The 56,669-nt window shown below is 72.6% G+C and carries 51 protein-coding genes and 1 rRNA gene; 13 read left to right on the top strand and 39 right to left on the bottom strand.

The window, feature by feature from the left end; translation table 11 throughout:
- Positions 1-166 precede the first annotated feature (166 nt).
- Together ACFC51_RS16395 and ACFC51_RS16390 are read right to left on the bottom strand one after the other, a co-directional pair.
- Positions 167-2,008: an FAD/NAD(P)-binding protein gene (locus ACFC51_RS16395; RefSeq protein ID WP_376529286.1), complete on the bottom strand. Its 1,842-nt coding sequence runs from the start codon at positions 2,006-2,008 to the stop codon at positions 167-169.
- Complete coding sequence (locus ACFC51_RS16390) at positions 2,005-2,871, bottom strand: amino acid ABC transporter permease (protein WP_376373414.1); 867 nt, start codon at positions 2,869-2,871, stop codon at positions 2,005-2,007. The genes ACFC51_RS16395 and ACFC51_RS16390 overlap by 4 nt, the downstream gene beginning before the upstream one ends.
- Positions 2,872-3,321: 450 nt before the next feature.
- Here ACFC51_RS16390 and ACFC51_RS16385 point away from each other — a divergent pair, with 450 nt between their 5' ends.
- Positions 3,322-4,260 carry an ABC transporter substrate-binding protein gene (locus tag ACFC51_RS16385; protein WP_376529284.1) on the top strand — a complete coding sequence of 313 codons (939 nt, stop codon included), beginning with the start codon at positions 3,322-3,324 and terminating at the stop codon, positions 4,258-4,260.
- A gap of 30 nt (positions 4,261-4,290) precedes the next feature.
- On the opposite strand, the gene ACFC51_RS16380 is transcribed toward ACFC51_RS16385, so the two are convergent.
- Positions 4,291-5,490 (bottom strand): DUF5685 family protein, encoded by a 1,200-nt coding sequence (locus ACFC51_RS16380; RefSeq protein WP_376373420.1) that lies wholly within the window; start codon positions 5,488-5,490, stop codon positions 4,291-4,293.
- A gap of 309 nt (positions 5,491-5,799) precedes the next feature.
- Between ACFC51_RS16380 and ACFC51_RS16375 the strand changes: the two genes are divergently transcribed.
- Positions 5,800-6,240 carry a cell division protein SepF gene (locus ACFC51_RS16375; RefSeq protein WP_376373423.1) on the top strand — a complete coding sequence of 147 codons (441 nt, stop codon included), beginning with the start codon at positions 5,800-5,802 and terminating at the stop codon, positions 6,238-6,240.
- A 22-nt stretch (positions 6,241-6,262) separates the two neighbouring features.
- On the opposite strand, the gene ACFC51_RS16370 is transcribed toward ACFC51_RS16375, so the two are convergent.
- Positions 6,263-7,492: an acyl-CoA dehydrogenase family protein gene (locus tag ACFC51_RS16370; RefSeq protein ID WP_376529281.1), complete on the bottom strand. Its 1,230-nt coding sequence runs from the start codon at positions 7,490-7,492 to the stop codon at positions 6,263-6,265.
- 89 nt (positions 7,493-7,581) lie between these two features.
- Positions 7,582-9,306 (bottom strand): MFS transporter, encoded by a 1,725-nt coding sequence (locus ACFC51_RS16365; protein WP_376373429.1) that lies wholly within the window; start codon positions 9,304-9,306, stop codon positions 7,582-7,584.
- Positions 9,307-9,786: 480 nt separating this feature from the next.
- Between ACFC51_RS16365 and ACFC51_RS16360 the strand changes: the two genes are divergently transcribed.
- A complete protein-coding gene (locus tag ACFC51_RS16360; protein WP_376529279.1) occupies positions 9,787-10,815 on the top strand; it encodes a phosphatase PAP2 family protein in 1,029 nt (342 codons plus the stop codon).
- A 96-nt stretch (positions 10,816-10,911) separates the two neighbouring features.
- Here ACFC51_RS16360 and ACFC51_RS16355 read toward each other — a convergent pair whose 3' ends face one another.
- Both ACFC51_RS16355 and ACFC51_RS16350 read right to left on the bottom strand, forming a co-directional pair.
- Positions 10,912-11,127 (bottom strand): I78 family peptidase inhibitor, encoded by a 216-nt coding sequence (locus ACFC51_RS16355; protein ID WP_376529277.1) that lies wholly within the window; start codon positions 11,125-11,127, stop codon positions 10,912-10,914.
- 435 nt (positions 11,128-11,562) lie between these two features.
- Positions 11,563-12,843 carry a glycosyltransferase gene (locus tag ACFC51_RS16350; protein WP_376529275.1) on the bottom strand — a complete coding sequence of 427 codons (1,281 nt, stop codon included), beginning with the start codon at positions 12,841-12,843 and terminating at the stop codon, positions 11,563-11,565.
- 301 nt (positions 12,844-13,144) lie between these two features.
- On the opposite strand from ACFC51_RS16350, the gene ACFC51_RS16345 reads away from it, so the two are divergent.
- Positions 13,145-13,927 (top strand): hypothetical protein, encoded by a 783-nt coding sequence (locus ACFC51_RS16345; protein WP_329227221.1) that lies wholly within the window; start codon positions 13,145-13,147, stop codon positions 13,925-13,927.
- 137 nt (positions 13,928-14,064) lie between these two features.
- Positions 14,065-14,370 (top strand): hypothetical protein, encoded by a 306-nt coding sequence (locus ACFC51_RS16340; protein ID WP_376373441.1) that lies wholly within the window; start codon positions 14,065-14,067, stop codon positions 14,368-14,370.
- 66 nt (positions 14,371-14,436) lie between these two features.
- Here ACFC51_RS16340 and der read toward each other — a convergent pair whose 3' ends face one another.
- The 5 genes from der to aroH all read right to left on the bottom strand — a co-directional run bounded on the left by der (position 14,437) and on the right by aroH (position 18,900).
- Positions 14,437-15,906, bottom strand: a complete 1,470-nt coding sequence (gene der, locus ACFC51_RS16335) for a ribosome biogenesis GTPase Der (RefSeq protein ID WP_376377186.1) — start codon at positions 15,904-15,906, stop codon at positions 14,437-14,439.
- Between the two features lie 56 nt (positions 15,907-15,962).
- Positions 15,963-16,631: a lysophospholipid acyltransferase family protein gene (locus tag ACFC51_RS16330; protein WP_376377188.1), complete on the bottom strand. Its 669-nt coding sequence runs from the start codon at positions 16,629-16,631 to the stop codon at positions 15,963-15,965.
- The gene (gene cmk / locus ACFC51_RS16325) at positions 16,628-17,344 is read right to left on the bottom strand and encodes a (d)CMP kinase (RefSeq protein ID WP_376377190.1); all 717 of its coding nucleotides are present in this window, start codon (positions 17,342-17,344) and stop codon (positions 16,628-16,630) included. Before cmk ends, ACFC51_RS16330 begins: the two co-directional genes overlap by 4 nt.
- A 111-nt stretch (positions 17,345-17,455) precedes the next feature.
- Positions 17,456-18,541: a prephenate dehydrogenase gene (locus ACFC51_RS16320; RefSeq protein ID WP_376529273.1), complete on the bottom strand. Its 1,086-nt coding sequence runs from the start codon at positions 18,539-18,541 to the stop codon at positions 17,456-17,458.
- The gene (gene aroH, locus ACFC51_RS16315) at positions 18,538-18,900 is read right to left on the bottom strand and encodes a chorismate mutase (RefSeq protein WP_376377193.1); all 363 of its coding nucleotides are present in this window, start codon (positions 18,898-18,900) and stop codon (positions 18,538-18,540) included. Before aroH ends, ACFC51_RS16320 begins: the two co-directional genes overlap by 4 nt.
- A gap of 217 nt (positions 18,901-19,117) precedes the next feature.
- On the opposite strand from aroH, the gene ACFC51_RS16310 reads away from it, so the two are divergent.
- Positions 19,118-19,555: a Rieske (2Fe-2S) protein gene (locus ACFC51_RS16310; RefSeq protein WP_376529271.1), complete on the top strand. Its 438-nt coding sequence runs from the start codon at positions 19,118-19,120 to the stop codon at positions 19,553-19,555.
- Positions 19,556-19,565: 10 nt separating this feature from the next.
- Positions 19,566-20,258 carry a DNA polymerase beta superfamily protein gene (locus ACFC51_RS16305; protein ID WP_376529268.1) on the top strand — a complete coding sequence of 231 codons (693 nt, stop codon included), beginning with the start codon at positions 19,566-19,568 and terminating at the stop codon, positions 20,256-20,258.
- Positions 20,259-20,319: 61 nt separating this feature from the next.
- Here ACFC51_RS16305 and ACFC51_RS16300 read toward each other — a convergent pair whose 3' ends face one another.
- Complete coding sequence (locus ACFC51_RS16300) at positions 20,320-21,282, bottom strand: class I SAM-dependent methyltransferase (RefSeq protein ID WP_376377198.1); 963 nt, start codon at positions 21,280-21,282, stop codon at positions 20,320-20,322.
- Positions 21,283-21,329: 47 nt separating this feature from the next.
- Between ACFC51_RS16300 and ACFC51_RS16295 the strand changes: the two genes are divergently transcribed.
- Positions 21,330-21,896, top strand: coding sequence for a helix-turn-helix domain-containing protein (locus ACFC51_RS16295; RefSeq protein ID WP_376377200.1), 567 nt, complete (start codon positions 21,330-21,332; stop codon positions 21,894-21,896).
- Between the two features lie 35 nt (positions 21,897-21,931).
- On the opposite strand, the gene ACFC51_RS16290 is transcribed toward ACFC51_RS16295, so the two are convergent.
- From ACFC51_RS16290 to ACFC51_RS16225, 14 genes are all read right to left on the bottom strand, one after another.
- Complete coding sequence (locus tag ACFC51_RS16290; protein WP_376377201.1) at positions 21,932-22,717, bottom strand: DNA polymerase beta superfamily protein; 786 nt, start codon at positions 22,715-22,717, stop codon at positions 21,932-21,934.
- Between the two features lie 3 nt (positions 22,718-22,720).
- Positions 22,721-23,743 (bottom strand): ADP-ribosylglycohydrolase family protein, encoded by a 1,023-nt coding sequence (locus ACFC51_RS16285; RefSeq protein WP_376377203.1) that lies wholly within the window; start codon positions 23,741-23,743, stop codon positions 22,721-22,723.
- Positions 23,740-24,483: an NUDIX domain-containing protein gene (locus tag ACFC51_RS16280; protein ID WP_376377205.1), complete on the bottom strand. Its 744-nt coding sequence runs from the start codon at positions 24,481-24,483 to the stop codon at positions 23,740-23,742. Before ACFC51_RS16280 ends, ACFC51_RS16285 begins: the two co-directional genes overlap by 4 nt.
- The gene (locus ACFC51_RS16275; RefSeq protein WP_376377207.1) at positions 24,480-25,559 is read right to left on the bottom strand and encodes an AAA family ATPase; all 1,080 of its coding nucleotides are present in this window, start codon (positions 25,557-25,559) and stop codon (positions 24,480-24,482) included. Before ACFC51_RS16275 ends, ACFC51_RS16280 begins: the two co-directional genes overlap by 4 nt.
- A complete protein-coding gene (gene pnuC / locus ACFC51_RS16270; RefSeq protein WP_376377208.1) occupies positions 25,556-26,209 on the bottom strand; it encodes a nicotinamide riboside transporter PnuC in 654 nt (217 codons plus the stop codon). Before pnuC ends, ACFC51_RS16275 begins: the two co-directional genes overlap by 4 nt.
- A gap of 126 nt (positions 26,210-26,335) precedes the next feature.
- Positions 26,336-27,529, bottom strand: a complete 1,194-nt coding sequence (locus tag ACFC51_RS16265) for a pseudouridine synthase (protein ID WP_376377210.1) — start codon at positions 27,527-27,529, stop codon at positions 26,336-26,338.
- Entirely contained in the window at positions 27,529-28,179 is a 651-nt protein-coding gene (gene scpB / locus ACFC51_RS16260; protein ID WP_376377212.1) for an SMC-Scp complex subunit ScpB, read from the bottom strand. Before scpB ends, ACFC51_RS16265 begins: the two co-directional genes overlap by 1 nt.
- Complete coding sequence (locus tag ACFC51_RS16255) at positions 28,176-29,306, bottom strand: segregation and condensation protein A (protein WP_376529266.1); 1,131 nt, start codon at positions 29,304-29,306, stop codon at positions 28,176-28,178. The genes scpB and ACFC51_RS16255 overlap by 4 nt, the downstream gene beginning before the upstream one ends.
- A 100-nt stretch (positions 29,307-29,406) precedes the next feature.
- A complete protein-coding gene (locus ACFC51_RS16250; protein ID WP_376377216.1) occupies positions 29,407-30,009 on the bottom strand; it encodes a hypothetical protein in 603 nt (200 codons plus the stop codon).
- A complete protein-coding gene (locus ACFC51_RS16245) occupies positions 29,994-31,112 on the bottom strand; it encodes a ParA family protein (RefSeq protein WP_073751114.1) in 1,119 nt (372 codons plus the stop codon). The genes ACFC51_RS16250 and ACFC51_RS16245 overlap by 16 nt, the downstream gene beginning before the upstream one ends.
- A gap of 359 nt (positions 31,113-31,471) precedes the next feature.
- Entirely contained in the window at positions 31,472-32,587 is a 1,116-nt protein-coding gene (gene ald / locus ACFC51_RS16240; protein WP_376377250.1) for an alanine dehydrogenase, read from the bottom strand.
- 186 nt (positions 32,588-32,773) lie between these two features.
- On the bottom strand, positions 32,774-34,804 hold the full coding sequence (locus ACFC51_RS16235) for a tetratricopeptide repeat protein (protein WP_376377218.1): 2,031 nt from the start codon (positions 34,802-34,804) through the stop codon (positions 32,774-32,776).
- 277 nt (positions 34,805-35,081) lie between these two features.
- Positions 35,082-35,708 carry an NUDIX domain-containing protein gene (locus ACFC51_RS16230; protein ID WP_376377220.1) on the bottom strand — a complete coding sequence of 209 codons (627 nt, stop codon included), beginning with the start codon at positions 35,706-35,708 and terminating at the stop codon, positions 35,082-35,084.
- Positions 35,709-35,785: 77 nt separating this feature from the next.
- Positions 35,786-37,456 carry a CTP synthase gene (locus ACFC51_RS16225; RefSeq protein WP_376377222.1) on the bottom strand — a complete coding sequence of 557 codons (1,671 nt, stop codon included), beginning with the start codon at positions 37,454-37,456 and terminating at the stop codon, positions 35,786-35,788.
- 435 nt (positions 37,457-37,891) lie between these two features.
- On the opposite strand from ACFC51_RS16225, the gene ACFC51_RS16220 reads away from it, so the two are divergent.
- From ACFC51_RS16220 to ACFC51_RS16210, 3 genes are all read left to right on the top strand, one after another.
- Entirely contained in the window at positions 37,892-39,718 is a 1,827-nt protein-coding gene (locus ACFC51_RS16220; RefSeq protein ID WP_376377224.1) for a glycoside hydrolase family 15 protein, read from the top strand.
- 96 nt (positions 39,719-39,814) lie between these two features.
- A complete protein-coding gene (locus tag ACFC51_RS16215; protein WP_376377226.1) occupies positions 39,815-41,209 on the top strand; it encodes an FAD-binding oxidoreductase in 1,395 nt (464 codons plus the stop codon).
- Between the two features lie 106 nt (positions 41,210-41,315).
- Positions 41,316-42,944, top strand: coding sequence for a PucR family transcriptional regulator (locus ACFC51_RS16210; RefSeq protein WP_376377228.1), 1,629 nt, complete (start codon positions 41,316-41,318; stop codon positions 42,942-42,944).
- Positions 42,945-43,017: 73 nt separating this feature from the next.
- Here ACFC51_RS16210 and ACFC51_RS16205 read toward each other — a convergent pair whose 3' ends face one another.
- The 5 genes from ACFC51_RS16205 to ACFC51_RS16185 form a co-directional block, all read right to left on the bottom strand.
- A complete protein-coding gene (locus ACFC51_RS16205; protein ID WP_376529263.1) occupies positions 43,018-44,097 on the bottom strand; it encodes a glycosyltransferase family 4 protein in 1,080 nt (359 codons plus the stop codon).
- 175 nt (positions 44,098-44,272) lie between these two features.
- Positions 44,273-46,027 (bottom strand): DNA repair protein RecN, encoded by a 1,755-nt coding sequence (gene recN / locus ACFC51_RS16200; protein ID WP_376377231.1) that lies wholly within the window; start codon positions 46,025-46,027, stop codon positions 44,273-44,275.
- Positions 46,028-46,110: 83 nt separating this feature from the next.
- Positions 46,111-47,034: an NAD kinase gene (locus ACFC51_RS16195; protein ID WP_376377233.1), complete on the bottom strand. Its 924-nt coding sequence runs from the start codon at positions 47,032-47,034 to the stop codon at positions 46,111-46,113.
- Positions 47,031-47,846 carry a TlyA family RNA methyltransferase gene (locus tag ACFC51_RS16190; RefSeq protein WP_376377234.1) on the bottom strand — a complete coding sequence of 272 codons (816 nt, stop codon included), beginning with the start codon at positions 47,844-47,846 and terminating at the stop codon, positions 47,031-47,033. Before ACFC51_RS16190 ends, ACFC51_RS16195 begins: the two co-directional genes overlap by 4 nt.
- 7 nt (positions 47,847-47,853) lie before the next feature.
- Complete coding sequence (locus ACFC51_RS16185) at positions 47,854-48,168, bottom strand: hypothetical protein (RefSeq protein ID WP_376529260.1); 315 nt, start codon at positions 48,166-48,168, stop codon at positions 47,854-47,856.
- Between the two features lie 42 nt (positions 48,169-48,210).
- Here ACFC51_RS16185 and ACFC51_RS16180 point away from each other — a divergent pair, with 42 nt between their 5' ends.
- Complete coding sequence (locus ACFC51_RS16180; protein WP_376377238.1) at positions 48,211-48,558, top strand: alkyl sulfatase C-terminal domain-containing protein; 348 nt, start codon at positions 48,211-48,213, stop codon at positions 48,556-48,558.
- Here the strand turns inward: ACFC51_RS16180 and ACFC51_RS16175 are convergent.
- From ACFC51_RS16175 to ACFC51_RS16160, 4 genes are all read right to left on the bottom strand, one after another.
- The gene (locus tag ACFC51_RS16175; RefSeq protein WP_376529258.1) at positions 48,542-49,372 is read right to left on the bottom strand and encodes an ABC transporter ATP-binding protein; all 831 of its coding nucleotides are present in this window, start codon (positions 49,370-49,372) and stop codon (positions 48,542-48,544) included. The two genes, ACFC51_RS16180 and ACFC51_RS16175, sit on opposite strands and share 17 nt — an antisense overlap.
- A 56-nt stretch (positions 49,373-49,428) precedes the next feature.
- On the bottom strand, positions 49,429-50,418 hold the full coding sequence (locus ACFC51_RS16170) for a FecCD family ABC transporter permease (RefSeq protein ID WP_376377252.1): 990 nt from the start codon (positions 50,416-50,418) through the stop codon (positions 49,429-49,431).
- A gap of 125 nt (positions 50,419-50,543) precedes the next feature.
- The gene (locus tag ACFC51_RS16165) at positions 50,544-51,560 is read right to left on the bottom strand and encodes a FecCD family ABC transporter permease (RefSeq protein ID WP_376529649.1); all 1,017 of its coding nucleotides are present in this window, start codon (positions 51,558-51,560) and stop codon (positions 50,544-50,546) included.
- A gap of 108 nt (positions 51,561-51,668) precedes the next feature.
- The gene (locus ACFC51_RS16160; RefSeq protein ID WP_376529255.1) at positions 51,669-52,697 is read right to left on the bottom strand and encodes an HAD hydrolase-like protein; all 1,029 of its coding nucleotides are present in this window, start codon (positions 52,695-52,697) and stop codon (positions 51,669-51,671) included.
- Positions 52,698-52,769: 72 nt separating this feature from the next.
- Here ACFC51_RS16160 and ACFC51_RS16155 point away from each other — a divergent pair, with 72 nt between their 5' ends.
- Positions 52,770-54,050, top strand: coding sequence for a DUF1015 family protein (locus ACFC51_RS16155; protein ID WP_376529254.1), 1,281 nt, complete (start codon positions 52,770-52,772; stop codon positions 54,048-54,050).
- 79 nt (positions 54,051-54,129) lie between these two features.
- Here ACFC51_RS16155 and ACFC51_RS16150 read toward each other — a convergent pair whose 3' ends face one another.
- The 3 genes from ACFC51_RS16150 to rrf form a co-directional block, all read right to left on the bottom strand.
- Positions 54,130-54,912, bottom strand: a complete 783-nt coding sequence (locus ACFC51_RS16150; protein WP_376529251.1) for a hypothetical protein — start codon at positions 54,910-54,912, stop codon at positions 54,130-54,132.
- Positions 54,912-56,366: a hypothetical protein gene (locus ACFC51_RS16145; protein ID WP_376529249.1), complete on the bottom strand. Its 1,455-nt coding sequence runs from the start codon at positions 56,364-56,366 to the stop codon at positions 54,912-54,914. The genes ACFC51_RS16150 and ACFC51_RS16145 overlap by 1 nt, the downstream gene beginning before the upstream one ends.
- Positions 56,367-56,577: 211 nt before the next feature.
- Positions 56,578-56,669: ribosomal RNA gene (gene rrf, locus ACFC51_RS16140) — 5S ribosomal RNA — on the bottom strand; the annotation flags it as partial.

Here is a 56,669-nt window from a genome sequence, read left to right as displayed (position 1 = left end):
CCCCTTGGCGTGGCGGTGTGCGGCGTGGTGCCGGGGGACGGGGAGCGCGGAGGACGGACGCCCTCGCCCCGGGCCCGTACCGGCCCGCGGGTCGACGGGTGGATCGCTGTTCGGCGCCATGGTGTGGGTACCTTCTTCGGCAGGGTGCGGGCGAGGGGGGCCGGGCTCACGCGGTGACGCGGTCCCTACAGGGGAGGTCGCGCAGGAACGCGAGGGCCGTGCGCGCGGTGGCGTCGTTCTGCCGGAAGGCCGGACCGCCGGTGCGCGGCCGGACGAAGGCGCCGCCGGAACGCGCGGTGGTGCAGGGGCCGAGGGCGAAACGGCGCGGGTGCGGGCTGCCGTCGAGGTCCAGGATCCGGCCGTCGGCGGGGTCGACGGAGAGCAGGCCCGTGTCGGTGCCGGCCGCCCCGTCCTCGTACAGCGCGCTCAGCAGCGGGCTGCGGGTCCTGCGCAGCGAGGGGTCGGGCAGCCGGGCCTCGACCAGGGCGCGGGCCTCCGTGTACGCGCCGGGCACGGTGGTGCTGCGGGCGCGGAAGACGCCCCGTTCCTCGTCGGCCTCGACGGTCATGCCGGCGCCGAGGAAGCGTACGACCCCGGCCCGCGAGAGGGCGAGGAGCTGGCGCAGCCGGGGCCCGGGAGGTCCGGAGGCGAGGTGGCTGAAGAAGCCGTGCCACCGCGTCCCGATGTCGCCGGCGCCGGCCAGCTGCCCGTAGACGGAGAGCAGTCCGAGGAAGACGGCGAGGTCGGGGCTGTGCGCGGGGTCGTGGCGTCGTTCGAGGTCGGCGGTGATGTAGGCGCGCAGTCCGTCCTGGAGTGAGGCGTAGGAGGAGTGGCGCACCCCGTCGAGCGGGCGGTCGAGGGCGTCGAGGTCCAGCCGGTCGGCCGGGTCGGGGACGGCCGAGGCGACGAGTGCGGCGAGCTCGGGGCTGCCGGGCTCGGCGACGGCGTACTTCTCCTCGAAGTCGCCGAAGGCCACGGCGGTGCGCTCGGGGTGGGCCGTGAAGAGCCGGTGGTAGTGGGCGTGGCCGAGTTCCTTGGAGATCAGCGGCCAGAGGTCGCGCCGGTAGTCCACGGGACGGGGGCCGTTGAGGATCTCCGCCACCTGGTCCGCTCCGAAGTGGCGTGGCAGAAGCGGCTGTTCGCCCTGCCAGGAGTAGCCGGGCTTGGAGTGGTACGGGACACCGCGCCGGGACCCGACGTACAGGACGGGTTCCTCGCCGGAGGGGATGTAGGCCCCGTCCTCGTACCGCCCGCCGCGCCCCTCGGTGAGCAGCACCATCAGGTCGATGAAGGCGAGGCCGAAGCCGCGTACGAGGACGGCCTCGCCCGCCGGCACGGCGGACAGGTCGGTGTCCGCGGTGAAGTCGGGCGGCAGGTGGACCAGCCCGTGCCGTGCGGCGAAGGCGGCCAGCTCCCGCTGTTCCGCGTCCGGTTCGGTGTCGAGGTGTCCCATCGTGAGGACGACGAGGTCGGCGGCGAGGGGCTCGGCCCGTCCCTCGATCCGGACGCGCTGCCGGCCGTCGCGGGGTCCCGAGACGCGCAGGGCGTGGCCGGTGTGCTCGTGGACGGCGGTGCCGGGCGGGAGCGCGGCGACGGCCTCCTCGTACACCCAGCGCAGGTAGACGCTCTGCAACCGCCGGCTGGAGAAGGACCGGCCGTCGAGGCCGCGGATCTCCTCCAGGACCCCGGGTCCTGCGGCGACGGCGGTCCGTCCTTCACGGACGTCGGCGGCCCAGGTGTCCAGGGCGGGACCGGGGCGCACCGGGCCGTCCAGCTCGACGGTGTCGTCGGTGAACATGGTGACGTCCTCGGCCATGGAGTTCATCCGGAGCAGCGGGGACTGGTCCTGCCGCCAGATCCGGCCGCCTCCCGGCGGGTACGGGTCGACGACGTGGATGTCCAGGGGCCGGTCGCCGTACAGCTCGGCGGCGTTGGCGGCCAGGCGTTCGATGACGCCGGTGCCGCGCGGTCCGCCGCCTATGACGACGATCGTGGGGATGTCGCTCACCGGGCACCCGCCGTGCCGCGTGCGTAGTGGCGTTCGACGTAGTACTGGCCGAGGGACAGCAGCGAGGTGACCACGGCGTACCAGAGGGTGGCGACCAGCAGAAGCGGGATGACCTCGTAGGTGCGGTGGTAGACGAGCTGCACGGAGTACAGCAGGTCCTGCACGGCGATGACGCTGACGATCGAGGTGCCCTTCAACGTGCCGATCAGCATGTTCCCGGCGGGCGGGACGATGGAGCGCATGGCCTGCGGCAGCACGATGCGCCGGAGCCGGCGCCAGGGCCCGAGGCCGAGCGACTGCGCGGCCTCCAGCTGGCCGCGCTCGACGGACAGGATGCCGCCGCGGACCACCTCGGCGGCGTACGCGGCTTCGTGGAGCGTGAGACCGATGACGGCGACCGCGACCGGGCCGAGGAGATCGACCGTGTCGACGCCGAGGATCTGCGGGTAGAGGGCGCCGATGTTGAACCAGAAGAGCAGCTGGACCAGGATCGGTGTGGACCTGAAGAGCCAGACGTAGCCCCAGCTCACCGCCTGGAGGACGGGGTTGCCGGAGAGCCTGAGGACGGCGAGCAGGGTGCCGAGGGCGAAGCCGAGCACCATGACGAGGCCGGTGAGCCAGAGGGTGAGACCGAGGCCGCGCAGGACGGATTCGGTCGTGAGGTACGCGCCGACGACGTCCCATCCGAAGGCGTCGTTGCGGGCGACGGAGAGCAGCGCTCCCCCGAGGAGGAGCAGGACGGCAACCGCCGCCGCCCACCGCCCGGTTCGGCGCAGCGGGACGATGCGAGGGGTCTCGGACCCGTCGGGCCCGCCCGGCAGGCCGGCCGGCGAAGAAGCATGGATTTCTGTCTGCGCGGACATGCGAGGGCTCCGTGGATGCAGAGATCGAACACGGGGCGTGCCTTCGGCGCGGAACATGACGTGGACCGGGCCCCTCAGCGCCGGTCCGCCTCCGAGAAAAGCGCCGCCCCCGTACCGTTGTCAAGCCTGTCCACAGTGTGAGCCGTACGCCCGGGGCCGGTTGACGCGCCATCGGAAGCCTGTTCCACTTGGGCCATGCATGCGCAGCAGTGGCTGGTCACCCGCTCCCACATCGACTTCGGTCGCGTGTGGTCCTCTTCCTGTTGAGCTGACCCCCTGCGTCTCCGGTTCTCCCGCTCGCGCCGTCGCCGGCGCCGGAGCGGATGCCCCTGCGTTCCTTCGCGTACACGACGTGGCTCGGCCCTCCCCTCGCACAGCTGATCTCCCGCCCCGACGCTCCGTGCTGCCCCGGCATCCGAGCGGGGCCGACGAATCCGGAGAGACTCCGTCATGCCTCGAACCAGGCAGACCGCTGCCTTCGCACTGATCACCGTGGCGGCCCTCACCCTCAGCGCCTGCGGGTCGGGCGATCCCGCCACCGCACCGGCCGGTGAGGGAGCCCCGGCCGAGGGGAAGGTCCCGAGGACCGATGTGGTCTCTTCGGTGAAGAAGAACGAGGAGGCGGCCGGGCTGCTGCCCGCGAAGGTGCGCGCCGCGGGCACCCTCTCGCTCGCGGCCGGCGTGGGATCCCCTCCCGGCGCCTTCCACCTGGAGGACGGAAAGACGCTCGCCGGGGCGGACATCGACTTCGCCGACGCGGTGGCCAAGGCGCTCGGGCTGCGACTGGAGCGGAAGGTCGCCGCCTTCGAGGTGATCCTGCCGGCTCTCGGCAGTGGCAAGTACGACCTGGCCACGGGGAACTTCGGGGTGACGGACGAGCGCAGGAGGACGATCGACTTCGTCACCTACATCAACGACGGGCAGGGCTTCGCCGTCCGTGACGACAGCGATCTGAAGAAGGTCACCGACCTCACACAGCTCTGCGGCCTGACCGTCGGCACCGGCGCGGGCACCACCTTCGAGGCGACCCTGGAGGAGAACAAGCACCTGTGCGGCGACGCGGGCAGGAAGCCGTACGAGGTGAAGACGTACGCCGATCCGTCCGCCGTCTGGATCTCGCTCCAGCAGGGCCGCAGCGATGTCGTGATGAACACGATCAACGGACTGCGCTACGGCGTGACCCGGCTGGACGGGCTGCGCTTCCTCAACGAGTTCAAGCGCCTCGACGTCGGCTTCGCCTTCAAGAAGGGCACCCCGCTGGCACCGGCCTTCCAGGCCGCGGTGAACGGCCTCAAGGAGGACGGGACCTACGACCGCATCCTGGAGAAGTGGGGCACCACAGGTTCGGCGATCAGGACGTCGCAGATCTCGCCGCCCGAGCTCACGTGAGTGCGGCGGGCACGTTCTGCTGACGCCCTGTCAGCAGTCACACCCGCAGTCGCAGCCGTCGCAGCCGTCACAGCAGCTGCAGCAGTTGCCGCAGGCGTCGCACCCCTCGCAGCAGTCCCCGCAGTCGCACTTGTGGCAGAGCCCTTCGCGTTCCTGGCCGCTCCAGGGGTCGTGGAAACTGCCGGCACAGCACATCTGGCACGTGCAGGCGAGCCCGGCCCAGACGAGGCAGCCGGCCAGGAGGCCGCGCCGGTTGCGGGGCGGCTCGGGCGGGAGCGGCGGTCCGGACGGGCCGCCGGGTGCCGGCGCGTACGGGTTCCCGGGCGGCGGCCCGAACGATCCCGACGGCGCTGCGCCGTGCCGGTGCGCGCACGCGGCGGGCCCGAAGGCCCGGTCCACGGAGCGCCGCAGCTCGTGCACGAGGAGTACGTGCGCCAGCGTGCCGTCGGTGAACTCCGTGTCCCGCAGCGCCAGGCGCACGCCGTGCAGCGCGTCGTCGCACAGGCGGCGGGCCTCGGCCGGCGGTGTGCCGGTCGCCGTGAGCGGGTTCCAGGCGCCGGACGCGGCGTCGGCCTCGCGGTCCTCCACGGCGTCCAGCAGGTGGGCGAGCCGCCCGAAGAGCCGCCCGGCCTCGGCGAGGGGCTCGGCGTTGTGCGGTCTGCCCGCGAGAACGGCGGTGTGCGCGAAGGCCGCGGCGGTCGCCGTCTCGGTCGGCTCGGTGACCGTCAGCAGCGAGGTGCCGGGCCCGGCGAGGGACTCGACACCGGTCTGCCGGTCCACCGCGTCGACCAGGACCGCGGTGTCGAAGCCGAGCTCCGCCCCGGTACGCGCCCCGGCCCTGTCCCAGCCGGCGGCGACCCGGCGGGCGGCGGCCGCCACCGGACGCCTCTTCAACAGACCGTCGCGGTCCGCCACATGGTCACGCACCTTCGCGGACGCCAGCACGAGCGACACCGCGGCGGCGAGCCTGGCACCCTCACCACGGGCGACCGGCGCCGTACGCATCGAGCGCAGCGGGCAGGGACCGGCGGTGCGCCGCTGTCCGGCGGTGCGCTCGGACTGAGCCTCCGTCAGGACCGAGACGATCAGGCCGTCGTAGTTCGTCACGATCCGGGCGAACTGTCCGTGGTCGGCGCGAAGAGCGAGGCAGAGCCCGCAGAGATGGGCCATCCACTCCGTCCTGAGCCCTTCGGACAGACGATGGGTACAGGGCCTCACAATTCCGAACACGACGTTCCCCCGGGAGTCGTTCACCTGACGAGCCGCGCCCGTGCGTCTGCGCGGCGTGCATCCTATCGAGGGATCCGTTCACCCGTACGCCCCCGAGATCACCCGTACGGACGGGAGGATCATATTTTCGTTCCGCAAGCCCCTTGATGCGGTAGGTACCCTGACGAATCGCCACATGTTCTGCACCAGTACCGTCACGAATCGCCTGCGCGGCGACTATCCCCTTGGCGCTGTATCCGCATCATGGACGACCATAGGGATAGGAAAGAGATGCGGAACACCAACGAACCGCGGTGAGAGGAGGCGTCCATGGGATCGGTGCGCAAGGCAAGTGCCTGGCTGGGCCTCGTGGAGGACAACGACGAGCGGTACTACGACGACGAGTACTCCGAGGATGCTGAGACCGGCACGCATCAGCCGTGGGTGACCGACCCGCGGGTCCAGGTCGCCTCCGAGAAGGCCGAGGACAAGGGCCGCCGGATCGCCACGGTCACCCCGGACAGCTTCCGTGACGCACGCGGCATCGGAGAGCTCTTCCGGGACGGCGTGCCGGTGATCGTCAACCTCACCGCCATGGACCCCACCGACGCCAAGCGCGTCGTGGACTTCGCCGCCGGACTGACCTTCGGGCTGCGGGGCTCCATCGAGCGCGTGGCCACCAGAGTGTTCCTGCTGACCCCCGCCCACACCCAGGTGGTGAACGGCGAAGCCGGCGGCCGGCCGGCCGACGGCTTCTTCAACCAGAGCTGAGCGGGGCGCTCGCCAGGACGTCCTACCGGAAGGCGTCCAGGCCGGTGAGCGCCTTGCCCAGCACCAGCTGGTGCATCTCGACGGTGCCCTCGTAGGTGAGCACCGACTCCAGATTCGTGGCGTGCCGCATCACCGGGTACTCCAGCGAGACCCCGTTGGCGCCCAGGATCGTGCGCGAGGTGCGGCAGATCTCGATCGCCTCCCGCACGTTGTTGAGCTTTCCGAAACTGACCTGCTCCGGCCGGATCCTGCCCGCGTCCATCCGGCGGCCCAGATGGTGGGCGAGCAGGATGCCCTTGTGGAGTTCGAGGGCCATGTCCGCGAGCTTGGCCTGGGTGAGCTGGAATCCACCGATCGGCCTGCCGAACTGCTCGCGGGACTTCGCGTACTCCAGCGCCGACTCGAAGCTCGCCCGTGCGGCACCCATGGCTCCCCAGACGATGCCGTACCGGGCGTGGCTGAGGCAGCTGAGCGGGCCACGCAGCCCGGTGGCGCCGGGCAGGACCGCGTCGGCGGGCAGCCGCACGCCGTCCAGGACCAGCTCACTGGTGACCGAGGCGCGCAGCGACCACTTGTGCCTGATCTCGGGGGCGGAGAAGCCGGGGCTGTCCGTCGGCACGACGAAGCCGCGGATTCCGGAGCCTCCGGCCGCGTCGTCGGTCTGCGCCCAGACGACGGCGACCCCGGCGACCGAACCGTTGGTGATCCACATCTTGCGGCCGCTGAGGACCCAGTCGCCCCCGTCCCGGCGGGCGTACGTCCGCATGCCGGCGGGGTCCGAGCCGTGGTCCGGCTCGGTGAGGCCGAAGCAGCCGATGATCTCGCCGGCCGCCATGCCGGGCAGCCACCGCTGCTTCTGCTCCTCGGAGCCGAAGCGGTGCACGGCGTACATCGCGAGGGAGCCCTGGACGGAGACCAGGGAGCGGATGCCGGAGTCGGCCGCCTCCAGCTCCAGGCAGGCCAGGCCGTACTGGACGGCGCTCGCGCCCGCGCAGCCGTAGCCCTGCAGGGACATACCCAGCGCTCCCAGCGAGCCCAGCTCGCGGGCCAGCTCGCGGATGCCGGGGAGCTCGCCCTTCTCGTACCACTCGGCGATGTGCGGGAGGACCCGGTCGGCGGCCCAGCTCCGCACGGTGTCGCGGATCGCGAGGTCCTCCGGGCCGAGGAGGTCGTCGATGCCGAGAGGGTCACCCGGATCGAACGGAGGGGTCCTCGACGGTTCGGACGGCTTCGCGGACTCGGTGGTGGACATGGGTGCCTCCGGCGGCTCGCACGGTACGGAAACGCGCCACGGTACTAAAACTAGCAGTGGTAGTTACGGCGCCGTGCCGACGTTACGGCTCAGCGCGCGGCCCGTCCAGAGCCGGTGGCCTCGGCGGGCTCGCGCCGGGCGGGGAGAGGGACCCGGTGCCCGGCGGCCTCGGGCGGAGCGGACCGGCGGCGCGAGGAGGATCCGGCCGGATCGGGCCCGGCGGCCTGCTCGGGCACGGCGGCCGGCTGCTCGGGGCAGATCCCCTTGACCGCAGGACAGTCCATGGCCCGCGGGAGCCGCAGCGCGGCCACCGCCCCGAGCAGCAGCAGGCCCGCGCTGACCAGCAGGGTGAGGTGCAGGCCGTCGACGAAGGCGTGCCGGGCCGTGTTCCGCAGCAGCTCGCCCATGGGGCCGCCCAGCCGGCCGGCCACCTGGTACGCCTCGCCCAGGGAGTGCGACGCGGCCGAGCCGGCGGCGGCGGGCACCCCCTCCTCGTGGAGCCGGGAGAGCCCGGGGGCGTAGGCCGCGTTCATGACACTGCCGAGCAGTGCGATGCCCATGCCGGCACCCAGCTGGTAGGAGGTCTCCCCGATCGCCGCGGCACCCCCCGCGCGCTCGGCGGGCACCTCGCTGAGCATCGACTCGTACGCCCCGAACAGGGTGGACTGCAGCCCGAAGCCCAGCAGCACGAACCCGGTGGTGAGCAGCGCGGGCCGGTCGTGCTGGCCCATCAGGGTCAGCAGGAGCACGGACGCCGCCGTGAGCACGAAGCCCCAGGCGACCATCCGGCGCGGACCGATGCGGCTGAGGGTGGAGGAACCGGTGGCGCCGGCCGCCATCGCGGCGAAGGTCAGCGGGAGCAGCCTGAGGCCGGTCTCCAGCGGGCTCAGGTCCAGGACCAGCTGGAGGTACTGGACCGCGATCAGCTCCAGGCCGACCAGGGCCAGCATGGCCAGCACGATGCACCCGACGGCGGTGGTGAAGGCCGGGCGCGAGAACATCGCGATGTCGATCAGCGGGTGCGCGCGGCGCTTCTGCCTGCGCACGAAGAGGGCCAGCAGGCCGGCCCCCACGAGCAGCGGCACGAGGGTGGCGGGGTTCAGCAGCCCCTCTCCCCCGCCGATCCGCTTGATACCGAGGACGACGCCGAGCACTCCGGCCGCGGCCATCAGCGCACCGAGCACGTCCCAGGGGCCGTCGGACGCGCCGCGGGACTCGGGCAGCAGCCAGCGTCCGACCGGCAGTATCAGTGCCATGAGGGGGATGTTGATCAGGAAGACCGAGCCCCACCAGTAGTGCTCGACGAGGAAGCCGCCGATGACCGGCCCGGTCGCGGCGCCGACCGCGGCGACCGCGGTCCAGATACCGACGGCCAGGGCCCGCTCGCGGCGGTCGGGGAAGACCTGGCGGAGTATCGACAGGGTGGCCGGCATGATCATGGCGCCGCCGACACCGAGCAGCGCACGCGCCGCGATCAGCACCCCGGGCGAACCGGCCGTCGCGGCGAGCGCGGAGGCGATCCCGAAGAGCGCGTAGCCGAAGAGCAGGACGCGCCGTCTGCCGATCCGGTCACCGAGCGTGCCGAAGAGGATCAGCAGGGAGGCACAGACCAGTGGATAGGCGTCCACGATCCAGAGCAGGCCGACGGCGCTGGGCCGCAGGTCCTCGGTGACGGCGGGGACGGCGACGTGGAGCACCGTCGCGTCGAGCGCGACGAGCAGCAGACTGAGGCAGAGGACGACCAGGACGACCCAGCGGTTGGCACCGTCGGCTGCTGCGCGCAGCCTGCTCACGGCCGTGGACGTCCCGGTCATGTACGTACCTCCCACAATGAGTCCCTCGCGCTCGGCAGACCTGCTGGGGATCCGGCTCGCGGCGTCCCCCGGGCCCGGCATCGACGGGCGAGTGAGCCGTCAGCGTACGCGAGTTCCAGGTGGTCACGCGTGGTGCAGCTCATACGTTCATCGGCCACCATGTGTGGCGTACACCACTTCACCCCCCGCACGCGGGGTGACGCCCGGACCGCCACGCCGGATCCGCGGCACCCGGCACCCCGCCGGCCGGACCGCCCCCCGAATGGCCCCGCGCTTGCACGGCAAGGTCGCGCCGGGCCCAATTCATCGAGGCTCAAACATTTCTGCGAATAAGGGCACGGGTGAATAGGTGACGGCCCGAAAAAATTCTCCGGCACCCCTCGAATGGATACCGGTCTGAGACAAAGTCCACATCACATCGTCATCACAAAGACGCGAGATCGGCCGGATCACACACTCACTCGCTGTAACGTCCATTGCGTGCGTACCGACATCTTTGCCCGTCTGGACCGGGAGCCGGAACCGCCGAAGATAGAGACCCCGCGGATGAGCCGTCACCGCATCGCTCTCTTCGGCGGGACTTTGGCGTTCTATCTCGCCATCGTCGTCGCCGTGCTGGTCTCGTCCTGGCTGGTGGCCCTCGACTGGAAGGTCATGCTGTTCAGGCCCTACCAGCAGTGGCCCGGACTCCACGCGTTCCTCGACTACTACGTCGTGCTGGGCCAGCGTGGCCCCACGGCCGTGATGGTCGCCTCCTGGCTCGGCTGGCGCTCCTGGCGCCAGCACACGCTGCGGCCGCTGCTCACGCTGGGCACCTCCCTGCTCCTGCTCAACGTGACGGTGGGCGCGGTCAAGCTCGGCCTGGGGCGGCTCGGCCCGCACTACGCCACCCAGATCGGCTCGGCGGAGCTCTTCGCCGGCGGCGATATATTTCCTTCGGGTCACACCGCCAACGCCGTGGTGACCTGGGGGATCCTCGCCTACCTGGCCACCACGCCGCGGGCCAGGCGCTATCTGTCGGCCGTCTCGGCGTTCGTCTCCCTGGGCGTGGGACTCACCACCGTCTACATCGGCACCCACTGGCTCAGCGACGTGCTGCTCGGGTGGGCCGCGGGCCTGCTGATCCTGCTGGCCCTGCCCTGGTTCGAACCGCTGATCACGCGGACCGAGGTCTGGATCCTCTCGGTGCGCGAGCAGTTGCGGACCCGCCGACGGGCCCGGAGGACCGTCCCGGCGGCTCCCTCGGCACCCGAGCCGGTCCTGTTGCCGCAGGCGCTGAGCGCCGGAGCGGTCGTCGAGGGCGCCCAGGAGGCGGCGAGCACGGCGTCCGCGCCGGGTGCGGCCCATCCTCCGGCCTCGTCCGGCCGCGCCCGGGCGCACCAGACCCACCCCGTGCGCGGGGAGCGGACTCAGCCGGCCGGCTCACGCCGTCCTCCGCACGCGGACCGCGCCCCGCGGAGCAGCGCGGGTCCGTCCCGCCCGGTGGCGGGCGGCCCGGTCGCCCCCTGACCGGCCACCCGGCCTGCGGGGACGGCCCGCGTCCCCGGTTCCCGCGCACGACGAAGGCCCCGACCCAGGTCGGGGCCTTCGTCCGTCGCGAGGGCGTCAGCCGACCCAGCAGCGGGTCACCGTCGAGGCGTCGACCTCGAAGTTGATGCGTCCACCACGGAACTCCATGGTGATGACGGTGCCCGGCGGAAGGGCCCGGACCGTGCTCCAGCCACGCGATCTGGCCTGCCGTTCAGCGGTGTCGGCGTCGAGGCCGACATAGGAGTCGGGGATGTCGTCCGGCTGGGCGGGAGAGGTCGGTACAGGTGCCATACCTCTCACCGTAGGCCGCCCCGCGCCGGGGCGGAAGCGCTCGTGGCCCCGGGTGCGGGCAGGCGCTCCCCGCCCCGCCTGTCACGGCTGTGTCACAGGATCACCCCGCGTGTCCGCGTCGGCCCGCTTCACCCGAACGGGCAGTCGGGCGGACGGAACGTAATGGGAGCACCCCCCGCGAAATCTCTTCCCGTACGCGATCGGGAAGGAATTCCGGACAGGCCCCCGGGCGGTCTCCCCTATTACCCGTGACCACGAAAAGGGAAATACGCGGGCACGCAACCTGGAATTCACCCGCGCTTATACCGGTCTTACTTTCCCGGTCCGCCGGCCGACGCCCGCGCGCCGGCGGCCGAAGAGCCCCCGGGCGGCGGGCGGTCCGGAATGAATCGCTCCGGCGCGTGGCGCCCGGACGGCGGGTCCGGGCGCCACGGCTCAGGCCCGTCGTCCGCGGATCACCTGCGCCGCCTTGTCACGCAGCGCGTACGCCCCGTCCAGCACACTGCCCCGGGAGCGGTGGACAGCGCCACGCAGCGCGCTCTGCGTCCCCCTTCCGCCGCCCCGGGCGGCCAGCTCGGTGAAGAGCCTCTCGTGCCGCTCGGCGATGGGGGCCGGATCGAACCGTGCGGCGGAGGCCCTCGCGGCGCGGCCCATCCGGCGCCGCAGGGCATCGTCGTCGATCAGGCCGAGCAGGGCCTTGGCGAAGGCGCCGGTGTCCCCGAGCGGCACCAGCCGGCCGTCGGTGCCGTCGTCGATGATCTCGGCGGGCCCGTGGGGGCAGTCGGTCGCCACGACCGGCACCCCGCAGCGCATGGCCTCAACGATGGTCATGCCGAACGACTCCCGCTCGGAGGTGACGGCGGCGATGGAGCTCCGGGGCCACTCCGCCTCCATCGGGTCGACCGATCCCATGAGGAACACCCGCTCCCTGAGGCCCAGCTCGTCCACGAGTGCCCGCAGGGGCTGCTGCTCGTTCCCGGACGCGTCGCCGGCGCCGTAGATCCGCAGCCGCCACTCCGGGCGCACCGCGGCGATCTCGGCGAAGGCCCGGACCAGCACGTCGTACCGCTTGACCCGGTGCAGCCGGCCCGCCGCCACGATCCACTTGGCGTCGCAGTCGGCGGGCGGGCCGGCCGGCTCGGGCACGCCGTTCGGGATGGCCTCGATCCGTACACCGGGCAGCCGCAGCCTGGCGCGGTAGTCGCGGGCGTCGGCACCGGTCACGGTCGTGACGGCGTCGAGCAGTCTGTAGCGGTGGCTCAGCTCCCGGCGCAGCCGGTGGCCGTGGCTCTCCAGGGTCAGGTGCTCCTGGCCGACACGCACCGGCCCGCGGCGCGCCTGCCTGCTGATGTGGACGTTGAGACCGGGGCGCGTACCGACGACGACGTCGGCCTCCAGCCCGCCCAGATGAGCCGCGATACGCCGGTCGGTGAGCCTGCTGTACTGCCGGTACCGGGTGTCGCCCCGCGGGAACACCGACGCCGGCATCTTGTGCTCGGCCGACTCCCCCTCGTACCCCGGGCCCGACTTCCGCAGGTCGACGAGGTGACTCATCCGCACTCCGTCGGGTGCGCCGAGCTTCGGGTCGTCGCGGTGCCGGAAGACGGAGACGATCTCGACGTCGTGCCGCTCCGCCAAGGTCCTGGCGAGCGTGAAGGTGGTACGGATCGTTCCCCCGATGCCGTACGCGTTGTGGAGCAGGAATGAAATGTGCATCACGTAGTCGTTTCCCCTGGTCGACTGGTCTGCGACGGACCTTACGTGCCGTCAGGTGACGGCACGGCGTTCGCACAGGAGTCGTACAGACCCGTGACGTTCCGAACGGACGCGCGTATCCCGGAGGCCTCGGATCGGAGCGTGTGACTCCGGATCATGTGTGCGATCTTCCGGCTCGACCGGGCTTCCGACTCGGCCGCTGAATCTCCCGATTCCAGCGTGACCCCGGCCCCGGGTCTTCCGTTGTCTCTTCATGAGCCGGGAACCGCCCGGCCCACGCACCGAGTTCGAGGAGCCACCCGTGCCGCGCATGCTCGACGTCAGCGAGGACGTACGCGCCGAGATCGGCGATGCCGAAGCCGAACGGCTGCTCGTCGGCGACAGTGCCCCAGGCAGCTACGACTGCACCTCGTGCCGCACTCCCGGCGACTCCGACCAGGAGCGCACCAGCACGGTGCTCTTCGTGGGCGAGGAGACCGCGGTGCTCGCGTTCGCCCACGCGACCTGCATCCCCTCGCAGGTCGTCCAGGTCGCGGAGGACCAGCTCCAGGGCGCCGTGCGGTCCATCACCGGCAGCGAGCCACAGAATCCGGAGGGCCTCATGCCCGAACAGGCCGTCCTCGGCATCACCAGCGGTCTCGTCCTGATCGAGGACGACCTCCGCCCGGCCCTGGTCGTCGAACCGACGGGGCCGATCGCCCGTCCCGGCACGGACGGCAGCGGCGGGGACCAGTTCCTCCAGCTGCTGCTGGAGCAGGGCTTCCTCCCCACGCCCCACCTCAACCGGCTGCCGGGCGTCCTCCCCGGCTGGTCCGTCCTCCTCGCCATGGGCCAGCTGCACGCCGTGCTGCAGCCGGGTGCGGGCGGAGGCAACCCGGTCGCCTGGTGGCAGGCCCATCAGCCGCTCCAGGTCACCGACGGCTGGCGTGCGGCCGCGAACAAGTCGCAGAGCGTGCTGGTCTTCGCCGCGCCCGCGGGTTCCATCGGCCAGCAGCCGCGCGAGGACCTGCTCCGCGACGCGCTGGACAAGGCCGCGGTCAACGGCCTGCTGGTCGCTGCGACGATGCCGCTGGCCGGGACCTGAGCATGCCCGGGGAACTCTCGCCTCCCCGCCGAACAGCGATTTCTCCGTCCGGCCCGCATCCGACGGGCGGTGAGGTCGTTGGCACCTACGTGCACTCATACGACCCTCCTCGCCATCAGCAGACCCCGATTCCGGCCATGCGCCCGTCGCAGGACCCCTCGGGCGGGAAGTCCCCCACCCCGATCTACGACGCCCTGTACTCCGAGTACAGGCGATCGTTCCGGGCGCTTCCCGGGGACCGCACGGGTGAGGAGAATCTCGGCTTCAGAACCTTCGGCATCGGGATGTTCGGCAGCCGTGCACCGCTGAGCGGCCGTACGGCGGCGAACGCCCAGGGAAGCCACAGTGCCGGCGGTTCCAACCCGGGTTCCTGGCAGCGGGTCGGACGCCACGCCGGCCGCGCCCGGCCGGCGGCGCTGCCGCCCGGGTCGACGGAGTCCTGACGCCACGACGAAGCCCCTGACCATCCGCTCCGCACGGATGGTCAGGGGCTTCGTCGTGGCGCTACCTCACTTCTTGCGGCCGCGCTTCTCGCGCACCCGCACCGAGATGTGCAGCGGCGTGCCCTCGAAGCCGAACTCCTCGCGCAGCCGGCGTTCGACGAAGCGTCGGTAGCCGTGCTCCAGGAAGCCGGACGCGAACAGCACGAACCGGGGCGGCTTGGTGCCCGCCTGGGTGCCGAAGAGGATGCGGGGCTGCTTGCCGCCGCGCACCGGGTGCGGGTGGGAGGCGACGATCTCACCGAGGAAGGCGTTCAGCCTGCCGGTGGGGACACGGGTCTCCCAGCCCTCGATCGCGGTCTCGATCGCCGGGACCAGCTTCTCCATGTGGCGGCCCGTGACGGCCGAGACGTTGACGCGGGGCGCCCAGGCGACCTGCGCGAGCTCCGTCTCGATCTCGCGCTCCAGGTAGTAGCGGCGCTCCTCGTCGAGGGTGTCCCACTTGTTGAAGGCGAGCACGATCGCGCGCCCCGCCTCCACGGCCATGGTCACGATCCGCTGGTCCTGGACGCTGATGGACTCGCTCGAGTCGATCAGGATGACGGCGACCTCGGCCTTCTCCACGGCGGCCGCGGTGCGCAGCGAGGCGTAGTAGTCCGCGCCCTCCTGGAGGTGGACCTTGCGGCGGATGCCGGCCGTGTCGATGAACTTCCAGGTGATCCCGCCGAGCTCGATCAGCTCGTCGACCGGGTCGCGCGTGGTGCCGGCGAGCGGGTTGACGACGACGCGGTCCTCGTTGGCCACCTTGTTGAGGAGCGAGGACTTGCCGACGTTGGGACGGCCGATGAGCGCGATGCGGCGCGGGCCGCCGAGCGCGGCGCCGAAGGACTGCGCCGGGGCCTCGGGCAGGGCCTCCAGCACGGCGTCCAGCATGTCGCCGGTGCCTCGGCCGTGCAGGGAGGAGACCGGGTGCGGCTCGCCGAGGCCCAGCGACCAGAGCGCGGTGGCGTCGGCCTCGCCGCTCTGTCCGTCGACCTTGTTGGCGCACAGGACCACGGGCTTCCCGGCGCGGCGCAGGAGCTTGACGACGGCCTCGTCGGTGTCGGTGGCGCCGACGGTGGCGTCGACCACGAAGACGACCGCGTCGGCCGTCTCGATGGCGTACTCGGCCTGGGCGGCGACGGAGGCGTCGAGGCCGAGTACGTCCTGCTCCCAGCCGCCGGTGTCGATGACCTTGAAGCGGCGGCCGGCCCACTCGGCCTCGTAGCTGACGCGGTCACGGGTGACGCCGGGCTTGTCCTGGACGACGGCCTCGCGGCGGCCGATGATCCGGTTCACCAGGGTCGACTTGCCGACGTTCGGGCGGCCGACGATGGCGAGCGCGGGAAGCGGTCCGTGACCGGCCTCGCCGATCGCGCCCTCGACGTCCTCGGGGTCGAACCCCTCCTGCGCGGCGAGCTCCATGAACTCCGCGTACTCGGCATCGCCAAGTGCTCCGTGCTCGTGGTCCGAGCCGCCGGAGTGAATCTGGTCGTTCATGAAGTCCGTTCCTCTTTGCATCATCATCGATGGGCCACGATCGCGCGGCCCACTACTCAAGTCTTAACAGGGCGCCCGGTGAGACGCCTGGCGTTTTCCAGGTGGGCGGTCAGCTCGGCCTGGATCCGCAGGGTCGCCTCGTCCAGCGCCTTCCTGGTGCGCCGCCCGCTGCCGTCACCGGCCTGGAAGGCGTCGCCGAAGACGACGTCGACCCGGCTGCGCAGCGGGGGCAGCGCCCGTATCAACCGTCCACGGCGCTCCGTGCTTCCCAGGACCGCGACGGGGACGATGGGCGCCCCGCCGCGCACCGCGAAGTACGCGAGCCCCGCACGCAGGGAGGCGAAGTCGCCTTCGCCCCTGGTCCCCTCGGGAAAGATCCCGAGGACACCGCCGTCGTCCAGTACGCCGAGTGCCTGCGTGATGGCGGTGCGGTCGACGGTCGTGCGATCCACCTTGAGCTGACCGATTCCGCGCAGGAACGGGTCGAGGGGGCCGACGAACGCCTCCTTCTTGATCAGGAAGTGGACGGGCCGGGGCGCGGTGCCCATCAGCATCGGCCCGTCGAGGTTGTGCGCGTGGTTCACCGCGAGTATGACGGGTCCCGTGGTCGGGACCCGCCACGCACCCAGCACGCGGGGCTTGAACAGCCCGTACATGAGCCCGATGCCGATCCCGCGCCCGACGGCCGCCCCGCGCAGCGTCGGCGCGGCAGTGGCTTCGGTCACTTCACGGCCTGCTTCTCCCCGACGAGGGTGACGACGCACTCGATGACCTGCGTGAGGGTCAGGTCGGTCGTGTCCACCTCGACGGCGTCGCCGGCCTTGGCCAGCGGCGAGGTCTTGCGGCCGGAGTCGGCGGCGTCCCGCTTGACCAGCGCCTCCTGGGTGGCTGCGAGGTCGGAACCCTTGACCTCGCCGCTGCGGCGGGCGGCGCGCGCCTCGGGAGAGGCGGTCAGGAAGATCTTGATGTCGGCGTCGGGCAGCACGGTGGTGCCGATGTCACGGCCCTCGACGACGATGCCCCGCTCGGCCTCGGCGGCGATGGTGCGCTGCAGCTCGGTGATCAGGGCGCGCACCTCGGGCACGGCGCTGACCGCGCTGACCTTGGAGGTGACCTCCTGGGTGCGGATCGGACCCGAGGCGTCCTCGCCGTCGACGGTGATCGTCGGGGCGGACGGGTCCGTCCCGGAGACGATGACCGGCTTCGCGGCGGCCGTGGCGATCTCGGCGGCGTCCGTCACGTCGATGCCGTTGTTCAGCATCCACCACGTGATCGCCCGGTACTGGGCGCCCGTGTCCAGGTAGCTCAGGCCGAGCTGGGCGGCGACGGCCTTGGAGGTGCTCGACTTGCCGGTGCCGGAGGGGCCGTCGATGGCGACGATCACTGCGGCCGGGGCGGTCCGGGCGGCGGCGCTTACGGTTTCCACGGTGGTGGACACCTTCCTGGTACACGGGGGTGGGTGGAGCGGGGCAGGGCAGACTGAGGGCGGCCTCCCCCAAGGTTACCGAGTACCGGAAGCACGTTTGTACCCCTGTCTCCGGGACGGTCCTCAGTGCCTGATCGACCAGCCGCGCTCGCTGAGGGCGGTGCTCAGCGCGGGTGCGGCGCTCGGCTCGACCATCAGCTGGACCAGTCCGGCCTGCTGACCGGTGGCGTGCTCGATGCGCACGTCCTCGATGTTGACACCGGCCTTCCCCGCGTCGGCGAAGATCGCGGCCAGTTCGCCCGGCCGGTCGCTGATGAGCACGGCGACGACCTCGTACGACGCCGGGGCTGCCCCGTGCTTGCCGGGGACCCTGACGCGGCCGGCGTTGCCCCGTCGCAGGACGTCCTCGATGCCCTCGGTGCCCGTGCGGCGCTCGACCTCGTCGGCGGACTGGAGACCGCGCAGCGCCCGGACCGTCTCGTGCAGGTCGGTGGCGACGCCCGCCAGGACGTCGGCCACCGGGCCGGGGTTGGCGGAGAGGATCTCCACCCACATCCGGGGGTCGGAGGCCGCGATGCGCGTGACGTCCCTGATCCCCTGGCCGCACAGGCGTACGGCGGTCTCGTCCGCCTCCTCCAGCCGGGCGGCGACCATCGAGGAGATCAGCTGCGGGGTGTGGGAGACCAGGGCGACGGCGCGGTCGTGGGCGTCGGCGTCCATGACCACCGGGACGGCCCGGCAGAGCGCGACCAGTTCCAGGGCGAGGTTGAGGACCTCGGTGTCGGTCTCCCGGGTCGGGGTGAGGACCCAGGGACGGCCCTCGAAGAGGTCGGCGGTGGCCGCGAGGGGCCCCGAGCGCTCCTTGCCGGCCATGGGGTGCGTGCCGATGTACGGCGTGAGGTCGGCGCCGAGCGCCTCCAGCTCGCGGCGCGGGCCGCCCTTGACGCTGGCCACGTCGAGGTAGGCGCGGGCGATCCCGTCCCGCATGGCCGCGGCGAGCACGGAGGCGGTGTGGGCGGGCGGCACGGCGACGATCGCCAGGTCGACGGGGCCTTCGGGCGCCTCGTCCGTGCCGGCGCCGAGCGCGGCGGCTGTCTGCGCCGAGGACGTGTCACGGTCGGCCAGGTGGACCTGGACGCCGCGCCCGGCGAGGGCGAGGGCCGCCGAGGTGCCGACCAGGCCCGTTCCGATGACGAGGGCTGTTCTCACTGGGCGATGTCCTTGCGGAGGGCGCCGGTGGCGCCGAGGTAGACGTGGCTGATCTCGGCCTTGGAGAGATACGTCTCCACGTGGGCGAGTATGCGGACGACACGGGGCATGGCCCCGTCGATGTCCAGCTCCTGGGCGCAGATCAGCGGTACGTCGACGATGCCGAGGCCGCGGGCGGCGGCTGCCGGGAAGTCGCTGTGCAGGTCGGGGGTGGCGGTGAACCAGACGCTGATCAGGTCGTCGGGGACGAGCTGGTTGCGCTCCAGGACCGCGGTGAGGAGCTCGCTCACCCGCTCGTCCATGTGAGCGGCCTCGTCCTGCTCCAGCTGGACGGCTCCACGGACTGCTCGTACCGCCACGTCGTACCCCTCGTCGCCTCGTTCTGTGTGCCCTTTCAGCCTAGAGGGGCGACGGGTGGGCCGGTCACCGGTGCCCTGTCCGTGAGACGCGGGAGGGGGACGCCTCCCCGCTGCCCACCCGGTCGGGCGCATCCACCGCCCGGTTGCGGGACCCGGGCGCCGGGCGGGGTCACGATGCCTGTCATCGGCCCTGCACGACCCCCCGGCGAGGAGAAGCATGAACGCACGGCGAAGGACGGTCCTGACCGCGGGAGCGGCGGCACTGGCGACCGGCTGCGGCTCGTCCGGCGGCGGGGACGGCGGTGAGGAGAGCTCCCCCGCCGCTTCCGGCGGCGCGAGTTCCCCGGCCGCCTCCGGGGGCGCGGAGCTGGCGACGGTCTCCGAGATCCCGGCCGGGGGCGGGAAGATCTTCAAGGAGCGCAAGATCGTGGTGACCCAGCCGGTCGCCGGGGAGTTCAAGGCCTTCTCCGCGGTCTGCACCCACGCCGGGTGCATCGTCGCCTCGGTCACCGACGGCACCATCGACTGCGCCTGCCACGGCAGCCGGTTCAGCATCGAGGACGGGGCCGTCGAGCACGGCCCGGCCACGCGGCCCCTGCCGGCCGAGAGGATCACCGTCGAGGGCGACAGCATCCGGCTCGGGACGGGCGCGTAGCCTCGCGCGCATGATCACCCCCGATGGCGTGCGGCTCGTGCGGGAGCACACCGTCTACGCGTGTGTGATGGGCTCCCGCGCGTTCGGGCTGGCCACCGAGGACAGCGACACCGACCGGCGCGGGGTCTTCCTCGCACCGACCCCGCTGTTCTGGGGCTTCGCGAAGCCGCCCTCCCATGTCGAGGGGCCCGCCGACGAGCAGTTCTCCTGGGAACTGGAACGCTTCTGCGAGCTGGCTCTGCGGGCCAACCCCAACGTGCTGGAGTGCCTGCACTCCCCGCTCGTGGAGCGGGTCGACGCCACGGGCGAGGAGCTCCTCGGGCTGCGCGACGCCTTCCTGTCCCGGCAGGCCCACGGGACGTTCGCGCGCTACGCCCTGGGACAGCGCCGGAAGCTGGAGGCCGATGTCCGCGTGCACGGCAGCCCGCGGTGGAAGCACGCCATGCACCTGCTGCGGCTGCTCGCGGTCGGCCGGGACCTGCTGCGGACGGGCGAGCTGCGGATCGAGGTGGGGGACGCGCGTGAGGATCTGCTGTCGGTGAAGCGGGGCGAGGTCCCGTGGGCCGAGGTGGAGCGCCGGATGGCGCGCCTGGCCGGCGAGAACGAGGAGGCGGCGGCCCGCTCCCCGCTCCCGCCGGAGCCGGACCGGGAACGGGTGGAGGCGTTCCTGGTCCGGGCCCGGCGGGCATCGGCGTGCGGTTAGGCGGTGTGCCCGCCCGGGCCCGGCGGGCGGGTGGCTCGTCGTGTCCCGGCGGGCGGCCGGCTCAGGGGGTGTCCGCCGGGCGGCGGGCCACCCAGAGCTCACGGGTGGACCGCACGACCAGGTCCTCGCGGTGGCGCACGTCGCCAGGACCGCCGTCGAGCAGGGCGGCGAGGGCGTCGAGGTCCGCGGGGTCGATCCGGCCTTCGAGCGCGCCACGGATGCGGTCGAGGACGAGGTGTGCGTAGGCACCGGCCTGGGCCGGCAGCGGGGCCCGCAGCTCCAGCGGCTCCGTGCGCTCGTATGCGACGGCAAGTCCCGCCGCGGTCAGCAGGGTGCCCCAGTCGGCGCCCATGTGCGGCACCTGCTCGGCGTTGACCGCGCCGAGGGCCTCGCGGCAGCGGGCCTCCAGGCCGGGACGGTCCGCGACGGCGTCCTCGGGGAGGAAGCGCGGCATCCCGTCCATCTCCGCCACGGCGACGAGTCCGCCGGGGCGCAGCGCGGCGTGGACCCCGGCGAGGGCGGCGGCCGGGTCGTCGACGTGGTGGAGCGAGGCCGAGGCCCAGACGAGGTCGGCGTCCGTGATGCCGGCGAGCCCGGTGCCGGCGTCCGTCTCCAGGGTGCGGACCCGGTCGCCCAGGCCCTTCGCCCGCGCCCTCTCGGTGAGCAGGGCGAGCATCGAGGGAGAGCTGTCGACGGCGGTGACGCGCGCGGCGGGGAAGCGTTCCAGGAGGGCGAACGTGCCGGTCCCCGTGCCCGCCCCGAGGTCGACGATGTGCGAGACGCCGTCACCGGCGAGCTCGGCGATCCCGCTGGTCACCGCGGTGAGGTACGGGGCGAAGAGCTCGGCGTCGAGGTCGAGCACGGCGACGAGGAGGGCGTCGTCCTGGGCGGTGTGCCCGTGCGCGTGGCCGTGGTTCCCGCCGTGCTCGTGGCCGCCTCCGTGGCCGTGGTTCCCGCCGTGGCCGTGGTGGTGGGCGGTGCCGTGCGGCTCCGGGGTGGGGGCGTGGGGTGTGGAACGTGTCATGGGACCGAGCCTACGGAGATTTGCGCGCAGCGCATACTCTCTTGCCCATGACGCAAGAAGGCAGTGATCTCGACGGCCTCGTACGCAAACGGGTCCGGGCTCTGCGGGCCGCCCACGGCTGGTCGCTCGACGACCTCGCCGCCCGCTGCCACCTCAGCCCTTCCACGCTCAGCCGGATCGAGACGGGGCACCGCAGGATCGCGCTCGACCAGCTGACCGCGCTCGCCCGGGCGCTGGGCACCTCGCTCGACCAGCTCGTCGAGACGGCCGCTGACGACGTCGTCATCAACCCCTCGCACAATCCCGCACGAGGGCTGACGCAGTGGGCGATGCGCGCCGATCCCGGTGTCACCGTGGCCAGGATGCGGCTGACCGATCCCCCGCCCGAGGGCCCGGCGGCGCTGAAGGCCCATCCCGGCCGCGAGTGGTTCACGGTGCTGTCCGGCACGGTCCTGCTGGTCCTGGGCGAACGGCGGCTGCGCCTGGTGGAGGGGCAGGCCGCCGAGTTCAGCACGATGCTGCCGCACGCGCTGGGCGCCGTCGGCGGCCCGGCCGACGTCCTCGGCATCTTCGACCGGGACGGCCGCCGCTCCCATCTGCGCGAGGACGCCTGAGAGCGCGGCCGTCCGGCCGTCAGGAGGTCCGGCCGTCAGGGGGCCTCGCGCAGCCGCACGCGTACGACCAGGTCGTGCAGCGCGTCGAAGCCCGAGGGGGACTCCGCGAGCCCCGACCGGGCCTGCGCCTCGTCGAGGACGGCGTGGAGCGCCTCGACGTCGCGCGCGGCCGACGGCCGGTCCACCGTCGACGCCGGTCCGTGCTCGGCGCCGGCCTTCGCCTCGATCAGTTCGGGCAGGTAGTGCGGCCCGGTCACCTCGTCCAGCAGGGCCGGCAGGTGGGCCACCAGCCTGCCGGTCCGCATCAGGTGGATGCCGGTGAGGAGCGCGCGGAACGTGTAGAGGAGCGGCTTCAGCTCGCCGGACCGCTCGAACAGGCGCCACTGCGTGCCGGCGAACCCCCGGTAGTGGTGGGCGTGGTTGCGGGTCACCACCAGCGGGGCCAGGGAGGCGAGTTCCGCGTGGAGGGGCGTGGTGTGCACCACCAGCGGCGAGAGCAGCTGCTCCAGCACGTTTCCGTTGGGCTTCAGCATGAGGCGGACGAATGTGCGGAGGTCGTGGGTGACGAGGTCCATCTCGGTCCCGTCGTGGTCCCACATCCGCGAGCGCGTCTCCTCCGGCTCACGGAGGCCGACGAGATCCTCCGCGGGCAGGACGTGGACCCCCCGCAGGTCCACGTCCGAGTCCCGCGAGGGGAAGCCGTACAGATGGGCGCCCGAGACCGTGGCGAACAGGAGCGGGCAGGGCTCCTCGGCGAGGACCGGGGCCAGGTCGGTGACCGGCAGCCCGGCCCGTCGCAGGAGCGTCGTGTCGCTGTGCATGGGTCAAGCGTCCCAGAGCGCCGCCAGGGACAGCAGGTCGCTGCGGTACTCGATCCGCTCCGACCACTCCTTGGGCCAGGCGCCCGCCCCCAGGTGCGCGCCGGCGAGCGCGCCCGTCAGGCAGCCCAGGGAGTCGGAGTCACCGCGGGTGCAGGCGGCCCGGCGCAGCGCGGTGACCGGTTCCTCGGGGAAGAGGAGAAAGCAGTGCAGGGCCGTCGCGAGGGCCTCCTCGGCGACCCAGCCGTCTCCGGTGGCCTCGCAGGGGTCGGTCTCGGGGGACGGGGCCCGCAGGGCGTCCTGGACCCGGGCGAGGGCGGTGAGGCACTCGTCCCAGCCGCGCCGGATGTACGCCTCGGGCGAGGGGTCGCCCGCGAACCGCCAGAGGTCGCCGAGCCAGCGCTCCGGGTAGCGGCCACTGTTCTCGTAGGCGTAGCTGCGCAACTGGCCCACCAGGCCCATCGGTTCCGCGCCCTGGGCCAGCAGGAACACCGCGCGTGCCATCAGGTCGGAGGCGGCCAGCGCGGTGGGGTGGCCGTGGGTCAGTGCGGCCTGGAGCTGGGCGGCGCCGGCGCGCTGTTCCTCGCTGAGACCCGGCACGAGACCGACGGGTGCGACGCGCATGTTCGCCCCGCAGCCCTTGGAGCCGGTCTGGCTGGCCTCCTGCCAGGGACGGTCGCCGTCGAGCAGGCGGCAGGCGGTCATGCAGGTGCGGCCGGGGGCGCGGTTGTTGTCGGGCGAGTGGTACCAGTCGACGAACTCCTCGCGGACGGGGCGCACCAGCCGCAGCGGGGTGAGCAGTCCCCGGTCCATGGCAGTGCGTATGCCGCGGCCCAGGGCGAGCGTCATCTGGGTGTCGTCGGTGACGAAGGCGGGCTTCGGCAGCCGCATCCGGCGCCAGGGCCCGCACTTGGCGAGGATCGCGGGGACGTTGTCGAACTCGGTGGGGAAGCCCAGCGCGTCGCCGAGCGCGAGCCCGGTCAGCGCGCCCGTGGCCGCCTGTTTCGTGAGAATCCTTGTCGGGATCATGATGTCCGTCCTTCCGGGCGTCCTTCCGGGCGCAGCAGTGGAGGGTGCAGGGCGGTGGCGGCACCCGCCCGGTAGAGGGCGGCCGGCTTTCCCCGTCCGCCGGTGCGGCGCGGCGGTCCGTCCACAGCCTGGACGAAGCCGGGCGTGGTGAGGACCTTGCGCCGGAAGTTGGGCCGGTCGAGCTCGACGCCCCAGACGGTCTCGTAGACCTGCTGGAGCTCGCCGAGGGTGAACTGGGCGGGGCAGAACGCGGTGGCCAGACAGGAGTATTCGAGGCGCGCCCCGATCCGGTCGTGCGCGTCGGCCAGGATGCGGTCGTGGTCGAAGGCGAGCGGTCCGGTGCCGCCCGCGTCCCACCACTGCGCGTGGGCCGCGTCCCCGCCGCCCCGGGGTTCCGGGAGGTCGGGCACGAGCGCCGCGTAGGCGACGGAGACGACCCGCATCCTGGGGTCGCGGTCCGGGTCGGTGTAGGTGCGCAGCTGTTCGAGGTGGAAGCCGCACACGGACTTCTGGGTGAGCCCGGTCTCCTCGGCGAGTTCGCGGCGGGCCGCCTCCTCGGCGGACTCCCGGGGCAGGACGAATCCGCCGGGCAGCGCCCACCGCCCCTTGTAGGGGTCCTGGCCTCGCTCCACGAGCAGGACGTGGAGCCGTGCTTCGCGGACGGTGAAGACGGCGAGGTCGACGGTGACGGCGAAGGGGGCGAAGGCATGGGGGTCGTACCCCTCGGGGGCGCTGCTCATCGGATCTCCGGCAGCGGCGCGGTGAAGTGCCAGCCGTCGGCGAGCAGTCGGTCCACGGCGGCGACCGCCGTGGCGAGGCGCTCGTCGCGGTCCCCGGTGATCTCGATGAACGTCCTTCCCGTGCGGGTGAGTTCCGCGCGGAAGCGGTCCGTCATCCAGGGCCTCAGCTCCTCGCCGTCGCGCAGCCCGTCGTCCTCGAAGGCGACTCCGTCGTGGTCGGTGAGGAGCCACAGGTGGTGGGCGACCCGGTCGGCGGTCTTCTCGACGAGCGGGTTGCGTCCGCCGATGTAGCGCTCGTGCCAGACCGTGGTGGCGAAGGAGTCGGTGTCGCAGATCAGCACCGGGGATCCCACCCGCGCGGCGGCCTCCTCCCGGGCGTTCTGGGTCTCGGCGACGAGGGGGAAGTCGTCGGTGGTGAAGGTGACGTCCTCCCACTGGGCGCCCGGCCACCGCTCGCGCAGGGCGGCGAGTTTCGCCTCGCTGAACTCCCGTCCGTACTCGGCGACGCAGCGGGTCCCCGCCCATACGCCGCCGCGCTTCCGGTAGTGGTCGGCCAGGGCACGGGCCAGGGTCGTGGTGCCGGTGGACTCGGCGCCGAGGACGACGATCCGGCGGGCGAGCGCCGCGCGCACGGGCGGCTCCAGGTAGTCCCAGCAGCGGACGGGGTCGGCGCGTACGGCGGTGCCGGAGACGGGGAACAGGGTGCGGCCGGGGTCGACGAGGACGGACTCGGCGCCGAAGCGGCGGGCCAGTTCCGCGCCGTAGGCCTCCGAGGTGAAGACGGCGTCGACCCGTTCGGGCACGGCAGCGCTGAAGACCTCCATGTGCGCGTCCCAGACGGCCTCGTCCGTGACGTCCATGGGGTGGTCGTCGACGGTGCCCACCACTCGTACGTCGGGGTGGGCCTCCTTCATCCAGGCGACCCGGTCGGCGAGCGGTACGGACTCCACGGAGGCGGCGCAGACGAGGACGGTGAGCCGCTCGCAGCGGTCCCGCGCGGTGCGGACGAGGTGGTGGTGGCCGGCGTGCGGCGGGTAGAACTTCCCGAGGACGAGGCCGTGCCCGTGGCGCTTCATACCGGCACCACCGCGCCCTCGCGCCGGTACACGACCAGGTCCTTGTTCCAGCTGCGCAGCCCGAAGAGGCAGAGCGTGAGGAAACCGGCGTAGAGCAGGGAGGTCAGATAGAGCTCCTTGTACGCGTAGAGCGGGATGTAGACGACGTCGGCGGCGATCCACAGCCACCAGGACTCGACGCGCTTGCGGCACTGCCCATACGTCGCCATGAGCGAGAGCGAGGTGGTGAGGGCGTCCCAGAACGGCACGGTCGAGTCCGTGGCCCGGGACAGCAGCAGGGTGAGACCGGCGGTCCCCGCCGCCCCCGCCGCGAGCAGCCAGGTCCACTCGGCGCGGGTGGTGCTCCGCACCGGCAGGACCGTCGCACCTGGTCCACCCCCGTGGGTCCAGGTCCACCAGCCGTACGCGGCGAGGGAGATGAAGACGATCTGCAGGCCGGCGTCGGCGTACAGACCGGACTGGGCGAACAGCAGGATGAAGAACAGGTTGTTGGCGATGCCGATCGGCCAGTTGGCGAGGTGCTGGCGGGCCACGAGCCAGACGCACAGCGCGCCGCTGCCGAAACCCAGCACCTCGGTCCAGCTGACCGGGGTGTCCAGGACGGTCACCAGGGGCTGCTGCAGGGGATCGAGTACGTCCGCGAGCGTCACGCCGCCTCCTTCTTAATGGTCACTCTGACTATAAAGGGGGAACGGCGGCAGCAAAAGGCCCGCGGCCGGTTCCTGTTCGAAAATGAACGAGGAACCGGCCGCGGGCCGTTCGGGAGGGCGAGCGGTCTAGAGACCGACCTCGCGCATCAGCATGCCCACCTCGGTGTTGGTGAGGCGGCGCAGCCAGCCCGACTTCTGGTCGCCCAGCGGGATCGGCCCGAAGGACGTCCGCACCAGGCGGTCGACGGGGAAGCCGGCCTCGGCCAGCATCCGGCGGACGATGTGCTTGCGGCCCTCGTGGAGGGTGACCTCGACGAGGTAGTTCTTGCCGGTGTTCTCGACGACCCGGAAGTGGTCGGCGCGGGCGTACCCGTCCTCCAGCTGGATGCCGTCCTTGAGCCGCTTGCCCAGGTCGCGCGGGAGCGGCCCCTGGATGGCGGCCAGGTAGGTCTTCTTCACGCCGTACTTGGGGTGCGTCAGACGGTGGGCCAGCTCGCCGTGGTTGGTGAGCAGGATGATGCCCTCGGTCTCGGTGTCGAGACGGCCGACGTGGAACAGCCGGGTCTCGCGGTTGGTGACGTAGTCGCCGAGGTTCTGGCGGCCGTCCGGGTCCCCCATGGTGGAGACGACACCGGCCGGCTTGTTCAGCGCGAAGAAGAGGTACGACTGGGTCGCGACCGTCAGGCCGTCGACCTTGATCTCGTCGTGCTGCGGGTCGACGCGCATGCCCTGCTCCAGGACGATCTCGCCGTTGACCTCGACCCGGGCCTGCTCGATCAGCTCCTCGCACGCCCGGCGGGAGCCCATGCCGGCGCGGGCGAGGATCTTCTGCAGCCGCTCGCCCTCCTGCTCGGCGCCCGGGTGCGTCTTGGGCGTCCTGATCTCGGGCTTGTCCGCGTAACGGTCGCGGTTGCGCTGCTCGATCTTGGCGTCGAGCTCGCGGGGACGGGACGGGGCGCCCACACGGCGTCCGCCCTTGCTCACGTTCTGCGAGGGCTTCGGGCCGCCCTTGGCCCCGCCGCGGGCCGCGGCGCCGCGGCCCTTGCGGGGGCCGCCGTCGCCGCCCGGCTTGTCGGAGCCGACGTCGTAGCGGCGCTCCTCGGGGCGGGGCCTGCGGGGGCGCTGCTCCTGCTGCTTGTCGTCACGCTCGGAGCGGGAGACCCGGGGGTTCGGGTTGCTGTTCCTGCCGGTGCCGGTGTTGTTCCTGTTGCCGCTCCAGCCGCCGCCGCTGCCGCCGCTCCTGCCGCCGCCACCGCTCCGGCCGCCGCCGCTGTTGCCGCCGCCGCTGCCGCTTCCGCTGTTCCTGCCACTGCTTCGCATCAAAAATCCGTCTTGTCGTGTGCGTGAGTATCCGGGGTGTCCGGTGCGTCCGGATCGAACGACGGCACACCCTCTAGCGTCTCAGCCTCGATCGCGTCCGCCTCCGGGAGGAAGGGCGCGAGCTCCGGGAGCTCGTCCAGGCCTCGCAGGCCCATGCGCTCCAGAAAGTAGTTCGTCGTCCTGTACAGGATCGCACCTGTTTCGGGTTCCGCGCCCGCCTCCCCGACGAGACCCCTCTGGAGCAGGGTCCGCATGACGCCGTCGCAGTTCACCCCGCGCACCGCCGAGACCCTCGACCTGCTGACCGGCTGACGGTACGCGACCACCGCGAGCGTCTCCAGCGCCGCCTGGGTGAGCCGGGCGTGCTGGCCGTCCAGGACGAAGCCCTCGACCGCCTCCGCGTACTCCGGGCGGGTGTAGAAGCGCCAGCCTCCGGCGACGAGCCTGAGGTCGAACCCGCGGCGCTGGACGGTGTACTCGTCGGCCAGTTCCCGCAGGGCGTCCGCGACGGCCCTGCGGGGCCGCTGGAGGACCTTGGCGAGGTGTTCCTCGGTCGCGGGCTCGTCGACGACCATGAGGACCGCCTCCAGGGCGGGCTTGAGGTCGAGCCCCGCGACCGCGGCGTCGCGTCCGTCGTCGTCCGTGCTCATGCCTGTACGTCCTCCTGCGGCTCGCGCGTCTCCTGGTCGAACTCGTCCGTGACCACCGGTTCCACCCCTTCGCCCCCGGCCCAGCGGACCAGGAGCTCGCCGAGGGCCTCCTCCTGGTCGAGTGCGACCGCCTTCTCCCGGTAGAGCTCCAGGAGCGCCAGGAACCGGGCGACGACCGTGAGGGTGTCCGCCGCGTCCTCGGTGAGCGCCCGGAAGCTGATCTCACCCTCCGTGCGCAGTCGCGCCACCACGATCTCCGCCTGCTCGCGCACGCTCACCAGGGGCGCGTGGATGTGGTCGACGTAGACCTGCGGCTTCGGCTTCGGCTGCATCGCCTTCACGGCGAGCCGGGCGAAGCCCTCGGGGCCGATGCTGATCACGACCTCGGGCAGCAGCTCGGCGTACTGGGGCTCCAGGCCGACGGTGCGGGGGTGGCGGCGGGACTCGGACTCCAGGCGGTCGCTGAAGATCTCGGCGATCCGTTTGTACGCGCGGTACTGGAGCAGCCGCGCGAAGAGCAGGTCCCGCGCCTCCAGGAGGGCGAGGTCCGCCTCGTCCTCCACCTCGGCCGTGGGAAGGAGCCGGGCGGCCTTGAGGTCGAGCAGCGTCGCCGCGACGACGAGGAACTCGGTGGTCTGGTCGAGGTCCCAGTCAGGCCCCATGGCGCGGATGTGGCCCATGAACTCGTCGGTGACCTTCGACAGCGCGACCTCGGTCACATCGAGCTTGTGCTTGGAGATCAGCTGGAGGAGAAGGTCGAAGGGGCCCTCGAAGTTGACCAGCCGCACGGTGAACCGCCGGTCGTCACCGGCCTCGGGGGCGGCCTCCCGTGGTTCACCGGGCTCGGCGGGTGCAGGGGCGCCCGGAGGGGCGGGAGGGCTCCCGAGGGGGCCGACGGCGTCCGGGACGGCCTCAGGGGCCTCCGTGGCCGCCTCGGCGCCGGACGGGGCCGAGGGAGCCGCTTGGGCCTCCCGAGGGGCCGCAGAGGCCGCAGGGGCCTCAGGAGCCGCAGGGGTCTCAGGGGCCTCAGGGGTCTCAGGAGTCGCCGGAACGTCAGCGGCCCGTGTCCCCGGGCCGCGGCCGAGGGCGCGGCGGGTCGGGCGGGGCGGGTCGTCGGCAGTCGGCATGTGCTGGGGTCCAGGAGTGCGGCGGGAGGCGGGCGGTGGGCCCCGGGGGCGGGACCGCGTACGGCGGCCCTCCCCCGGCAGGCTACCGGCGCGGGGCCGGTCAGCGGCCCCGCAGCCTCCGTACGAGGATGCTCGCGTCGCCGCGCGACTCCAGGTCGGCCAGGACGACGGCGACGGCCTCCCTGACGATGCGCCCGCGGTCGACCGCCAGCCCGTGCTCGCCGCGCAGGACGAGGCGTGCGTGCTCGAGGTCCATCAGTTCCTCGGCCGACACGTAGACGGTGATCTTCTCGTCGTGGCGCTCCCGGCCACTGGGCCGCCGGTTCGCGCCCCGGCCGCCCCCGCCGCCGCGTCCGCGCTGCGGCTGGACGGTGGGAGCCGCCTCCTGGGGCGGCGCCGTACGGGCCCGGGGCGGCGCCGGTGCTCCTTGGCCGTCCCCGTCGGCGCGGCTGCGGGAGCCGCCGCCGTCGGCGTCCGCCGCGGAGTGCTCCTCGCCGGACGCCCCGGCGGACGTGTCACCGTGTGCCGGCGCGCCGCCCTGCCCGGCGTCCGCCGCCGGATCGCCGCCTCCGGCAGGTGCGGGGACCCGCGCCTCGCCGTTCGCCTTGCGTCGCCGCTCGGCGGGGGACGAGGCCTGCAGGCCCATGCCCCCGGTGGTACGGAACAACTCGTCGGCCCCCGGCAGACTCACTCGGCGTGACACCGGGCGAGCACCTCCCTGGCGAGCTGGCGGTAGGCGGCGGCACCGACGGAGTTCGACGCGTACGTGGTGATGGGTTCACCGGCGACCGTGGTCTCCGGGAAGCGCACGGTGCGTCCGATGACGGTGTGGTAGACGTGGTCGTCGAAGGCCTCGACGACACGTGCGAGCACCTCACGGCTGTGCACCGTACGGGAGTCGTACATGGTGGCGAGGATGCCGTCCAGCTCGAGCTCGGGGTTGAGCCTCTCCTGGACCTTCTCGATGGTCTCGGTGAGCAGCGCGACACCGCGCAGCGCGAAGAACTCGCACTCGAGCGGGACTATCACCTTGTGAGCTGCCGTCAGGGCGTTCACGGTGAGCAGACCGAGCGAGGGCTGACAGTCGATCACGATGTAGTCGTAGTCGGCCATCAGCGGCTTGAGGGCGCGCTGCAGCGTCGACTCCCGGGCCACCTCGCTCACCAGCTGCACCTCGGCGGCCGAGAGGTCGATGTTGCTCGGGAGCAGGTCCATGTTGGGCACGGCCGTCTTCAGCAGGACCTCGTCGGCCGCCATGCCCCGCTCCATGAGCAGGTTGTAGACGGTGAGGTCGAGCTCCATCGGGTTGACCCCGAGGCCGACCGACAGGGCTCCCTGCGGGTCGAAGTCGACGAGCAGGACGCGCCGGCCGTACTCGGCGAGCGCGGCACCCAGGTTGATGGTCGACGTGGTCTTGCCGACGCCGCCCTTCTGGTTGCACATCGCGATGATCTTCGCGGGACCGTGGTCGGTCAGCGGACCGGGAATCGGGAAGTACGGCAGCGGCCGGCCGGTCGGGCCGATCCGCTCGCGGCGCTGGCGGGCCGCGTCGGGCGCGAGCGTGGCCGCGTACTCCGGATCGGGCTCGTATTCGGCATCGGGGTCGTAGAAGTGCCCCTCGGGCACCTCGGCGAAGTCGGCGAAGTGGGCGGTCTCCCGGCCACTTTCGTTGCCGGCCATGGCGTTCACGTGTAGGCCGTCCATCATCTGGGGGGCTGTCGTCATGTGCTGGTGGGTGGCGAAGGTGCGGACAGCGACGGAGCCGACAGCTTCGAGCCCGATCGGGCTCAGACCCCGTGCGGGCATCCCTGGTTGACCACCCCCAGGAGTAATTGTCGACTCATTCACAAGTCGTCTTACCTCCTTGGATGTGACCAGGAAACTTATCGATAGGTCAGCGTGGCACCATGCCGACGATTGGCGACTCTATGGCGTGTCACCGGTTCGCAGCAACACAATCCGCCGGACCCGGCCCGATGTGTCGGCAATCGAACACCCCTCTGTCAAGAGCACGGAGCGCCCGGGGCGCACCTTTCGCGGGGGTGCAAAACGGGTCGAGGGTTACGTCTCCGGCGAGTTGCTCCGGAGCCTCTCATGCGTCCGGCCGGACCTTGCTGGGCAAGGTCCGGCCGGACGCGCGAGGTTGACGGAGCGGGTTGACCCGCTCAGCCGAGAAGGGTGCTCAGCTCGACGTGGTCGAGACCGTGCGCCTCGGCCACTCCGCGGTAAACCACCTGGCCGTCATGGGTGTTGAGACCCTTGGCGAGAGCGGCGTCACGGCGCAGGGCGTCGGCCCAGCCGCGGTTCGCGAGCTCCAGGATGTAGGGCAGCGTGGCGTTGGTGAGGGCGTACGTGGAGGTGTTCGGCACGGCACCCGGCATGTTCGCGACACAGTAGAAGACCGAGTTGTGGACCATGAAGGTCGGTTCGGCGTGCGTGGTCGGATACGAGTCCTCGAAGCAGCCGCCCTGGTCGATCGCGATGTCGACAAGAACACTTCCGGGCTTCATCTTGGCGACCAGCTCGTTGGTGACCAGCTTCGGCGCCTTCGCACCGGGGATGAGCACGGCGCCCACGACGAGGTCCGCCTCGACGACGGCCTTCTCCAGCTCGAGGGCGTTGGAGACGACGGTCCGCACCTTGGTGCCGAAGACCTTGTCCGCCTCGCGCAGCTTGTTGATGTCCTTGTCGAGCAGCGTCACGTGGAAGCCGAGCCCGACGGCGATCTGCGTGGCGTTCCAGCCGGAGACCCCGCCGCCGATCACGACGGCCCTGGCCGAGCCCGTACCGGGGACGCCGCCGGGGAGCACACCGCGCCCGCCGACCGAGCGCATCAGGTGGTAGGCGCCGACCTGCGGGGCGAGCCGGCCGGCCACCTCGGACATGGGGGCGAGCAGCGGCAGCGCGCGGGTCGCGGTCTCGACCGTCTCGTACGCGATGGCGGTCGTGCCCGACTCCAGCAGCGCGTCCGTGCACGCACGGGAGGCGGCGAGGTGCAGGTACGTGAAGAGCGTCTGACCCTTGCGCAGGCGGTGGTACTCCTCGGCGACCGGCTCCTTGACCTTGAGCAGCAGGTCCGCGGCGGCCCAGACCTCGTCGGCGGTCGGGAGGATCGCCGCACCGGCGGCGACGTACTCCGCGTCCGGGATGGAGGACCCCTCACCGGCGTGCTGCTCGACGAGGACCTGGTGGCCGTGACGGACGAGCTCATGCACTCCGGCAGGGGTGATCGCCACCCGGAACTCGTTGTTCTTGACTTCGCGGGGGATGCCGACCTTCACGTCGATCACGGTCCTTGGCTCGGAGATGTGCTCGGGCATGACGGGACGTACCCGTATGAACCAAGCATAGGGGGAGACACCGCAGAGATACGCGGCAGAGCCATCATTAATGAAGGGCTTCCCGCTGTCCAGCCTTACAAAGCATTAAGTTTTGGCGAAAGCACTACGGATTTCGTAGGCCGGGCCCTACTCCTCCAGCAACCTGTCGGCCGCCGCCCGGTGCAGCCGGGCCGCCGCCGGGTCCCCGAGCCGGTCCAGGGTGTCGGCCAGCCGGAGCTCCAGTGCGGCCTGAAGACGCACGTCACCGGCCCGGCGCGCCAGGTCGACCGCCTCCCGGCAGGTGTGCAGCGACTCCTGCGGGCGCCCCGCGTACTCCTGCACGCGCGCGGCCTCGCTGAGCGCGCGCGCCTGGGCCGGCAGGTCCCCGAGCCTGCGGTGGCCGGCGGCCGCCGCCCGCCAGTTGCGCAGGGCCTCGCCGTAGCGCCCGGCATACGTGTGGACGGCTCCCAGCCGTCCGTACAGCCGGGCCTCGTCGGCCCGCTCCCCCTGGCCGAGGCGCTGCGCGAGGGCCCGGCCGTACCAGTCGGAGGCCCGGTTGAAGTCCCCCAGCTCGGCGTAGGCGCCGCCTGCGGATTCCATCGCACGGCCGGTGGCGTAGAGGTCGTTCGCCGCGCGCCCGGCGTCCAGCGCGGCCCGGTAGCGGGCCAGCGCCTCCCGGGTACGGCCGGTCCTGGCGTCCAGGTCGGCGAGGTTGAGCAGGGCGGCGGCCTTCTCGCGGGGCAGGTCGCGGCGCTCCGCCACATCGAGGACCAGGCCGTGCAGCCCGTACAGCACGGGGGCGGCCTCCTCCGTCCCCCGGTGCACGGCGAAGGCCCGGACGAGCGCGGCCACCAGCCGGCGGGCGAGCGTGTCCAGGTCCCCCTCCCGCACCGCGGAGCGCGCGGCGGCCAGCAGCGCCGGCTCCCGGCTCCGCAGCCACTCGGCGGCGGACTCGGGGTGGGGAAAGCGCAGGGAGCGCGGCAGCCCCGCCAGCCTGCGGCGGGCCGGGGAGTCCTCGGGGTCGGTGATCGCACGGCAGGCCTGGAGCCTGCGCACGGTCCGCTCCAGCATCCTCGCCCTGGCCAGCTGGATCTCGGCGGGACGCTCCCGCTCCTCCAGCACTGCACGCACCAGCGGGACCAGGCAGCCGGGCACCTCGTACAGCGGCTGCTCCGCCCCGTTGGACCTGAGCAGCCCGAGCCGGACGAAGTCGTCCAGGGTGGTCCGGGCGGCCGACACCGAGCACCCGGCCAGTGCGGAGGCGGTGTGGGCGTCGGCGAGTCCGGCGGGGGCGAGGGCGAGCAGCCGCAGTGTCCCGGCGGCGGCCGGTGGCAGCGAGTCGTGGACGAGCCGGAAGGCGCGGGCCAGCGGCCGGGCGCCGACGGGCTGGTCGGCGTCGTGCTGCTGGTCGCGCAGCTGCTTGGCGACGTCCGCGACCGACGCGCCGGGGCGGGCGGCGAGCCAGCCCGCGACCAGGGTCAGTGCGGCGGGCTGCCCCTCGCACTCCTCCGTGAGCGTCTCCGCGGTCCGCGGGTCGACGGTGATGCGGACCTGCCCGATCGTGCGGGCGAGCAGCTGGACGGCGGAGCCCGCGTCGAGTCCGCCCAGAGTGCAGGGGCGGACGCCGGGGATGCCGGTGAGAGGGCCGGTCGCAGTGGCGACGACCAGGCAGTCCGGGTTGTCCGGCAGCAGCGGATCGACCTGTTCGGCGTCGATCGCGTCGTCGAGCACGATCAGGGCGCGGCGCGCGGCGAACGCCTCGCGGACCATCCCGGAGAGTTCGTCCTCGTCGGCCCCCGGCGGGGCGGTGACGGAGAGGAGGTCCAGGAGCCCGCGTGCGGTGCGCTCCGGGGGGACGCGCTCACCCCCGGGTTCGGTGAGCGGGACCCGGAAGACCCCGTCGGGGTAGTCGCCGGGTTCGGCGAGGCGGCGGACGAGTTCGGAGGCGAGGGCGGTGCGTCCGGATCCGGGCCGCCCGGCGATGAGCAGGACCCGGGCGCGGGCTGCCTTGCGGCCCGCGAGAGTATCCAGACCCGCTCGCCCGACGTCTTCCTGAAGGGCTTTCAACTCGCGTTCGCGGCCGAAGAATTGGGCTGGCGAGGCGACAGGCGGTTCCTTGGCTCCCGCCGTCCCCGCCGCTCCGGCCGGGCCGTTGGTGTCCACCGCCTGATCGGTCACGGGCCACGCTCCACTTCACTGCACGCGGTTGCCCGCCGGAACTCCGGGCGGGACCTTTCGAGCGTAGTTCAGTGGTGCGTGCGATCACGGCCGAGCGCGGCGGTGAGGTCCCTCGATCGGATCAGCTTTTCGTACGATCGCCACCCTCGGCTCACGGGTCCGAAGGCCCGTTCGGCCGCACACCCACAGGCCCCGTTCGGCCGCGGCCCGTCGTGTCGCCCCCGTTCTGCCGTGCCCCGGCCGGCCCCGGTGAGGGCGGACCGGAGCCGACGGACCGTCAGGCCTCGAAGGGGCGGGCCGGCCAGGGCGCCTCGGCGGGCCGCAGCGCGTCCACACCGTCGCCCGCGAGGACCGCGGTCAGCGACAGGACGCCCACGACCAGGCAGTTGTTGTGCAGATCCCCGGCGAGGACACCCCGTACGAGCTCCTCCAGGGGCACCCTGGCCTGCTCCATGTCGGCCTCCTCCTCGGCGACCTCGAAGCGCTCGCCCTCGGCCTCGGAGAGGTCCCGGGCGAGGAAGATGCGCACGGCTTCGTCGCAGCCGCCGGGCGTGGTGTAGACGTCGGTCAGCACCCGCCAGTCCTCGGCCTTGACGTGGGCCTCCTCGTACAGCTCGCGCTGCGCGGCGTGCAGCGGGTTCTCGCCGGGGATGTCGAGCAGCCCCGCCGGGATCTCCCACAGCTTGTGGCGCACCGGGTGCCGGTACTGCCGCAGGACGAGGACCCGGCCGTCGTCGTCGAGCGCGAGCACGGCGACGGACCCGGGGTGGACCTGGTAGTCGCGGCTGTGGACGCTGCCGTCGGGCATCACGACGTCGTCGGTACGGACGCTGGTCTTGTTACCGGTGAACGGGGTCACCGTCGCGGTGACCTGCCACTCCTCGGGCGTGTCCTGGAAACCCATGTACGTCCTCCCACGAACAAACAGAAACCGGGGCACGCATCCCGTCAAGGATCCGAACCCCGGTCAACCGTATCGCCTTACGCGTCGGCGCCCGTCCCGTGCGCCGCGACCTTGCGCTCCACGGCGGCCTTCACCAGACCGGCGAAGAGCGGGTGGGGGCGGGTCGGGCGGGAGCGCAGCTCCGGGTGCGCCTGGGTGGCGACCAGGTAGGGGTGGACCTCACGCGGGTACTCGACGTACTCGACGAGCTTGTTGTCCGGGGAGGTTCCGGAGAAGACCAGTCCGGCCTTCTTCTCGAGCTCGGCGCGGTAGCCGTTGTTGACCTCGTAGCGGTGGCGGTGGCGCTCCTCGACGTACGGCTCGCCGGCGTACGCCTCGCGGACGAGGGAGCCCTCGGCGAGCTTCGCCGGGTACATGCCGAGGCGCATGGTGCCGCCCAGGTCGCCCGCGCCCTCGACGTACGCGAGCTGCTCCTCCATCGTCGAGATGACGGGGTGGCCGGTGGCGGCGTCGAACTCGGTGGAGTTGGCGTCGGTGATCCCGGCGAGGTTCCGCGCGGCCTCGATCACGATGCACTGGAGGCCGAGGCAGAGGCCGAGCAGCGGCACCTTGTTCTCGCGGGCGTACTGGATGGCGCCGACCTTGCCGACCACACCGCGCTCGCCGAAGCCGCCGGGGATGCAGACGGCATCGACGTCACCGAGCTGCTTCTGCGCGCCGGCCGGGGTCTTGCAGTCGTCGGAGGCGACCCACTTGACCTTGACCCGCGCCTTGTTCGCGAAGCCGCCGGCCCGGATGGCCTCGGTGACCGAGAGGTAGGCGTCGGGCAGGTCGATGTACTTGCCGACCAGGGCGACGGTGACCTCGTGGTCGGGGTTGTGGACCCGGTCCAGCAGGTCGTCCCAGGTGGTCCAGTCGACGTCGCGGAACGGCAGGTCCAGCTTGCGGACGACGTAGGCGTCCAGGCCCTCGGTGTGCAGCACCTTCGGGATGTCGTAGATCGACCTGGCGTCCTTGCAGGCCACCACGGCGGTCTCGTCGACGTCGCACATCAGCGAGATCTTGCGCTTGATGGCGGTCGGGACGTCGCGGTCGGCACGCAGGACGATGGCGTCCGGCTGGATGCCGATGTTGCGCAGCGCGGCGACGGAGTGCTGGGTGGGCTTGGTCTTCAGCTCGCCGGACGGGCCGATGTAGGGCAGCAGCGAGATGTGCACGACGAAGACGTTGTCGCGGCCGACCTCGTGGCGGACCTGGCGGACCGTCTCCAGGAACGGCAGCGACTCGATGTCGCCGACCGTGCCGCCGACCTCGGTGATGACGACGTCCACGTCGTCGGTCGCCATGCGGCGGATGCGGTGCTTGATCTCGTTGGTGATGTGCGGGATGACCTGGACGGTGTCACCGAGGTACTCGCCTCGGCGCTCCTTGGCGATCACGGTGTTGTAGACCTGGCCGGTCGTGACGTTGGCCGAGCCGTCGAGGTCGACGTCGAGGAAGCGCTCGTAGTGGCCGATGTCCAGGTCGGTCTCGGCCCCGTCGTTCGTGACGAAGACCTCACCGTGCTGGAAGGGGTTCATCGTGCCGGGGTCGACGTTGAGGTAGGGGTCGAGCTTCTGCATGGTGACCCGCAGGCCACGTGCCTTGAGCAGGGCACCCAGGCTGGAGGCAGTCAGACCCTTGCCGAGGGAGGAGGCGACACCCCCGGTGACGAAGATGTGCTTGGTCGTCGTGGATGTGGGCTGCATAGCCAAAGGGGGCTCCCGTGGTCGCGATCGTGAGGTGCGTGCCGGCATGCCGTACGGAGATTTCCGGAGGCGCCGTCGCTGCGGTTCGGGGGCCTCGTCCACTGTCGGGACGACCACCGGTCCACGGGCTACCAGGGTAACAGCGACGAGGAGAGGTCGCTTCCGGCCATGCCGCCTCATGCCGGAGGCATGGTCTCCCGCACGGCGGACACAAGATCGACACCTCCGTTTCAGGTCCCACCCATTCGCCCGTGACAGGCGACGGACAACTTGTGGACAGTCGCGCGGATCTCCCGGGTGCGTCGTATCCTGCTCGGACCACGCTGCCGAGTTGGCCGGCCCAGCGGCTCCACCCCAGCCCGCTCACCCGCGCAAGAGCTCGTCGGTTCTACTACAACGACCCCTTGACCAGCAGTAAGCGCCCTGCGGGGCGACATGGCCGTTCGACTGGAGACGCACGTGGCCGGGCGCATCGAGGATTACGCACTCATCGGAGACATGCAGACCGCAGCCCTGGTCTGCCGGGACGGCACAGCGGACTGGCTGTGCCTGCCCCGTTTCGATTCACACGCGATTTTCGCCGGACTTCTCGGTACCGAGGAGCACGGCTTCTGGCGGCTGGGACCCGCCCGCGCGGAGGGGGCCCAGGCCCCGGCGGCCGACCGGCGCCGCTATCGCGGCGACTCGCTCATCCTGGAATCGGAGTGGGACACACCCCGCGGCACGGTCCGCGTGACCGATTTCATGCCGCCGCGTGACGGTGCGCCCCAGCTCATCCGCATCGTGGAGGGTGTGAGCGGCCGGGTCCCGATGCGCTCCGAACTGCGGATGCGCTTCAGCTACGGACGGGTCACCCCGTGGGTGCACAAGGTCGACGGCCGTACGGTCGCGGTCGCGGGCCCCGACTCGGTGTGGCTGGACACGGACGCGGAGACGTATGGCCAGAATCTGACCACGTACTCCGACTTCACCGTGGCTCCGGGCGACCGGATCGCCTTCACGATCAGCTGGCAGCCCTCGCACCACGAGCCGCCCGGGGTGCCGGAGCCGGAGTCGTCGCTGGAGGCGACGGAGAGCTTCTGGCGCGAGTGGGTCGAGCAGTGCACGTACCACGGCCCCTACCGGGAGGCCGTCGTCCGCTCGCTGATCACGCTCAAGGCGCTGACCTACGCGCCGACCGGCGGCATCGTGGCGGCCCCGACCACCTCCCTGCCGGAGGACATCGGCGGCTCGCGCAACTGGGACTACCGGTACACCTGGCTGCGGGACGCGGCGATCACGCTCTCCTCCCTGCTCCGCACGGGGTACCGCGAGGAGGCCCGCGCATGGCGCGAGTGGCTGCTGCGGGCCGTCGCGGGCGACCCTGAGAACCTCCAGATCATGTACGGCATCGCCGGTGAGCGGGAGCTCGGCGAGGCGGAGCTGGACTGGCTGCCGGGCTACGAGAACTCCGGGCCCGTGCGTGTCGGCAACGGCGCGGCGAACCAGCTCCAGCTCGACGTCTACGGCGAGGTCACCGAGGCGCTGCACCTGGCGCACATGACGGGGCTGACCCGCAACGACTACGCGATGGGCCTCCAGCTCAAGCTGATCAGCTACCTGGAGAAGCACTGGGACGAGCCGGACGAGGGCATCTGGGAGGTACGCGGGCCGCGCCGGCACTTCGTGCACTCCAAGGTGATGGCCTGGGTCGCCGTCGACCGGACGATCAAGCTCATCGAGTCCGGGGACGCCGAGGGACCGCTGGAGCGGTGGCACCAGCTGCGCGACGACATCCACCGGGACGTCTGCGAGCGCGGCTACGACCCCGAACGCAACACGTTCACCCAGTCCTACGGGTCGAAGGAGCTGGACGCCTCCCTCCTGCTGATTCCGCAGATGGGGTTCCTGCCCCCCGACGACAAGCGGGTCATCGGCACGATCGAGGCGATCCAGCGGGAGCTGTCCACGGAGGACGGCTTCGTCCTGCGCTACCCCACCGAGGGCGACGACGCGGGCGTGGACGGCCTGGAGGGTGACGAGGGCGCGTTCCTGGCCTGCTCGTTCTGGCTGGCGGACGACCTGGCGATGATCGGACGGGTCGACGAGGCCCGGCGGCTGTTCGAGAAGCTGCTGTCCCTCCGCAACGACCTGGGCCTCCTGGCCGAGGAGTGGGACTCCGGCCTCCAGCGCCAGGTGGGGAACTTCCCCCAGGCGTTCAGCCATGTGCCTCTGATCGACACGGCACTGCGGCTGACGGCCAGCGGAGCGTACGTGGGCTGATCCGCGGGGCGTGGCAGGGCCCCTCAGGAACGGCCGATCACCCCGGCCGGGCCTACGATGGAAGGGTCCTGCCACGCCCTGCGAAGGGGGCTCCACATGACGCCCCGCACTGCGGCGGACGCCGCGCCGGCCCGCCTCGGGTCCGGTTTCGCCGGTGAGATCCACGTTCCCGGCGACCCGGGGTACGACGAGGCCCGGACCGTCTTCAACAGCATGATCGACCGCAGACCCGCGGTGGTGGCCCAGTGCGCCTCCGAGGCGGACGTAGCGCGGGCGTTGCGTTTCGCCCGGGACGAAGGGCTGGAGGTCGCCGTACGCGGCGGCGGGCACAGTGTCGCGGGCATGGCCCTGAGCGAGGGCGGTCTGGTGATCGACCTGCGGCGGATGCACGCGGTGGACGTCGACCGCGAGGCCCGGTCGGCCCGCGTCGGGGGCGGAGCCACCATGGGGGACCTGGACCGGGCCACCCAGCCGTACGCCCTGGCGACCACGGGCGGACGGGTCTCCACCACCGGTGTCGGAGGCTTCACGCTGGGCGGCGGGTCCGGGTGGCTGGAGCGCGCGTTCGGGCTGGCCTGCGACAACCTGCTGGCAGCCGACGTGGTGACGGCGGACGGTGGCACCGTCCGCACGAGCGCGCACGAGCACCCGGAGCTCTTCTGGGCCCTGCACGGCGGCGGCGGCAACTTCGGGGTGGTCACCTCGCTGACACTACGGCTGCACGACCTGCCGGCGATGAGCATCGCGCTGCTCCTGTTCCGTCCGGAGAACGGGCCTGAAGCGGTCCGCACCTACCGGGACGTGATGGAGTCCGCCCCGGACGCGGCGGGCGGGGCCGGCATCTACATCACCGGGCCGCCCGAGGAGTGGGTGCCCGAGGCCATGGTCGGGCGGCTCGTGTGCGCTGTCCTGGTCACCTACGCCGGGACGGAGGCGGAGCTGCGCGAGGTGGCGGCGCCACTCCTGGCGCTGGAGCGCGAGGCGGAGGTCATCACCGACATCCCCTACGCCGATCTGCAGTGCATGCTCGACGACCCGCCCGGCATGCGGAACTACTGGTCGGCGGAGTACCTGGACGGTCTGCCCGACGACGCCGCCGCGGCCTTCTGCGCCTGCGCCTCCACCCTGCCGGTGCCCTCCGGCTCGCAGCACGTCCTGTTCCCGATGGGCGGTGCGGTGGCCAGGGGGCCCGCCGACTACCCGCTGCCCTGGCGCGCCTCCCCGTGGGCCGTGCATCCGTTCGGTGTGTGGGAGGACGCGGCCGACGACGAGGAGGCCAAGCAGTGGGTGCGCCGGGTCCGGGGCGCCTTCCTGCCGTGGGCGAGCGGTGCGGTCTACCTCAACTTCATCGGACGCGAGGGCCAGGAGCGGGTCGTCTCCGGTTTCGGGGAGCAGGCCTACGAACGGCTGTCCCGCGTCAAGGCCCGCTACGACCCCGACAACGTCTTCCACCTGAACCACAACGTCAGACCGGCCGTGGCCGAGGTGTGACGCGCCCCGGTGCGGGCCGGTACCTTCCTGACCGGGGCGTTCGCGTCCCGCGTACACGAGGGCACGCGCGCGGACGCGCACGACGGGAAGCACGAGGCCGGATCCGGTGGAGACAGAAGGCGGGATCACCGTACGGCGGGCGCTGGAGCTGCCGGGGCTGCGCGGCGGGCTTCCGGAGGTGCTGACCTGCGAGGACCGGCTGGACCGGGTGGTGCGCTGGGTGCACGCGGGCGAGGCCCCGAACATCCCCGCTCTCCTCAAGGGCGGGGAACTGCTGCTGACGACGGGGCTCGGCCTCGGATCCCGCCCCTCCGACCAGCGCGTCTTCGTCCGGAAGCTGGCCGACCGGTCCATCGCCGCCCTCGTCGTGGAGCTCGGTCCGCGCTTCAGCCGGCTGCCCACGGCGATCGTGGAGGCGGCACGCACGGCGGGTCTGCCGCTCGTGCAGCTCCACCGCGAGGTGCCGTTCGTGGCGGTGACCGAGGAGATCCACACCGAGATCGTCAACGGCCACTACGCCCTGCTCCAGCGCGCGGAGGAGGTCCACCGGCAGTGCACACAGGCGGTCCTCGGCGGTGGCGGGGTGCCGCAGGTCCTGGGCATCCTGGCCGACTTCGCCGCGAATCCGGTCTTCCTGGAGACCCCGGACGGCAGGCTGCTGTTCGCCGCGGGCACCGGGACGGGGCCGGTGGGTGCCGACCCGCTACAGGTCTGGGAAGGACTGCGCGGGGCTCGCGCGGCCCGCGAGGCCCCGCCGGCCGGAGCGGTCCTGGTGGAGGTGCCGGGTGGCGGGCCGGGAACCGGTTCCGTGCGGGCCAGGCTGGTCCTGCTCGCCGTGTCGGGCCCGCTGGTGACGGTCCACCGGATGGCGGCCGAGCGCGCGGCGGGCATTCTGGCGGTCGTGCTCATGCAGGCCCGGCAGGAGGAGGAGGTGGCGGCCCGGGGACGCGGTGACTTCCTCACGGATCTGGCCGAGGGCCGGATCTCCCCCGAGGACGCTCCCGCGCAGGCCGGGGTGCTGGGGTTCAGGCCCGGCGGCCATCCGCTGCTGCCCGTGGTGATGCGGCTCGCCCCCGGACCGGCCTCCTCGGGCAGCTGGGCCCTGCCCGCCCGGACCGTGACGGAGGAGCTCGCCGCGGTGGGGGCGCCGGTGCTGGTGGGGGTGCGTCCGGTGGAGGGCAGGGTCCTGCTGCTGCTGGCTCTGCGGCCGGGGACGACACGCACGGCCCTCGCCGACCGGGTGGCGGCGGCACTGCGGGCCGGGGCGGAGCGGGCGGGCCTGGAGCGGGCCGGCGAGCGCACGCCGGTCGTCGTGGTGGTCGGGGCCGAGGGCGGCTGGGCGACGGCGGGAGCGGGGCTGCGGCACGCGGCCGAAGCCGCCTCCGCCGCGCAGGGGCTGGAGGAGCGCCCCTGGTACGACGCCCGCCGGCTGGACATCGATCTGCTGCTGTGGCGGCTTCGGGACCATCCGGATCTGGAGTCCTTCGTGGACCGGGCGATCGGGCCGCTGCGTGAGCACGACCGCACCTCGCGTCCGGCGTTGCTGCCCACGCTCGAGGCGTACCTCGCGCACGCGGGCCGCAAGGCCGAGGCCGCGCGCGACCTGCACCTCAACCGTCAGACGCTCTACAACAGGCTGGCGCGCATCGGTGAGGTGCTCGGCACGGACCTCGACGACCCGCAGTCGGTGCTCGCGCTGAGCCTGGCCCTGCGGGCCCGCCGCCACACCCGCTGACCCCGCGGGACCTCGCGCAACGCCGGACGGGCCGGCCACGCGCGCCCGGCGGGATCGGGAAGAGTTGCCCCGGCTAGGCGCGGTCCCCCGCCGGCGGCTGCGCCAGCTCGTCGTAGACGGAGAGCACATGGGCGATCGTGTCCTCCTCGGTCGGCCAGCCCGCTGCCCGGACGCGCCCGGAGTCGGCGAGCCGCTCCCGCCGCGCGGGGTCGTCGAGGAGGCCGACGACGGCGCCGGCCAGCGCCTCCGCGTCCCCGTACGGGACCAGCGCGGCCGCGTCGCCGACGAGCTCGGGCAGGCCGTCGGTCCGGGCGGCGACGAGGGGGACGCCGAGCCGCAGCGCCTCCCTGGCGAGCAGCGGCCCGCCCTCACCGTGGCCGCAGAGCACGGCGAGGTCGGCGGCCGCGAGGAGGTCGTCGATGCCGTCCGCGTCGTCGGCGAGGACGACGGGCAGCCCCTCCGCCGCGATCCGGCGCCGCAGGGCACCGGCCCGGTCGCCCTCCCCCACGACGGCCAGCAGGGGTACGGGGTCCAGCGTGCGCCATGCACGGGCGGCGTCCAGCAGGGCGTCCTGGCCGTGCTGCGCCACCGACACCAGCAACGGCCTTCCCGTCGCGCCCAGTTCGGCGCGCGCCTTGCCGTCGTCGGGGGTGCCGGCGAAGCGGCTCGCGGGGATCGGCGCGGGGGCGAGCCGGGCGTCCCGGGCGCCCCTGCGGCGCGCCCGGTCGACCAGCTCCCAGGAGGTCCCCAGCACGACGGCGGCCGCGCGGGCCGCCCGCCGCTCCAGGAACCGCAGCAGCCGGCCGCGCGCGCCTTCGGCATGGACTCGGGTGTGCCAGGTCATGACCAGCGGGGTGCCCCGGCCGCTGAGCGCGATCCCGGCGCGCAGGGCGGCGTGCAGACCGTGCGCATGGACGATGTCCGCGCCGGTGCAGGCGGTCCGGAGGGCGGCGACGGCCGCGGGGTCGCTGCGCCGGGGCACGGCGACGAAGCGGGCCCCGCTGCCGGGCAGTCCGTGGGCACGGCCGGAACCGGCGGGGGCGCAGACGGTGACCTGGACGCCGCGGGCGACCAGGCCCGCGGCGAGCGAGCTGACATGAGCGCTGCTTCCGGCACCGCCGTCCAGGACTTGGACCGTACGCAGCTGTGACACGTTGATCGGCTCCCGGGGCTCCCGAGTCGGTGAGGGGTACAGCGCCAAGGATGCCAGTCCGTACGCACGTTCCGGGACAGACGAAACGTTGTTCCCGTCGGTCCGTCGGAGGCGAGACGGCCCGCCTCACTCGCACGAGTGAGGCGGGCGGCGCGGAGTTGACGCGGGTGGGCCGCTATCCGTCGACCCGCGCGGTCTCCAGCAGTTCCTCGGCGTGCGCCCGGGCGGTCTCCGAGTCCTCCTGGCCGGCGAGCATCCGGGAGAGCTCCCGCACCCGGTCCTCGCCCTCCAGGACCGTGACACCGCTCCTGGTGACCGATCCGTCCACCGTCTTCTCGACCAGCAGTTGCCGGTCGGCGAAGGCTGCCACCTGCGGCAGGTGGGTGACCACGACGACCTGCGCGGACCTGGCGAGCTTCGCCAGCCGCCGGCCGACCTCGACGGCGGCCTTGCCGCCGACGCCCGCGTCGACCTCGTCGAAGAGGTACGTCGGCACGGGGTCCGAGCCTGCGAAGACGACCTCCACGGCGAGCATCACCCGGGACAGCTCGCCTCCGGACGCGCCCTTGGCGATCGGCCGGGGCTGGGCACCGGGGTGCGGCGCCAGCAGGAGCTCCACCTCGTCGGCGCCGGAGGGGCCGTAGAGCACGCTCCGGCCGCCGATGTCGATGCCGGACGCCTCGTCCGGGGCGTCGGTCTGCCGGATGGCGAACGAGACCCGGGCGTGCGGCATGGCGAGCGAGGCCAGCTCCTGTGTGACGTCCGCGGCGAAACGGGCGGCCGCCTCCGTCCGGGCGTCGGTCAGCTGCTGGCCGAGGGCGGAGAGCTCACCGCGCAGCGCGTCGCGTTCCGCCGTCAGCTCGCCGATCCGCTCGTCGTCGCCCTCCAGCTCGGTCAGCCGGGAGGCGCCCTCCTCGGCCCAGGCGAGCACGGAGGCGGTGTCCTGGCCGGCCTGGCCGTACTTGCGGACGAGCGCGGTGAGCGCGGCGCGCCGCTCCTCCACCGCCGCGAGCCGCAGCGGGTCCGCGTCCAGCTGGTCGGCGTATCCGGCGAGCTCCCCGCCCACGTCGGCGAGCAGGATCGAGATCTCGCCGATCCGGTCGGCGAGCGCGGCCAGCGCCGGGTCGTGCGCCCGTACGGCGTCCAGGGACCGTCCGGCGGCGGCGACCACCGTGGTGGCGTCGACCCCTTCCTGGTCCTCGGGATCGCCCGTGAGCGCGGCGTGGGCGAGGGCCGCCGCCGACGCGAGTGCCTCGGCGTGGCCGAGCCGCTCGGCCTCCGCGGCGAGTTCGGTGTCCTCTCCCGGCAGCGGCTCCACCGCGGCGACCTCGTCGAGGCCGAAGCGCAGCAGATCGGCCTCCTGGGCGCGCTCCCTGGCGCGGGTGGTCAGCTCGTCGAGCTCCGTGACGACCGCGCGCAGCCGCCGGTAGGCCGCCGCGTACGCGGTGTGCGGGCCCTCGACAGCGCCACCCGCGTAGCGGTCCAGTGCCTGGCGCTGCCTTGCGGGCTTGAGGAGTCCCTGCTGGTCGGTCTGGCCGTGCACGGCGACGAGTTCGTCGGCGAGCTCCGCGAGCACCCCCACGGGCACGGATCTGCCCCCGAGATGGGCCCGCGAGCGCCCTTCCGCCGACACGGTCCGGCTGACGATCAGCGCACCGTCCTCGACCTCGCCGCCCGCCTCCTCGGCCCGCAGCGCCACCGCGTCGCCCGGGGACACGGTGATCCGCCCCTCGACGACCGCGGCCTTGGCGCCGACCCGCACCAGGGCGGGGTCCGCGCGCCCTCCGAGCAGCAGCCCGAGGCTCGTGACGACCATGGTCTTGCCCGCGCCGGTCTCACCCGTCACCGCGGTGAAACCGGGTGACAGCTCCACCACCGCGTCGTCGATGACTCCGAGCGACCGTATCCGCATCTCCTCCAACACGGACATGACCTTACGAGGTCCGGGGCCCGGTGTGCGACGGACCCCGGTGACCGGTTCACTCACGCGGGTGTGAGCAGCGCCCCGGGGAGTCAGTGCGGAGCACCCCGCCAGCCCTGCACGGGCAGCGCGAACTTGGCCACGAGACGGTCGGTGAAGGAGGCCTGGTGCAGCCGTGCGAGGCGTACCGGGACCGCCCCGCGCCGCACCTCGACCCTGGCCCCGGCGGGCAGCTCGACCGTCCGGCGGCCGTCGCACCAGAGCACCCCGTGCGGGGTGTGGGGCTGGACCTCCACGGCCAGCACCGAGTCGGGCGAGGTCACCAGCGGCTTCGCGAACAGGGCGTGGGCGCTGATCGGCACCATCAGCAGCGCCTCGACCTCCGGCCAGACGACGGGCCCGCCGGCCGAGAAGGCGTACGCGGTCGAGCCGGTCGGGGTGGCGCAGACGATCCCGTCGCATCCGAAACCGGTGACCGGGCGGCCGTCGATCTCCAGCACGACCTCGAGCATCCGCTCGGGGGAGACCTTCTGCACGGCTGCCTCGTTGAGCGCCCAGTCGGAGTGGACGACCTCGCCGTTGCTGTGCACGAGGACGTCGAGCGTCATCCGCTCCTCGACCTGGTAGGCGCGTGTGACGACGCGGTCGACGACCTTGTCCAGGTCGTCACGCTCGGCCTCGGCGAGGAATCCCACCCTGCCGAGGTTGACGCCGAGCATCGGCACGCCCGAGGCGCGGGAGATCTCGGCGCCGCGCAGCAGCGTCCCGTCCCCGCCGAGCACGATCAGCAGTTCGCAGCCGTCCACGGCAGCCGGCGTCGCGTCCGTGACGGTCACCACCGACGCAGGCAGCGGCAGGTCCTCCGCCTCCACGGCCAGCACCCGGACGCCGAGGCCGCTCTTCAGCAGGCCCTGGACGACGAGCTCCGCGCTGCGGATCGCGGCCGGGCGGCCGGTGTGCGCCAGCAGGAAGACAGTGCGTTCCGCGTTCCCTGGTTGTGCCGCATGCGTCGTCAACGGGGCCCCTCCGCCACTGCACGGTCGACGTCCGCGGGATCCAGCTCAGGTGCGCCGGCCCGCAGCCACAGAAAGTACTCGACATTGCCCGACGGGCCGGGCAGCGGGCTCGCCGTGACGCCCTGGACGCCGAGGCCCAGCAGGCCGGCCCGGCGCGCCACCTCCCGTACGGCCTCGGCCCGCAGCTCGGGGCTGCGGACCACACCCCCGCTGCCGAGGCGCTCCTTGCCCACCTCGAACTGCGGCTTCACCATGAGCACCAGGTCGGCGTCCGGTGCGGCGCAGCGCGCGAGGGCGGGGAGGACCAGGCCGAGCGGGATGAACGACAGGTCGCCGACCACCAGGTCCACCTCCTCGCCGTCGATCTGCTCCACCGTCAACTCACGTACGTTGGTACGGTCCTTGACGGTGACGCGTTCATCGGACTGGAGGGACCAGGCGAGCTGCCCGTAGCCGACGTCCACGGCGACGACGTGGCGTGCTCCGGCCCGCAGCAGCACATCGGTGAAGCCACCCGTCGAGGCCCCGGCGTCCAGCGCCCGCCGCCCTTCGACCTTCAGCCCCAGGGGCGCGAAGGCGGCGATGGCGCCCGCCAGTTTGTGCCCGCCGCGCGAGACGTACTCGGGGTCGCTGTCGTCCTTGACGACGACGACGGCGGCGCTGGTCTCGACCTGGGTGGCGGCCTTGGTCGCGGTGTTCCCGCCGACCGTCACCCGCCCGGCCGCGATCAGCTGGCTCGCGTGCTCGCGCGAGCGGGCGAGCTTGCGGCGTACCAGCTCGGCGTCGAGGCGGCGACGTGCCACTCCTGCCACGTTCGGTTCAGCTCCTGTTGTCGTGCGTGGGCGTCGGTGCGGGTGCGGGCCGTGCGTCCAGCGCGGTCAGCTCGTCGCGCAGCCCACGGTGTACATCCTCGTACACCTCGGTGTGGCCGTCGGCCGCGAGGTGGTCCGCGTCGGCCAGCCGCTCCAGCCGCGCGTCGACCCCGGCGTGCCCGGTGGGGGTGCGCGCGACGCCGAGCGGCGCGGGCGGGGCGGAGTCGAAGGAGGGTGCGGGAGGCGCGGCGGGCGGTCCGGCGGCCGTCCCGCCCGCCTCGTCCCGCTGCTCCGTGTCCGGTCCCGGCGTCCAGTCGCTCATGCGGGAACGCTACCCCGAACGGCCGGTGTACCGTCGGTGACGATGGCGACCATGGCGGAGTGCCGCAGCGCACTCGACACACTTTCCGACAATCTGGCGGGGGCGGACGGCGACGTGCGCGGCGCCGCCGACCTCGACCGCTCGCTGAGCTGCCACATCAGGGATCTCGACGCGACGTTCACCGGACGGCTGGCGAACGGCCGGATCCGGGTGCTGGACACGCACGACGGCCCGCCCCGCGAGAAGGCCGAGATCCGGCTCGCGATGACCGGGGACGACCTGGTGGCCATGGTCGACGGCGAGCTGAACTTCGCGAAGGCCTGGGCCTCGGGCCGGGTCCGGCTGGAGGCGGGCTTCCGCGATCTGCTGAAGCTCAAGTCCCTGTTGTGACCCCGGCGCCCTGCAGGGCGGCCTCCGAGCGCCTCCTGCGGGAAGCGGGGACGACGAGCGGGGTCCCCGTCTCGGGGTCGTCGATGACCTGGCAGCGCATCCCGAAGACCTCCTCGACGAGCTCCGCCGTGACGACGTCGCCGGGCGCGCCCTCGGCGATGACCGCGCCCTCGCGCATGGCGATGAGGTGCGTGGCGTACCGGGCGGCGTGATTGAGGTCGTGCAGCACGGCGACCAGCGTGCGGCCCTGCGTCTCGTGCAGCTCGGCGCAGAGGTCGAGCACGTCGATCTGGTGCTGGATGTCCAGGTACGTCGTCGGCTCGTCGAGCAGCAGCAGCGGGGTCTGCTGGGCGAGGGCCATGGCGATCCAGACCCGCTGGCGCTGGCCGCCGGAGAGTTCGTCGACGTAGCGTTCGGCGAGTTCGCCGACGCCGGTCGACGCCATGGACTCCTTCACGATCCGCTCGTCCTCGGGCGACCACTGACGCAGCAGCCCCTGGTGCGGGTAGCGGCCGCGCGAGACGAGGTCGGCGACGGTGATGCCGTCCGGGGCGATGGAGGACTGCGGCAGCAGGCCGAGCGTCCTGGCGACCTTCTTCGCGGGCAGGCGGTGGATGGACTGCCCGTCCAGCAGGACGTCGCCGCCGCTCGGCTTCAGCATCCGGGAGAGCGCGCGCAGCAGGGTCGACTTGCCGCAGGCGTTGGGGCCGACGATGACCGTGAAGGAGTGGTCGGGGATCTCGACCGAGAGGTTCTCGGCGATGATCCGCTGGTCGTAGCCGAGGGTCACCGATTCGGCGGTGAGGCGCTGCATGGTCGTACTCCCGGGGTCTGTGGGGGTGGTCTCGGAGCTGTCCGGCGGCCCGGGCCTCATATGCGTCCCGCTCTGCGCTCGGAGACCAGGAGCCACAGCAGGTAGCAGCCGCCGAGCACTCCGGTGACCACGCCCACCGGGAGCTGACGGTCCCCGAAGGCGTTCATGGCCGTCCAGTCGGCGACGAGGAGCAGGGCCGCGCCCATGGCGGCCGCGGCGGCCAGGTTGGGGCCGGGCGCGCGGGTCAGCCGGCGGGCGACCTGCGGGGCGCTCAGCGACACGAAGACGATGGGGCCGGCGGCGGCGGTGGCGACGGCGACGAGGAGGACGGCGCTGCTGAGCAGGACGAGCCGGGTGCGTTCCACCCGTACGCCCAGGGCGTGGGCGGCGTCGTCACCCATCTCGATCATGCGCAGCGCCCGTCCGTGGCCGAGGACCAGGGGCAGCAGCACGCAGCAGACGGCCAGCAGCGGCCAGACCTGGGCCCAGTCCCTGCCGTCGAGCGAGCCGGTCATCCAGACGACCGCGCGGGTGGCGTCGACCAGGTTGGCCTTGGTGATCAGGTAATGGGTCGCGGCGGTGAGCATCGCGGCGGCGCCGATGCCGACGAGGACGAGCCGGTAGCCGTGCACTCCGCGCTTCCAGGCCAGCAGATAGACGGCGGCGCCGGTCAGCAGGCCCCCGACGACGGCTCCGGCGGCGACCGCGGTGGGACCGCCGTGGAAGAGCACGATCACGGTGAGGGCGCCGACCGCGGACCCCTGGCCGAAGCCGAGGACGTCGGGGCTGCCGAGCGGGTTGCGGGAGACGCTCTGGAAGACGGCTCCTCCGACACCGAGCGCGGCGCCGACGAGGAGCCCGACCAGGACCCGGGGCAGCCGCAGTTCCGTGACGATGAACTCCTGCTGGAAGGTGCCGTTGCCGAAGAGCGTGGTGACGACCTGACCGGGTGACATGGAGTAGTCGCCGCTGCCGATCAGGACCACGGCGGCGAAGGCTGCCGCGGCGACGAGCAGCGCAATCACGGCCGACGCCCGGGCGTCCACCCGGAAGGAGAGTCCGCCGGAGGTCCGTACGGCACGGACCGTCCTCGTGGTGTCCTGCGCGGCGCGGCCCGTGCCGGCGGGGTCCTCCGCGCCGCGGACCGTCTTCGTGGTGTCCTGTGCGGCCTTCACAGCTGGGCCATCCTCTTGCGTCGTACGAGGTGGATGAAGACGGGCCCGCCGAGCAGCGCGGTGACGATGCCCACCTGCAGCTCGGCGGGGCGGGCGACGACTCTGCCCACCACGTCGGCGCCGAGCAGCAGCACAGGGGCGAGCACGGCCGCGTACGGCAGGATCCAGCGCAGGTCGGGGCCGGTGATCGTGCGGACCAGGTGCGGGATCATCAGCCCGATGAAGACGATCGGCCCGCAGGCGGCGGTCGCCGCCCCGCACAGCAGGGTGACGGCCACCATCGCGAGGACGCGGGTACGGGTCAGGTGCGCGCCGAGCGCCTTGGCGGTGTCGTCGCCCATCTCCAGGGCGTTGAGCGGCCGGGCGATCAGCAGGGACAGGAGCACGCCGGCCGCGATGAACGGCCACACCTTGCCGACGGTCTCCGGGTTGGCGGAGGCCAGCGATCCCACGGTCCAGAAGCGCAGCCGGTCCAGCGCCGCCGCGTCGAGCAGCTGTACGGCGTTGACGTAGCCGAACAGCGCCGCGGTGACCGCCGTGCCGGCGAGTGCCAGCCGTACGGGGTTCGCGGAACGGCTCCCGCCGAGCAGGTATACGGCCACGGACACGATCGCGGCGCCGCCGAACGCGAACCAGACGTACCCGGTCAGCGAGGTGACGCCGAGGAAGGAGATGGCCGAGACGACGGCGGCCGCGGCCCCCGCGTTGACGCCCAGCAGACCGGGCTCGGCCAGCGGGTTGCGGGTCAGCGCCTGCATCACCGCGCCCGCCAGCCCCAGGGCGGCCCCGACGATCAGCCCGAGCACGGTGCGCGGGATCCGCACGTCCCGTACGAGGACGTCGCCGTTGGTGCCCGAGTAGTGGAACAGCCCGTGCCACACCTCGGAGAGCGGGAGGGCCTTGGCTCCGATCGCGACACTCGCGAGGCACACCAGCACCAGCACGCTCGCGGCGACCAGCAGCCCCGCGGCACGTACCGCGTGGCGCCCTGCGCGCGCAGAGGTGTCCGGCACGGGCTCGGGACCGGGACTCGATTCGGGGGGACTCTGGACCAACACGTGGTTAGGTTAGCCTATCCTCGTATCATCTCAACTTCCCCGTACGGCAGGCGGTCCGCTGCCCTACAGGTCCAGTCCGGCCACGGCCTTCGCCGCGTCGAGCGCGCACGCGCCGTCCCCGGCGTGTGTCCACGCCGCTCCGCACAGGGCCCGCAGTCCGTCGATCGCGTCGCCTTCGCCCTCCAGCACGAGCGCGTCCCCGCGCACCGCGGCCGTCCAGCCGCCGCACCGGAATCCGCCGTCCTCCTCCGACACCTCGGGCTGCCCGGTGAGGAGCCCCCGCAGGTCCCGGTCCACGTAGGTCGGGCGGTACTTGGGCTCCGCCGCGATCAGCTGTGCCGCGTCGGTCACCCCGGTGAGCACGAGCAGCGAGTCCACGCCGCCGTTGTACGCGCCCTCGATGTCCGTGTCCAGCCGGTCCCCGACGACCAGGGGCCGCTTCGCCCCGGTCCGCAGCACCGTCTCGCGGTGCATCGGCGGCAGCGGCTTGCCCGCGACCTGCGGCTCGGCACCGGTCGCGATCCGCACGACCTCCACGGCCGCGCCGTTGCCCGGCGCGATGCCCCGGGCGCCCGGGATCGTCAGGTCCGTGTTGGACGCGAACCACACCGCTCCGCGCCTGATCGCGTACGCCGCCTCGGCGAACCGGCCCCACGGGAGATCGAGTCCGCCGAATCCCTGTGCCACGGCGGCCGGGTCGTCGTCCGCCGACTCCACCGGCACGAGACCGCGCTCGCGCAGGGCGACCCGCAGCCCTTCCCCGCCGATCACGAGCACCTTCGCCCCGGCGGGCAGCTGATCGGCCATCAGCCGGGCCACCGCCTGCGCCGACGTGATCACGTCGGAGGGATCGGCCGGAATCCCGAGCTCCGTCAGATGCCCGGCCACCGCGTCCGGCGTACGCAGCGCGTTGTTCGTCACGTAGGCCAGATGCATCCCGCCCTCACGGGCGGTGGACAGCGACTCGACAGCGTGGACGATCGCGTGCCCGCCGGCGTACACCACACCGTCGAGGTCGAGCAGAGCCGTGTCGTACGCCTCGCTCAGCGCCACGCCGCTCCCGAGCGGCCGGGACCTGTACTGCTCACTCATATGCCTGCGCTCCTCTTTCCATGCTTCTCCCCCGATCATCGCGCATCGCGGGAGCGCACATACGATGCCCGAATGAACACAACCGGGCCCGCCGTCAGCCGGGGACTGCGGCTGACCCCCTTCCGCGGACTGCGGTACGTCCCCGAGCAGGTCGGCAGCCTGGCGGCGGTGACCTCACCCCCGTACGACGTCGTGGTACGGCCCGACGGACTGCACCACCTGGAGTCCTCGGACCCGCACAACATCGTGCGGCTCATCCTGCCGCAGGCCGGCACGGCCGCCGAGCGCCACCGGCAGGCGGCCGACACCCTGAAGCGCTGGCTCACCGAGGGCGTCCTCGCCCCGGACCCGGAGCCGGTGCTCTACGTCTACGAGCAGCGGGCCGGCGACGTCCTCCAGCGCGGTGTGATCGGGGCGCTGGCCCTCTCCCCCGCCTCGGAGGGCATCGTTCTGCCGCACGAGGACGTCATGGCCGACGTCGTGGAGGACCGCGCCGACCTGATGCGCACCGCCGCCGCCCATCTCGAACCACTGCTCCTCAGCTACGCCGGTGACGGCGGGCCCGACGGCGCGACGGCCGTCATCGAGCGGGTGGCGGAGCGTCTCCCGCTCCTCACCACGACGACCGAGGACGGCTTCAGCCACCGCCTCTGGGCCGTGACGGATCCCGCGGAACGGGCGGAGATCGAGTCGGATCTGTCCCGGCGCCAGGCGCTCATCGCCGACGGCCACCACCGCTGGGCCACCTATCTCAGGCTCCAGAAGGAACAGTCCGCTCCTGGTCCGTGGGACTTCGGGCTCGTCCTGCTCGTCGACACGGCCCGCTATCCGCTGCGGGTGCGCGCCATCCACCGGCTGCTGCACCGCCTCCCCGTCCCGGAGGCCCTCAGCGCCCTCGACGGTCTCTTCCGCGTCCGGTCCGTCGACGGACCGCTGCCGCATGCGCTCGACGAGCTCGCCGAGGCCGCCTCGGAGGGCAACGCCTTCCTCCTCGCGGGGGACGGCGGTTTCCACCTGGTCGACCGTCCCGACGGACACCTGCTGGCCCGCACCGTCCCCGCCGACCGCCCGGCCGCCTGGCGCGCGCTCGACGCGACGGTGCTGCACTCCACGCTTCTGGACGCGGTCTGGAACATTCCCGACGCCCCGGAACACATCGCCTACATCCACGACACGGCTGCCGCGGTCGAGCAGGCCGAACGGCACGGCGCCACGGCGGTCCTGATGCATCCGGTGCGCGAGGACGTCGTACGGGACCTCGCGCGGCAGGGTGTCACGATGCCCCGCAAGTCGACCTCGTTCGGCCCGAAGCCGGCCACGGGCCTGGTCCTGCGGAGCCTGGACATCAGCTGAGGGCGCGGCCCTGACCGCAGAAGGGGCGGTACCCGACCGGGTACCGCCCCTTCCTCATGCCGAGCTCGTCGAGCGGACGTCAGGCCTTCGTGGACCCGTCCACGTCGTCGCCCCGGGCGTCGTCGTCCTCGTCGCCCTCGTCGTCGTCCTCGTCGTCGTCCTCGTCGAGGTGTTCCGCGTCCGTGTCGTCGGCGTCGTCCTGCTCGCCGACCTCCGCAGGCGCACCGGCCGGCTCGTCGTCCTCACCGAGCGCATCGACGAACTCGACACCGTCGAGCTGGGCGAGCCGGTCGGAAGCGTCGGTCGCGCCGTCCTTGTCGGCCTCCAGCGCCTTGCCGAACCACTCGCGGGCCTCGTCCTCGCGGCCTGCTTCCAGGAGCGCGTCGGCGTACGCGTAACGGAGACGCGGCGTCCACGAGTGGACGGCGTTGGAGGCGAGTTCAGGGCTCTGCAGCGTGACGATCGCGGCGTCGATCTGCCCCATGTCCCTGCGGGCTCCCGCGGCGACCAGACGCATCTCGACCTGTCCGGCCTTGTCCAGCTTCTGCACCTCGGGCTCACCGGCCATGGCCATCGCACGCTCCGGACGACCCAGCCCGCGCTCGCAGTCGGCCATCACGGGCCACAGTTCCACGGAGCCGGTCATCCGGCGCGACGCCCGGAACTCGGCCAGCGCTTCGGCGTACTTCTGCGTGGCGTACGCGGCGAAGCCCGCCGCCTCGCGCACCGCGGCGACCCTCGACGCCAGCCGAAGAGCGATACGCGAGTACGCGTACGCCTGCTCGGGGTCCTCGTCGATCAGACGGGCCACCATGACGAGGTTCCGTGCGACGTCCTCGGCGAGGGTCTTCGGCAGGCTCATCAGCTCCTGCCGCACGTCCTTGTCGATCTCGTCGCCGGTGACGTCGTCGGGAATGGGAAGCCGCTTGACGGGCTCACGGTCCCGGTCGTCCCGCCCCTGGTAACCGCCACGGTCGTCGCGGCCACGGTAGCCACCGCGGTCGTTGTCACGGCGCGGACCACGGTCGCGGTCGCCGCCCCGGTCGTCGCGGCGGAAGCCGCCGCCGGTGCTGCCGCCGCGGCTGTCGTCACGGCGGAAGCCGCCGGGACGGTCGTCGTCACGGCGCGGACCACGCGGACGGTCGTCACGACGCTCGAAGCCACCACTCGGACGGCCACCACGGTCGTCACGACGCTCGAAACCGCCACCGGGACGGCCACCACGGTCGTCACGCTGGCCACCGCGGTACCCACCGCGGTCATCGTCCCGACGCGGAGCACGGTCATCGCGACGGAAGCTGCCCGACCGGTCGTCATCACGACGGGGAGCACGGTCACGGTCGTCACGACGGAAACCACCGCCGGAACCGCTACCGCCACGGTCGTCGCGGCGGAAGCCGCCGCCGGTGCTGCCGCCGCGGCTGTCGTCACGGCGGAAGCCGCCGGGACGGTCGTCGTCACGGCGGGGACGGTCGTCACGACGCTCGAAACCGCCGCCCGGACGGCCGCCACGGTCGTCACGGCGGAAGCTGCTCGACCGGTCATCGTCACGGCGCGGACCACGGTCGTCGCGGCGGAAGCCGCCGCCGGTGCTGCCGCCGCGGCTGTCGTCACGGCGGAAGCCGCCGGGACGGTCGTCGTCACGGCGCGGACCACGCGGACGGTCGTCACGACGCTCGAAGCCACCACTCGGACGGCCGCCACGGTCGTCACGACGCTCGAAGCCACCGCCCGGACGGCCACCACGGTCGTCACGACGCTCGAAGCCACCGCCCGGACGGCCACCACGGTCATCACGACGCTCGAAGCCACCGCCGGGACGACCACCACGGTCATCACGCTGGCCACCGCGGTACCCACCGCGGTCATCGTCCCGACGCGGAGCACGGTCATCGCGACGGAAGCTGCCCGACCGGTCGTCATCACGACGGGGAGCACGGTCACGGTCGTCACGACGGAAACCACCGCCGGCGCTGCCACCCCGGCTGTCGTCACGACGGAAACCACCGCCGGAACCGCTGCCACCCCGGTCGTCGCGGCGGAAGCCGCCGGGACGGTCGTCGTCACGGCGCGGACCACGCGGACGGTCGTCACGACGCTCGAAGCCACCGCCCGGACGGCCACCACGGTCGTCACGCTGGCCACCGCGGTACCCACCGCGGTCATCGTCCCGACGCGGAGCACGGTCATCGCGACGGAAACCGCCGCCGGTGCCGGCACCACGGTTGTCATCACGACGAGGGCCACGGTCACGGTCGTCGCGGCGGGGTGCGCCGCGGTCGTTGTCGCGTCGCGGTGCACCGGCCCGGTCGTCACGGCCGCCTCGGAAGCCGCCCCTGTCACCGCCGTCCCGGCGACGCGGCTCGCGCTCCGGACGGTCGTCGGAAGAGTTGGTGGACATGGGGGTGACTCCTGTCATCGGGTACCACAGACATTCTCGCGCAGCCGACCATCCGACGCGCTTCGGAAAAACAAAAAGGGCCCTCGGCCCCAGCATGAACGCTGGGACCAAGGGCCCTGAAAGATTGTTCGGCGGCGTCCTACTCTCCCACAGGGTCCCCCCTGCAGTACCATCGGCGCTGAAAGGCTTAGCTTCCGGGTTCGGAATGTAACCGGGCG

Source organism: Streptomyces sp. NPDC055962, from assembly GCF_042270185.1.
Lineage (GTDB): Bacteria > Actinomycetota > Actinomycetes > Streptomycetales > Streptomycetaceae > Streptomyces.
The sequence above is the reverse complement of the archived record's forward strand: the minus strand, read 5'-3'. Positions and strand labels throughout refer to the sequence as shown.

Excerpts from the sequence above, each read along its gene's own strand:
- ACFC51_RS16390 (WP_376373414.1), bottom strand. The coding sequence starts at position 2,871 with ATGTCCGCGCAGACAGAAATCCATGCTTCTTCGCCGGCCGGCCTGCCG.
- ACFC51_RS16385 (WP_376529284.1), top strand. The coding sequence starts at position 3,322 with ATGCCTCGAACCAGGCAGACCGCTGCCTTCGCACTGATCACCGTGGCG.
- ACFC51_RS16375 (WP_376373423.1), top strand. The coding sequence starts at position 5,800 with ATGGGATCGGTGCGCAAGGCAAGTGCCTGGCTGGGCCTCGTGGAGGAC.
- ACFC51_RS16370 (WP_376529281.1), bottom strand. The coding sequence starts at position 7,492 with ATGTCCACCACCGAGTCCGCGAAGCCGTCCGAACCGTCGAGGACCCCT.
- ACFC51_RS16365 (WP_376373429.1), bottom strand. The coding sequence starts at position 9,306 with ATGACCGGGACGTCCACGGCCGTGAGCAGGCTGCGCGCAGCAGCCGAC.
- ACFC51_RS16355 (WP_376529277.1), bottom strand. The coding sequence starts at position 11,127 with ATGGCACCTGTACCGACCTCTCCCGCCCAGCCGGACGACATCCCCGAC.
- ACFC51_RS16350 (WP_376529275.1), bottom strand. The coding sequence starts at position 12,843 with ATGCACATTTCATTCCTGCTCCACAACGCGTACGGCATCGGGGGAACG.
- ACFC51_RS16340 (WP_376373441.1), top strand. The coding sequence starts at position 14,065 with ATGCGCCCGTCGCAGGACCCCTCGGGCGGGAAGTCCCCCACCCCGATC.
- der (WP_376377186.1), bottom strand. The coding sequence starts at position 15,906 with ATGAACGACCAGATTCACTCCGGCGGCTCGGACCACGAGCACGGAGCA.
- ACFC51_RS16310 (WP_376529271.1), top strand. The coding sequence starts at position 19,118 with ATGAACGCACGGCGAAGGACGGTCCTGACCGCGGGAGCGGCGGCACTG.
- ACFC51_RS16305 (WP_376529268.1), top strand. The coding sequence starts at position 19,566 with ATGATCACCCCCGATGGCGTGCGGCTCGTGCGGGAGCACACCGTCTAC.
- ACFC51_RS16300 (WP_376377198.1), bottom strand. The coding sequence starts at position 21,282 with ATGACACGTTCCACACCCCACGCCCCCACCCCGGAGCCGCACGGCACC.
- ACFC51_RS16295 (WP_376377200.1), top strand. The coding sequence starts at position 21,330 with ATGACGCAAGAAGGCAGTGATCTCGACGGCCTCGTACGCAAACGGGTC.
- ACFC51_RS16290 (WP_376377201.1), bottom strand. The coding sequence starts at position 22,717 with ATGCACAGCGACACGACGCTCCTGCGACGGGCCGGGCTGCCGGTCACC.
- ACFC51_RS16285 (WP_376377203.1), bottom strand. The coding sequence starts at position 23,743 with ATGATCCCGACAAGGATTCTCACGAAACAGGCGGCCACGGGCGCGCTG.
- ACFC51_RS16280 (WP_376377205.1), bottom strand. The coding sequence starts at position 24,483 with ATGAGCAGCGCCCCCGAGGGGTACGACCCCCATGCCTTCGCCCCCTTC.
- ACFC51_RS16275 (WP_376377207.1), bottom strand. The coding sequence starts at position 25,559 with ATGAAGCGCCACGGGCACGGCCTCGTCCTCGGGAAGTTCTACCCGCCG.
- ACFC51_RS16265 (WP_376377210.1), bottom strand. The coding sequence starts at position 27,529 with ATGCGAAGCAGTGGCAGGAACAGCGGAAGCGGCAGCGGCGGCGGCAAC.
- scpB (WP_376377212.1), bottom strand. The coding sequence starts at position 28,179 with ATGAGCACGGACGACGACGGACGCGACGCCGCGGTCGCGGGGCTCGAC.
- ACFC51_RS16255 (WP_376529266.1), bottom strand. The coding sequence starts at position 29,306 with ATGCCGACTGCCGACGACCCGCCCCGCCCGACCCGCCGCGCCCTCGGC.
- ACFC51_RS16245 (WP_073751114.1), bottom strand. The coding sequence starts at position 31,112 with ATGCCCGCACGGGGTCTGAGCCCGATCGGGCTCGAAGCTGTCGGCTCC.
- ACFC51_RS16230 (WP_376377220.1), bottom strand. The coding sequence starts at position 35,708 with ATGGGTTTCCAGGACACGCCCGAGGAGTGGCAGGTCACCGCGACGGTG.
- ACFC51_RS16225 (WP_376377222.1), bottom strand. The coding sequence starts at position 37,456 with ATGCAGCCCACATCCACGACGACCAAGCACATCTTCGTCACCGGGGGT.
- ACFC51_RS16220 (WP_376377224.1), top strand. The coding sequence starts at position 37,892 with ATGGCCGTTCGACTGGAGACGCACGTGGCCGGGCGCATCGAGGATTAC.
- ACFC51_RS16215 (WP_376377226.1), top strand. The coding sequence starts at position 39,815 with ATGACGCCCCGCACTGCGGCGGACGCCGCGCCGGCCCGCCTCGGGTCC.
- recN (WP_376377231.1), bottom strand. The coding sequence starts at position 46,027 with ATGTCCGTGTTGGAGGAGATGCGGATACGGTCGCTCGGAGTCATCGAC.
- ACFC51_RS16185 (WP_376529260.1), bottom strand. The coding sequence starts at position 48,168 with ATGAGCGACTGGACGCCGGGACCGGACACGGAGCAGCGGGACGAGGCG.
- ACFC51_RS16180 (WP_376377238.1), top strand. The coding sequence starts at position 48,211 with ATGGCGACCATGGCGGAGTGCCGCAGCGCACTCGACACACTTTCCGAC.
- ACFC51_RS16175 (WP_376529258.1), bottom strand. The coding sequence starts at position 49,372 with ATGCAGCGCCTCACCGCCGAATCGGTGACCCTCGGCTACGACCAGCGG.
- ACFC51_RS16160 (WP_376529255.1), bottom strand. The coding sequence starts at position 52,697 with ATGAGTGAGCAGTACAGGTCCCGGCCGCTCGGGAGCGGCGTGGCGCTG.
- ACFC51_RS16155 (WP_376529254.1), top strand. The coding sequence starts at position 52,770 with ATGAACACAACCGGGCCCGCCGTCAGCCGGGGACTGCGGCTGACCCCC.
- ACFC51_RS16150 (WP_376529251.1), bottom strand. The coding sequence starts at position 54,912 with ATGAGCCTGCCGAAGACCCTCGCCGAGGACGTCGCACGGAACCTCGTC.